Here is a 57671-nt window from a genome sequence, read left to right on the forward strand (position 1 = left end):
GCGCAAAACAGAGAGTTGTTATATAATTTTACTTCAATCCCACAATCTTCACTAGTAAATCCGGGAGCTGATGTTTCGTATAAATATTATTTTGGATTTCCGGTTTTATCTGGAATTTCAGCAAATGTGGGTTCCAGCAGTTTTTCGGCTTATGATCTATTTTCAAAAGATGGAGTCGATTTTAATCAGAAAGTGAGAGATGTTGTCAATAAATCTTCTAGTAATGATAAAGTAGTTACAAATCAGCAATTAGAATTGTTTTCTGGCGGATTCAGAATAGGAGGCAGAGAAAGCCGTTCCTATATTACGTTTGGTTTGTATCAGGAATTCGATTTTTTTATGTTTGTTCCAAAAGATTTGGCTTTGTTAGCTTTAAACGGAAACAGAGATTATATTGGTAAATCATTCAATCTAGGCGATTTGAATATGAAAGCCGAAGTGCTTTCTGTTTTTCATGTCGGATTTCATAAAAAAGTCAATGATAAATTTGTTTACGGAGGACGTGCCAAAATTTACTCAAGCGGTGCAAATGCTACTTCGACAAAAAATTCTGGTTACATATACACAGGCCAACAGGCAGGAACTCCAAACCTTTACAATCAGGTTATTTCTTCTAATTTAGAATTAAAAACCTCTGGAATTGCGAGTTTTACGAAGGATGAATATGACGGAAATATAGCTCGTGATCTTACCAATAATACTTTTTTTAACGGAAGTCTTGGTTTAGGAGTAGATGCAGGAATTACCTATTATATAAAAGACAATTTGCAGTTTACAGCAAGTATTGTAGATTTAGGTTTTGTAAGGCAATCTAAAGATATTGAAACCCTAACATATAAAGGAACCTATCGTTACAATGGCGCTAATCCTGATTTTTTAGGTTCTGATGATCCAGAAAATGTCTTCGACGAATTTGATAAAGCAATACCAAGAGATACCTTATATCATAAGTATACAACTTGGCGCCCAACAAAGATTTATTCTTCTATTCAATATTCATTTGGAGAAGCGCGTCCTGATGACGAATGTAATTGTCACGGAAAAGTCGATAAATATTATAAAAATGCAGTAGGAGCGCAGGTCTTTGCAATGTCTGCACCTCGAGTGCCTTTATTTGCTATAACAGCTTTTTACAGAAGAAATATTTTTAAAAAACTAGATCTTAAAGCAACTTATACTCTAGATACTTTTTCCAATAAAAACATTGGCTTAGGACTTGCAGGAACAATTGGTCCTGTAAATATTTATGCTTTAGTCAATAATGTTTTAGAATATAAAGATATTTCCAAAGCTAGTAGTGCAGCTTTTCAACTCGGAATCAACTTTGTTTTTCAAGACAAGGGCGATTAGTCTTTTAGGTAATAATTAGAAGCTTTTTCCAGCTATCCATTTCAAGCACTCGAGCCAAAATACTTTTTTTCAAGGCATAAAAAGAGCTTCCTTTGGTCGCTTTTTTAAGCCAGAAAAAAATGCATTTTAGCTTTTCGTGGCTTTCCATTTCTATCTGGGCTAGGACATATTATTTTGTAAGACGATTCGTGTAAAGTCAAATTTATGAATAAGTTAGTATTCAAGTTACCAATTTATTCACTATATTTGCACGCAATTCAACTAGAAATTGCACCATGATAGCACACAACTCCAAGATTATCGGCGAAGGTTTAACTTACGACGATGTATTATTAGTACCTAACTACTCGAATGTGCTTCCTCGCGAAGTGAGCATTAAATCAAGATTCTCAAAAAACATTACATTAAACGTTCCAATTGTATCTGCTGCTATGGATACAGTTACAGAAAGTGCAATGGCAATCGCTATGGCACAAGAAGGCGGAATTGGTGTTTTACATAAAAATATGACTATCGAACAGCAAGCAGGAAAAGTTCGAAAAGTAAAACGTGCAGAAGCAGGTATGATTATCGATCCGGTAACTTTACCAATGAACTCTACAATTGCTGATGCTAAAAATGCTATGAAAGAATTCGGAATCGGCGGTATTCCAATCGTTGACGAAAACAGAATCCTTAAAGGAATTGTTACCAATCGTGACTTACGTTTCGAGAAAAACGGAGCAAGACCAATTGCTGAGGTTATGACAAGCCAAAACTTAGTAACGGTTTCTGAAGGAACTTCATTAGAGCAAGCTGAAGTAGTTTTACAAGGTCATAAAATCGAAAAATTACCAGTTGTAAACGATAAAAACGAATTAGTTGGTCTAATTACGTTTAGAGATATTACAAAACTGACTCAAAAGCCAATCGCTAATAAAGATTCTTTTGGTCGTTTAAGAGTTGCTGCTGCAATTGGAGTTACTGGAGATGCAGTTCAAAGAGCTGAAGCTTTAGTTGCTGCTGGCGTAGATGCTATTATTATCGATACAGCTCACGGACATACAGAAGGTGTAGTGAATGTATTGAAAGAAGTAAAATCAAAATTCCCTCAAATAGATGTTGTGGTTGGAAACATTGCAACGCCAGAAGCTGCTAAATATTTAGTAGAAAATGGTGCTGATGGAGTAAAAGTTGGAATCGGACCAGGTTCTATCTGTACTACACGTATCGTTGCCGGTGTTGGTTTCCCTCAATTCTCAGCAGTTTTAGAAGTTGCTGCGGCTATTAAAGGAACTGGAGTTCCAGTTATTGCCGATGGTGGAATTCGTTATACAGGAGATATTCCTAAAGCAATCGCTGCAGGTGCTGACTGTGTGATGTTAGGTTCATTATTAGCAGGAACAAAAGAATCTCCTGGAGAAACTATCATTTTTGAAGGAAGAAAATTCAAATCTTACCGCGGAATGGGATCTGTTGAAGCAATGCAAACAGGATCTAAAGACCGTTATTTCCAAGATGTTGAAGATGACGTTAAGAAATTAGTTCCAGAAGGAATCGTTGGACGTGTTCCTTACAAAGGAGAATTAAACGAAAGTATGCTTCAATTTATTGGAGGTCTTCGTGCAGGTATGGGATACTGTGGTTCAAAAGATATCCCTACTTTACAAGAAACAGGACGTTTCGTGAGAATTACTTCAAGCGGAATCACTGAAAGCCACCCGCATAACGTAACGATTACAAAAGAAGCTCCAAATTATTCTAGATAATTTTTAGTTTTCATTATAAAATAAAAGGCGTAAGATTTAATTCTTACGCCTTTTTTATTTGTTCAGATTTTAAAAAAAACTTTGTCAAAGTTCTCCACAATTTTGTCATTTCGAGGAACGAGAAATCTTCGTAAGAAGCTCCGTAAAGCATATCATCAATCTTTGGCGAGCCACTTGTGAAGATTTCTCTCTTCGTTCGAAATGACAAGATTGTGTTATGTCTTTGTCGAATCCTGCGTGTGATTCTTCGTTCCTCAGAATGACAAACGTTATATAAAAGAACTTATAGACTTATATGGTGAAAAAAAATCACATGCCACGACTACTCAAAATATCCTCAGCAACAATATCAGAATGCAATAAATCTTCCATTTTTTTAGTCATTCTTTGCGCTTCTAATGCGTAACCAAACATTTTCTTTTCGTAATCAGCAATTGCTTCGTCGATGGTTTCAAATTTTCCGTTGGTTAAATTTTCGGTTAAATGGAAAGCATCAAATAGTCCCATATTTACACCTTCGCCAGCAAATGGTGGCATTAAGTGAGCTGCGTCGCCAACAAGCGTAATATTTGAATGTTCTTTCCATGGTTCTTCTAAGGAGAATAATCTCAAAGGCAAACCAGAAAATTCAGTAGAAACAGCAAAGAATTTTTTGTAATCATCTCCCCAGTTCTCGAAAGTTTCGTTTAAAAAAGAAATTACAGATTGATCGTCTTCAAAATTAATTCCGTGATTCGAAATCCAATCTTCATCTGCTTTAAAAGAAACTCCAAAATGAACAGAACCATCGCGCATAGTGTGTGTGTAAAACATTTTATGTTCGCCCATTGCCATAACATTTCCGTTTCCGTATTTCGGTTTAAATTCAGGGTAATCTTGATCTGGATTTGCAATTTCGCCTTGAATAATATATGTTCCCGAAAGTTGTGGTTCCTGATCGCTTACAAATTTTCTGGCGTTTGATCTTCCTCCATTTGCCACAATAACAAAATCGGCAGTTGTTTTTGTACCGTTTTTGAACTCCAAAACATATTGGTTTTCATGTTTTTCGAGATTAATCAATTGACTATCCCAAACAACGGTATTTTCTTTAAGATTGTCCAGCATAATTTTTCTAAGATCATTACGGTCAATTTCTGGGCGTGAGAAAGCATTGGTTTCGTCAGGCATTTCGTCAGAAGTGATGTTTCCTTCTATATCGGCCATTTTCTCACCTGTTGGTCTGGCATATTTTTTAAATTCCTCCATCAAACCCGCTTTCTGAATCGCGTATTGCCCAGAATCGGAGTGAATATCTAGAGTTCCGCCCGATGTTCTGGCTTGAGCATTACTATCTCTTTCGTAAACCGTAACATCAGCACCATTAATTTGTAAAATTCTAGCTGTAGTCAGTCCAACTGGACCACTGCCAATAATGGCAATTTTTTTATTTTCTATAATTGAAGTTTTCATTTTTATTGAAATTTATATTGTATTATAATTGAGTTTGGGATTTAAAGCAAAATCAAGGAGTTAGAGCTTTTAGGACTAAATTGAAAGCTTTATTTTTAATCTCGTCATTCAGAACAAAAGATTTTCCAGACATGGATTTTCCGTCTCGATGAAATTCTAAAAGAGAATAAAGTGATCCGTAAGCAATACTCCAAAATACTTCATAAGGGACAGAAATGAGTTCTTTTCGCTCAATGGCCAAAAGCATAAATTCAGTCATCATTTGCTTATACTTTCCTGTTACTTCTTGTATGATCGCATCGCCGTGAGTAGAATGTCTTAAAAGTTCAAAACAGGTAGCTTGTTGGGTAAAATTTAGATTAAAATAAATACGATTTTCCCATTGATTTCGTAATCCATCTCTAAAAGACATATCTGTAGAGAAACCATCAAACATTTTTTCAAAGAAATTTTGACCGATTTCAATTCCAATTTTGCGAATTAAATCTTCTTTGTCTGAATAATAGATATAAAGTGTCGCAACAGAAATACCACATTCTTTAGCAAGACGATTCATTCCGAAACCTTCTACACCTTGCGTAACAATCATTTCTATTGCTTTTTGTTTTACAATTTCCTCTTTATTGGTATCTCTAGTTCTCATAATTCTAATTGATTATGGCACAAAGATACAAAAAATAATAAATGAACGATCGCTTAGTTATGTTTTTTTTGAAGGTTCTAAGATTCTAAGGTTCTGAGGCGCTGAGTTTTTTAGGTTCAAAAGGTGCAAAGAGACAAAAGTTTTAAGATTTGGAAATGAATTGCTTTCAGCTTTAGCTGAAGGATTAAAAAAGGACAAAGAGAAGGGCTTTAGAAATTGTATGTTTAAAAGCAAACAAAAAAAGCTGAAACGATATGCTATCATTTCAGCTGATTCTGTATTTAGAGTATATTTTATAAAGTTTTTGTTGGCTCGGCTTCTCTTAGGTTTTGATTCTCTAAGATTTCTTTTAAATAAGGATTTACGATGTTTTCAATATCGCCTTCAGAGATATTTAAAGCTTCTGGATCTGATGCTAATTGCAACCATGGTTTTGGGCTATCAAAATTATAAGTTCCAAAAACTACCACGGGAGTACCTTTTACTTTTACATTTTCTTTATCCTTCAGAATCCATTCGTCAGCAAATTTATAAAGGTATTTAGCGTCTTTTTCTAATAGTCGTAAGCAAGAATGTGACGCAGGATATCCCGGCAATGCATATTCGTGAAAACCAACTCCCAATTTATTTTCGATATTAAAATTCCATTTTAAATCCCATTCGTCATTAAATGTACTGGTGGTTTGTTCTGCTTTCCAATTGGTGAAAAACAATCCAGTAGGAGTAGGGTCTTTTTTTCTTCCCATATTAGTTGGACCTGTACGAACTAATTCACCATTTTCATAAGCGGCAAAAGCTTGAGTTGGATACGAAAAAAGGATAATTTTTGATACTTCTTCTAAAGCAGAAACATGTAATGGAAAGGGCAAGTAATAAACCAAATCACCGCTAAAATCTGCAGGAATTACAACTGAATCCAGTTTTTTAAAATTGGCTTTGTCGGTTCTATTCAAAGCGTAAACAATATCCATTTTAGAACTGTCGGCTTCATTTAACTTGAGCCAGTCTTTGGTTTTCTCGATTTGATACCCAATCGTTTCAGGCTTTTTGTGTTCAATTACCTTTTTTTTCTCTTTTTTATTTTCAGTCAGTGTGATGGTATCGGTTTTTTTACAAGAACCTAATAAAACCAACATCAAGATCAGTAGTATGTTTGCTGTGTAATATAACTTTTTCATAGGTCGAATTTTTATGAATATAAAGTTATAAATCTGATAGCTGAAAAGGGTTACATAATTTTTTGAATTGGTTTCGGGATTTACATTTTATCAAATAATACTCATTTGATGTAACTCATTTAAAATTATTTTAAAGAGTTCTAATATTTGATCTAGTTTTTGTAAATCTGCAGTTTTTCCATCAAAATAAAAAGATAGTTCAAATTGATTTTCAGGGAGTTTTTGTTCCCAAATTCCTTTGTGATCAGAAATTTGAATATTTACGTCTTTGATTTCTAAAAAAAGAGAACGGATTACTGTGTTTCGCAATAAGGACTTAATTTTTAATTCATTATTGCTTTTAATGATGAATGCCTTGTCAAAATCCTCAGATCCAATTTGAATATCTTGTGCTCCAAATAATTTCTCAATCTTACGAATAAGTCCTTCCTTATATATTTCAAATCTAAAATCATTATTTGAATTAATAGGAACAATAATTCTTGTCATTTCGGTACTGTATTTTCCAGACCAAAGCGTGTAATTATCAAATATAATTTTCCAGTTTTTATATATAATAACAACAGAATCTGACTGCCAAGAATAGCCGTCCTTAAAAATTCCGTTTGTTTTATTTGCAAATTCTTTCCAAATATTTATTTTGCTATCATTTTTTTGGTGCATATAAATTATTGTAATTAAATCAAGCCTTTTATTTTAGCATGCTGCAAAAGCATAATAGTTTTTGCATCAGTGATTTCTCCAGATTCAATCATGGCGTAAGCTTCATCAAAAGTATACTCCAGAACTTCTATGTTTTCCTGTTCAGCATCAAGTCCGCCACCAGAACTTACTTTCATATTTTCGTCATATTCTCCCACAAACAGATACAGAATCTCTGTTACAGACCCCGGAGACATATAGGTTTCGATTACTTTTTGAACTTTTGTTAAACGATATCCTGTTTCTTCTTCTGTTTCACGAATAATAGCTTGTTCGGCATTGTCTTTGTCTAAAAGTCCTGCACAAACCTCAATCATCATTCCTGTTTTATTTCCGTTAAGATAAGTTGGTAAACGAAATTGTCTTGTTAGTACAACCGTTTTCTTAGCAGTATTATATAATAATATTCCAGCACCATTTCCGCGATCATAAACTTCGCGAATATGAGATTCTACTTTTTCGTTTTCTTTTTTGTAGTTAAAAGTAACTTTGTTCAATATATACCAATTATCTGATAATAATTTGGTGTCTGTTATTTCGATTTCTGGATTCTTTCTCATCTGAAAAATTATTTCATAAAAAAAACGCCCTGATTATCAGAGCGTTTAAATGTATTATTTTGTTATTGTTTGTTTTCTATCTGGTCCAACCGATACAATTTTGATTGGCACTTCGATTTCTTTTTCAATAAACTCAATATATTCTTTTAGCTCAATTGGCAATTGATCGTAAGATGTTAATCCAGTTAAATCCTGTTTCCATCCTTTAAACTCTTTGTAAACCGGAGTAACGTTTTCTGGCTCAATGTTGTAAGGGAAGTGAGAAATGTTTTGTCCTTTGTAGTTGTACTCCGTACAAACTTTTAAAGTTTCGAAACCAGAAAGTACATCACCTTTCATCATCATTAACTGAGTAACACCATTTACCTGAACAGCATATTTTAAAGCAACAAGGTCTAACCATCCGCAACGTCTTTGTCTTCCTGTTACAGAACCAAACTCGTTACCCACTTTTGCCATTGTAGCACCAACTTCGTCAAAAAGTTCAGTAGGGAAAGGTCCGCTACCTACACGTGTAACGTAAGCTTTGAAGATTCCGTACACTTCTTTGATTTTGTTAGGAGCAATTCCTAAACCTGTACAAGCTCCAGCAGCAGTAGTATTTGATGAAGTTACGAAAGGATAAGTTCCGAAATCAACATCTAATAAAGATCCTTGAGCTCCTTCGCAAAGAATAGATTTTCCAGCTTTTTGAGCTTGGTGCATGTATTCTTCACTGTCAATGAAATCTAATTTTTTAAGATCTTCAATAGCTTCAAAGAATTCTTTTTCTAGTTCAGCTAAGTTGTATTGAATGTTAACATCGTAGAAAGCAATCATAGCTTCGTGTTTGTCAGCCAAAGCTCTGTAACGATCTTTGAAATCTTCTAATTCGATATCTCCCACACGTAAACCATTTCTACCCGTTTTATCCATGTAAGTTGGTCCAATTCCTTTAAGAGTAGAACCAATTTTTGCTTTTCCTTTTGAAGCTTCAGAAGCTGCATCAAGCAAACGGTGAGTTGGTAAGATTAAGTGCGCTTTTCTTGAAATGATCAATTTCTTTTTGATGTCAAGGTTAAATTTCTCTAACCCTTCAATTTCTTTTTGAAAAACTACAGGATCAATTACAACACCATTTCCGATGATGTTTACTGAGTTTTTATGAAAAATTCCAGAAGGAATTGTTCTAAGTACGTGTTTAATTCCGTCAAATTCTAATGTATGTCCTGCATTTGGTCCTCCTTGAAAACGTGCAATAATATCATAATTTGAGGTAAGTACGTCAACAATTTTTCCTTTACCTTCATCTCCCCATTGTAATCCTAGTAATAAATCTACGGTCATTCTGTTTTAATTTGCGTTGGGACAATCTAAGTCGTCCTACTGATTATGTAGTTAATTTTCTTTTTTAATTTTTTGAAAAAGTCTGTTTAAAGACTATGAATTTGAGTTTTGCTTTTTGTTTCCGTAGAAATAAAGCGAATGATTTGTGATTTCAATATCAAAAATTTCTTCGATTGTTTTTTTGATGGTTTGAATTCTTGGGTCACAAAATTCAATTACCTCACCAGAATCTGTCATAATGATGTGATCATGCTGTTTATCAAAATATGATTTTTCGTAGTAAGCCTGATTTTGCCCAAATTGATGTTTTCTAACCAAAGCGCAGTCCAACAATAACTCAATCGTGTTGTATAAAGTAGCTCTACTCACACGATAGTTTTTGTTTTTCATTTTGATGTATAGATTTTCTATATCAAAATGCTCCTCGCTATCGTAAATTTCCTGAAGTATAGCATAACGCTCAGGAGTTTTGCGATGCCCTTTTTGTTCAAGATATAGTGTAAAAACATTTTTTACAATTTCTTGATTCTTAGTGTTGTCAGTTGAAATAAGTGTCATATCCGGCAAAGATAATTTTTTATTTTTAATGAATAAAAGTTTCGGGTTTAAAGTTTCGTTACAAAATTCTTATAGTTTCCCTAAAAAGTTAGGTTCTATACTCTCTAGTAACCTTATCGACCCCGTCAATTTTCTTGATAGCGCTAATCATTTTTTTCAAAATCGTATTGTTTTTAACAATTACGGCAACCTGTCCGTGGAAAATTCCAGCATCGGTACTTAACGAAATACTCTGAATATTTACGCTCATATTGTTGGAAATTACCTTTGTTAATTGGTTGGTAAGTCCTAAAACGTCCATTCCTGTAATGTTGATAATGGCTTTAAATTCTTCTTGAGAAGAGTCAATCCATTTGGCGCTCATGATTCTGTAAGCATAATTAGACTGCATTCCAATTGCATTCGGACAATCTTTTTTATGCACTTTTATTCCTTCATTAATGGTAACAAAACCAAAAACATCATCACCAGGAATCGGGTTACAGCATTGCGAAAGTTTATAATCTAACTTGTCATGTTCGGTTCCGAAAACCAACATGTCATAATTGCTGCTGATGACTGGTTTGTGAATGTCCTCGTCTGCAGTGTCTTTTGTTCGCTTAATTTTATTTTTGAAGAAATTGATAAACGAATTGCTTTTTTGCGCAGCATAATCTTTTAACTGCTGATTTTCAATCGCACCAATTCCAACTCTATAAAATAAATCTAAGCTTGTTTTTAATTTAAAGAAGTTAACTAACTCGTTTGTAACTTGTTCGTTGAATGTTACTTTTAAGTGTTTTAATTTTCTAACAAGTAATTCTTTTCCTTCTTCCGCAATTTTTTTAGTGTTCTCGTTAAGAACGTTTTTAATTTTATTTTTAGCTCTTGAAGTCGTTACATATTCTAACCAGTTTACAGTTGGCTTCTGGTTTGGAGAAGTAATTACTTCAACTTGATCACCACTTTTTAATTCGTAATTCAACGGCACTAGACGCCCGTTTACACGAGTTCCTCGAGTTTTAATTCCGATTTCAGAGTGAATGCTGAAAGCAAAATCAAGAGAAGTAGCGCCTTTTGGCAACGATTTGATTTCTCCTTTTGGCGTAAAGACGAAGATTTCTTTAGAATATAAATTCATTTTAAAATCTTCTACAAAATCAACCGCATTGGTTTCTGGATTTTCTAAAGCTTCGCGAAGAAGATTCAGCCAGGTATCCAGACCGCTTTCTTCTGTTGCGCCGTTTTTATATTTGTAATGCGCTGCATATCCTTTTTCGGCTATTTCGTCCATACGTTCGCTTCGAACCTGAACTTCGACCCAGCGTCCTTTTGGCCCCATTACGGTAATATGGAGCGCTTCATAACCAGTCGATTTTGGAGATGAAATCCAATCACGTAAACGGCTCGGGCTTGGTCTATAATGATCTGTTACGATAGAATATATTTTCCAGGCAATAAATTTTTCTTCGTGCGGGTCGGCTTTATAGACAATTCTAAGAGCGAATTTATCATAAACTTCATCGAAAGTTACGTTTTGAGCACGCATTTTTCGACGAATAGAATAAATCGATTTTGGACGTCCTTTGATGATGTAATCTACACCTTCATTGTCTAAAGATTTTTTCAAGACATCCGAAATATCTTTTATGTAAGCGTCCTGTTCTTCCTTAGTTTCACGAATTTTACTTACGATATCGTCATAAACTGCAGGTTCAGTATATTTTAATCCTAAATCTTCTAATTTGGTTTTGATATTATACAATCCCAAACGGTGGGCAAGGGGAGCATAAATGTATAAAGTTTCAGATGCGATTTTGGTCTGTTTGTATTCCGCCATCGAATCCATTGTTTGCATATTATGAAGACGATCGGCAAGCTTAATTAAAATCACTCGAACATCATCATTCAGCGTCAGAATCATTTTTCTGAAATTCTCAGCCTGCATTGAGGCATTCAAATCTTTTTGGACTAAAGATATTTTCGTAAGTCCTTCAACAAGCTGTGCCACTTTTGGGTTAAACAAACGCTCAATGTCTTCAACGGTCATTGGTGTATCTTCTACAACATCATGAAGTAAGGCCGCGGCGATAGAGGTCGCGCCCAGACCAATTTCTGAGGCAACAATTTTTGCAACTGCAATAGGATGAAAGATATAGGCTTCGCCCGATTTACGTCTCTGCTCTTTGTGAGCATCAACGGCAACATCAAAAGCTTTTCTAATTAATTTCTTGTCAGTAGGGCTTAAAGTTTGGTAACTTATTCGAAGTAATTCCTTGTATTCCTGCGCAATAGCTTTGTTTTCTTTTTCTATATCTATTTCTGTCATAACGGCATAGTTCAAGTACTAAAAATAAGAATTAGTTTGAACATACGCAAGGCCATATGATTGCAGATTTTAGAGTGTAGGTTTTAGATTTTTGAAGGTGTAATTTTGAGAGTTTTGTTTGTAAAAAGAGCTTCGACTTCGCTCAGCTAGACTGTAAGGAAAATATATTTTAGATATAAATTCCAAAAAAGAGCAAAGCGATTTTTAGAAAATCAAAAATCAAAAATCAAAAATCAAAAATCAAAAATCAAAAATCAAAAATCAAAAATCAAAAATCAAAAATCAAAAATCAAAAATCAAAAATCAAAAATCAAAACCCTCTTTGTTTTTTTGCTTCAAAAATTAAAATAGCGGCAGCAACAGAAACGTTCATGCTGTCAATTTCGCCTTGCATTGGGATAATGATATTTTGAGTTGCTTCGTCACGCCATTGTTGAGTTAGGCCAGTTGCTTCTGTGCCTACGACTAAAGCGGTTGGAGTAGTAAAGTTTTGTGTATGATATGAAGTTGAATTTTGTAAAGTTGCGCTATAGAAATTGATTTTTTTCTCTTTTAAAAATGCAATAATTTCTTCAGATGTTCCAGTTGCGATTTGATTGGTAAAAAGGCATCCTACGCTAGAACGAACAATATTCGGATTGTATAGATCACTTTTTGGATTGGCAATTAAAACAGCATCTAAATTGGCTGCATCGGCTGTACGTAAAACAGCACCGATATTACCTGGTTTTTCTAAAGATTCGACAACCAAAATTAATGGATTATCAGATAATTTTAAATCGGATAATTTTAAAGATTTGGTTTTTGCTACAGCTAAAATTCCTTCTGTGGTATCGCGATAAGCTAGTTTTTGGTAAACTTCTTTATTGATTTCGATAATTTGAAACGGATTCTGAATCAGTTTGTTGATTTCTGATTCTGAAACTAATTCTGGTAAAAATAGAACAGTTTCGATTTCGTAACCGCCTTTGATAGCTAATGAAATTTCGCGTTGTCCTTCAATCAAAAATGTGCCGGTTTGTTTTCTGGCTTTGGATTTTTCTTGAAGTAAAACCAAAGATTTGATAAACGGATTTTGAATTGAAGTGATTTGTTTCATTTTTTTAAGCGACTAAGATTCTAAGGCGCTAAGGTACTGAGTTTTTTTCTTCCTGCAAGGTTTTTAAAACCTTGTAGGTTTGTTTCAAAAGTTTTATAGCCACTAATTCACGAATTTTATTTTTAATAATTCGTGAATTAGTGGCTATAAAAAAAACTACTTCTCAAAAATTTCTTTAATCTCAGTTTCTACAGGATGATCGGTTTTGAAATCATATCTCATCAATTTTGCTAACGTTTGAGCAAACTGTTTTTGGTAAAGTTGAGAATTTGTCTTGATTTCACCTTTTGCTGCAATTTCTGGCCCCATTGCGGCGAACCAAATTTCTGAAGCGCCGGGAACATCAGAACCGTGATCGGTCCATTGTGCTTTTACTTTGTCACCACGTCCGTGATCGACTGTTATGAAAAGAGTTGTTTTGTTTTTGTATTGTGGATCATTTTGAACAAAATTCCATATTTCCTGAATCCATTTGTCGACTTGGTTTGCAGCATCCAAATACGAACGATATTGTGCATGATGCGCCCATTCGTCGGTTTCGCCATAAGCGATATAAAGCACTTTGGGTTTTTTATTTTTTAATTCATCCATTGCCTGATAATGCGTAAAGACATCTAGGCATTCATCCATGTGAAATGGTTTGTAAGAGTTGTCACGCATCTCATTTAATAAGAGTTGCGCTGCTGTTGGCTTATTTCCGCCTACTTTATCAAATGCTGAAATTACAGGAAATCCGCTTCTTTCTTCATTTAAAATTCGGTCAAAAGCATCCCAAGCACCAAAAGCGGCAACTTTTCCTTTTAGTTTAGTCTGCTTATTTAAAAATTCCAAAACATTTACATTTGGATTGGCCTTATATCCATTTGAGTTCACTTTTAAATCTACATTTCCAGTCATGATTTCGCTATAGCCAGGATAGCTAAACCAATACGGATTAGCGACATCGACTTTGTTTTCTAAATCACGATTTCCATAAATCTGACCTTTACTAGCAATTTCAGACCAGAAAAAAGGCATTAGTTTTTTACGCGCTTCTTTTATATCGGCATCGCCATATTTTTTATAAATATAAGTGCTGTCTCCCTGATTGAATTTTTTATCGTTGGCAATTGCAGGATCAATTCCTTTAAAAACTTCTTGCCATCTAAAACCGTCTGTAGTGATGATAATGATGTTTTCTGTTTTTTGAGCGGTGGTTAAAAAGCTTATTAAAACAATCGGAATTAAAAATATTTTTCTCATTAGATTTTTATTTAATCATTTTACATTTCACAAAAAAAAACATTTCACAACTTCTATAAAATCCCTCTAGATTTAATCTCCAGATATTTATTGATGGCATCTAAAGTCAAATTTTCGGGTTGTGTTAAAACAGAATGGATTCCGTATTTTTTGAGTTCGTTTACGATCAGACGTTTTTCGAACATGAATTTTTCGGCAATTACTTTATCGTAAACTTCTTGAATCGTTGCTGTTTTTTTATTGATGATGGAATTCAATTCTGTATTTTGAAAGAAAACCACAACCAATAAATGGCTTTTGGCAATTCCTTTTAAATAGGGCAACTGGCGATTTAAACCATCCATTGTTTCAAAATTGGTATACAGAATAATTAAACTTCTCTGATTGATGTTTTTCTTAATATCAACATACAATCTGCTATAATCACTTTCGAAGAAATCCGTTTTTATGTTGTATAAAGTTTCAAGGATTTTCTGCATCTGTGAACCTCTTCTTTCTGCAAAAACTCTATTTTCTACTTTTTTAGAAAAAGAAAAAAGTCCCGCTTTGTCCTGTTTTTTCAAAATCACATTAGATAAAACCAAAGAAGAATTAATGGCATAATCCAATAAACTTAATCCGTCAAAAGGCATTTGCATCACGCGACCTTTGTCGATTGCCATGTAAACCGATTGTGACTTTTCGTCCTGAAACTGATTAACCATCAAGGAATTTCTTTTGGCTGTAGCTTTCCAGTTTAAAGTCCTTAAATCGTCGCCCTGAACATATTCCTTAATTTGCTCAAATTCCATGGTATGGCCAATGCGACGTATTTTTTTAATTCCGTATTGAAACAGATTATTCGAAAAAGCAATTAAATCGTATTTTCTTAGCTGAATATAAGATGGATATGTTGGAACCATTTGACCATTGTCGAAAATAAATCTTCTGGAAATCAATCTTAATGGAGATGAAACATAAATATTCAAAGAGCCAAAATGGTATTCTCCACGTTCTGTTGGACGAAGATCATAACCAATTTCTTTTTGTGTTGCTGCTTTTATTGTTTTTACAATTTTAAAATCGCGAACCTGAAATTGAAACGGAATCTCGTCAATAATTTTAGCCGAAACAGGAAAAGTGTAATGGTTTTTTAAATTAATTTTTATCGGATTTAAATCTCCATTTGATAATTTTTCAGGCGTAATTCTTTCAGCTTCAAGTCCTGTTTTTGCAAAATATAAAAGTAAGATATCAAGTCCCAAAAAAGTAATTAAACCTAGAACTAGCAGCCAAACTGCATGATACATATTCGGAAAAATAAAAGCGCAGACAAACAATCCTATAATACCAATCAGTATATAGAAAAAGAAATTGTTCAGATATAGACTTTTTATGAATTTCATTTTTTTAGTTTTCGGTCTCAGTTTTCGGTCTCAGAATTACGGTAAACTGAAACTGCAACTGAACACTTAAATTATCTTGGTATTTCCACCGTTTCAATAATCTGTTTAATAATTTCTGAACTCGTGATTCCTTCCATTTCGCGTTCTGGTGCTACAATAACACGGTGTTGTAAAACAGGAATCGCTGCTTCTTTAATATCTTCTGGAGTAACAAAATCGCGTCCTCGGATTGCAGCAAAACCTTTCGATGCATTTAAAATGGCGATTGAAGCACGAGGCGAAGCTCCTAAATATAAGAAGGCATTTTCGCGTGTGTTTACCACAATTCTGGCAATGTATTCTAATAGATTTTGCTCAACTCTAATTTGTTTGACCAAACCTTGATATTCTTTGATTTCTTCAGCAGAAAGAATTGTTTTTATCGCATCCAATTTTCCGTGATCTTGCAAAGTATGTTCTCTCTGAATGATTAAAATCTCTTCGTTTAATTTTGGATAATCAATGGTGATTTTAAAAAGAAAACGATCCAATTGCGCTTCTGGCAAACGATACGTTCCTTCTTGTTCAATTGGATTTTGAGTAGCAATAACCAAAAACGGTGCGTCTAACTGATAGGCAGAACCATCAATTGTAATTTGGCGCTCTTCCATAACTTCAAAAAGTGCAGCTTGTGTTTTTGCTGGAGCACGATTAATCTCGTCAATTAAAATCAAATTAGAGAAAATAGGTCCTTTTTTGAATTCGAATTCTGAGCTTTTTAGGTTAAAAATAGAAGTTCCTAAGATATCAGATGGCATTAGATCGGGTGTAAACTGAATTCTGCTGAAACCGATATTTAAGGTTTTAGCCAATAATTTTGCTGTTATTGTTTTGGCAACTCCAGGAACACCTTCTAAAAGTACGTGACCATTTGACAAAATCGCAACCAAAAGCTGATCAACCATTTTGTGCTGTCCTACAATTACTGTTTCAATCTCTTTTTTGATTGTGTTGACATGATCTAAAAGCGGTCCTAAATTAATTCTCGTTTCAAAATTCACATTTTCATTTGTGATTTCGCCTGATGTTGTATTGATATCGTCCATAATTTGGTCAGTTATTTTATGTTTTTTTTGCCACAGATTAAAATGATTAACGCAGATTATTTTTTATAAAATCATTTTAATTCTTTTAATCTTTGGTTAAATAAATTAATGTAAAATCTTCTCTATTGCTGTGTTTATTTTAATCAAATCTTCTTCAAGGCTTCCGTGATAACTATTTCTGTGATCGTTGATTAGCTGAATCACATCGCGTATATCTTTTTCGTCTTTTCCTGTTTTATAATGCAATTTGGTTATAAAATCGTCATCGAGTTTGGTGGTGTCAAGCAGATAATCGGTTCTAATTTTTTCTAAAAAGTAGATAATCTTTTTATCAATGATATTAGTATGATCTCCTTCTTGATAATATAAATTCCCAATAGTTTTGGTAAAATCAACCGTTAAATTCTGCAATGGTTTTATGATAGGCACGATACGCTGTTTACGTTTTGCATTGAAAATCATAAAAATTAGAATTCCGATTAAGCCTAAATACCAAGCCGATTTTAAAGCGGGCTGACTCCAAATATAACGCAACGGAGAACTTGAAATTCGCTTATCGTTAAAAGTTTTATTATACCAGAAAATATTTCCTTTTGGAATATAAGAAAGTACATTTTCTGCATATTGATAATGATCTTTTTTTAGCAGATTATAATTGGTAAATGCCACTGGCTGCGTATGCAGATAGAGATAACCATTTTTATAAGGAACTTCTATAAAATTGACCTGTTTTTCTTTTTTACGATTGATTTGATATCCTAAAACTTTTGTATTTAAAGTATCTATTTTAGAAAAATAATCGCTTAAACCAGTATTTAAAGTATATTTTTTTGAGCTAACTTTTTTGTTTGCCATCCAAGTCGAAATACTGTCATTGGGCATAAAATCGGTTTTTAGCTCAATTTTTAAAGAATCCAGCAGCGTTTTCGGAAATACTTTCATGCTTAAAAATGCGTTATTTCCGTGCGAAACAAAATATAGAATTTCTTTCATCGAACCTTCGTCAATATTATCGGCTTCAGAAATATTCATGAAAGTACCTTTAATTCTATACGATTCTACGTTTTCTCTATCATCATATTGAGAATCGAAATATTCGTAAGGAGTCTGTGTCGAAATTCTTTCCACTTTTTGTTTAAAAAGACCTTCGACTTCTTGATCGAAAACGTACAATCCGAATGGGATTTTGTCTTCAACAGAATACGTTGGAGTCCAGTCAATAGGTTTTGGCTGTCCTTTGTCTACGAGTAATGTTATTCCGAAAATTAAAACCAGAATAGCAATGTATATTTTAACTTTATTATCCATTGCCAAAGGTTTTTAGTGCTTTTTTAAATCTGTTTTCAGTCTTTCTAAATGTTGCATCATCAATTTCAAATTCTCCATACCAAATATAATTGTATAGATAAGAAAGATAAGTAAACTCTTCTTTATGAGCAGGATTGTAAAGTTCGTACAAATAATCAGAATTAGTTTTTTCGATATCCCATTCAATATAATGGTGCTGTGCCATTACTTTTAAAAGCCATAAATAGTAATAACGTACAGCGATTCTTTTTTCGCCAGCTTCTATACTTTCTTTAATGAGTTTTTCAAAATCTAAAAGATGGATATTTTTTTCAGCATCAGAATAAAACAATGTTCTTTTATTGGCATTTTTCCCAAAAATCCATCTTCCTTCTTGCTTGGTTAAAGCTCTAACGATAAAATAAATTAGAACAATAACCACCAAAATGGCAATTATTCTAAATAGAATAGAAACAAAATTGAGAGACGTTTTTACACTGCTGAAATTAAAGAAATTAAAAATTTGTCTTGCTAACCAATGTTTGAAATGATCCCACCAGTTTTTTTCGGGAGCTTTGTATTCGTAGACAAAATCTTTATCAGTATATTTTTTTTTGAAATCCTTTTCAAAATGTCTAATCTGTATATTGCTAGAATCTACCTTAATATCTTTTTCTGTATACTTAATTCCGCTAATTTTTGGAGAATCTTGAGGCATGATAATAGTATCCTGAGCCTGAGAAATACTGCAGCAAAAAAGAAAAGATAAAATAAAAAATAATCTTGTCATTACTTGGTCTTAAAGTTTTTCGGCGGTTAAAGAGTGAACTTTTTTGTGTACAATAAAAGGATATATCAAGTAATAGAACGAAATTATTGCAAGCGTCACTAAGATAATAAAACTGCTTAGCCAATTGGGCATATCGATAGAATATCGTGTAATAAAACCTTCTAAAAATCCGGCACTTATCGTGAAAGGAAATGTGCTTAAGAATATTTTAAAGCTGTTCTTGAAACCAATTTTAAAAGAATTCATTCTCGAAAAAGTTTTAGGAAATAGGATAGAAGCGCCTAAAATAAATCCAGCAGTTGTTTCGATTACAATGGCAAAAATTTCCATAGAACCATGAATCCATATTCCTCTAACGCTTTTCCAAAAAACGCCCTGTTCGTAGAAAAAATATTGAAAAGAACCCAGCATAATGCAGTTTTGAAGGAAAACATTAAAAGTTCCGATTCCTGCAAAAATACCATAGAAATAACATCTGGCACCTACAAAAAGATTATTTACCGTAATACCAATAAAGCTTCCCCAATTACTTCCCGAACCATATACGGCCATCGGATTGCCTTTTTTTATATTTTCTAAAGTCATATTTACGTATTCGTCGCCCAAAATTAAGCGGACAAAATCACGATCATAACGAGCAGAAAGAACACCAATTGAAACCGTAACAAAAAATAAAACAAAAGCATAAACCAAATATCTTCTGTATTCGTAAACCAATAACGGAACTTCGATTTTAAAGAAATCTATTAAGCGATTTTGGTCAGTACGTTTGGTTTTGTAAATCTTCTGATAAATCTGAGAGGCAAGATGATTGAGGTACACAACCGTTTTACTTTTAGGGTAATACGTTTGAGCATACGACAAATCATTCATCATTTGAATGTACAAATTAGCTAATTCATCAGGATTTTTTTTAGCTTTACCAAAAATTGCCAGCTCAAACTCGAGCCACTTTTCTCTGTTTTGTTTTATAAAGGCGATTTCTCTCATTGTAGGCTAAAATATGAAATATGTCAGAATTATCTATTAATACGACACAAAATGTCAAAATAAATTTTATAGCGGCTTCCGTAGGCGAAAGGCTAGGAGCTTTTTCTATTGATTTGTTTATCATAATCTGTTATATAACAGCACTTTCTATTGTTCTTTTTGACTGGTTACAGTTAGATAGATTGATGGTTAATTTGGATGGATGGTCACGAGGCGCGATTTTTTTATTGCTCTATTCACCAGTTATAGTTTACTCTTTGGTTTTAGAAAGTGTTTTTGAAGGCCAGTCACTTGGCAAAAAATTAGTAAAAATTAAAGTCGTAAAAATTGATGGTTATCAGGCTGGTTTTGGAGACTATTTAATCCGCTGGTTTTTTAGAGTGATAGATTTTCTTACCTTTTTTGGACTTCCTGGACTTATCTCAGTTATTACAAGTCAGAAATCGCAAAGATTGGGCGATATGGCGGCGGGAACAGCGGTTATAACGTTGAAAAATAGAATTAATATCAGCCATACTATTTTAGAAGAAATCGGAGAAGCTTATGTTCCAACTTATCCTTTGGTAATTAAGCTTTCAGACAATGATATGCGTATTATAAAAGAAACTTTTCAAAAAGCAACCGCTAAAAACGATCATGAAATTATTTACAAACTCGTTGCTAAGATCGAAAGTGTCGCGGGGATTAAAAATCAATCAGGAAACAATAGCGATTTTATTAGGGTAATTTTAAAAGACTATAATTTTTACACACAAAACATGTGATTTTTTTTCTTTGAATAATTAATGATTTTTTCTGGTTTTTACTGATAATTGTTTAAGATTTATTCGTAAATTTATATATATACATAATTAATTCATAAAATTTCCAATCCAATGAAAATTACAAAGCCATTTTTATTCTTATTAGTATTACTGTCTGCTTTTGTGAGTTTTGCTCAAAGCGGAAAAAAATTAGATAAAATTATAAAAAGAGATTATCAGATTATTGAATGTACCGTTTTAAAAATGTCTGATAAAACAGTAGAGTATTCGCTTCCTGGCGAGACGGTTCAAATCTCGTTAGATGTTTCCCAAATTGCCAAAATAGATTTTGCGAGTGGAAGGTCTCAAACCTTTGATGTTTCTGCAGATACAAGCACCGGTTCTCAGAGTTCCTCTCAAAGTATTGCCAGTGCAGATATGAAACACAATACAATTGCAGTATTGCCAGTTCCTTATGTAAATGCAGATAATCAGCAAGGTTCTGAGGATATGGCAAAATTTGCTCAAAACGATTTGTACAATAAATTGTTAGACAAATCTTCTAACATTTTTCCGTTGACAGTTCAGGATTTGAGAACAACAAATAGCTTATTGCACAAAGCAGGAATAGACCACAATAATATTGACGAAACGCCAATAGAAGATCTTGAAAAAATATTAGGAGTTGATAATATTGTGGCCGCAAAAGTTTCATATACAATTGGAACAGGTACTACAGCTACTACTTATAATAGCGGAAATGCGAAAGTGAGCAATAACAACAAAAAAGTAACTACAAACGACATTTCTACAACAACAGCAAACAATCAGACGTATTACTACTATACGGTTTATTTTGATATGTATAGAAATACTGATAAAATCTACTCGCAAACCCGCAAGCCTTTCTTGGCAGTAAAAGACGGTTGGATGGATTCGATTACGTATTTGCTAAAAAGAAGTCCGATTTACGTAAAAAAATAAGGAATGTTTTATGAGTGAGAGTTGTTAAGATTATTCGTTGCAACTTTGTAACTTTGACCCTTTGCATCTTTGTAACTCAAAAAAAATGTTTCACTTACTTGATATTATTGGGACAATGGCATTTGCAATGTCAGGCGCCTTGACCGCAATGCACAAAAAACTCGATCCGTTTGGGGTTTTTATCATTGCATTTGTTACTGCCGTTGGAGGCGGAACACTTCGCGATGTCTTAATCGGAAGAACTCCTGTTGGCTGGATGCGCGACATGCAATATGTGTATGTGATCATTTTAGGATTTTTTTTAGCAATTCTTTTTAGAAAAAGTTTCGATAAACTTCGAACCTCATTGTTTCTTTTTGATACAATTGGGCTCGGAGTTTTTACTTTGATAGGTCTTGAAAGAGGAATTGTAACAGGTCTTCATCCTGCCATTTGTATTGCATTAGGAACCATGACTGCTTGTTTTGGCGGTGTAATTCGAGATATTTTATGTAACGAAATTCCAAACGTTTTTAGAGAAGAAATTTACGCAACGATCTGTATTTTTGGCGGAATTGTATTTTTTGGACTGAGAAAACTAAACTTAAACGATGATATATTGTATTTGGTTACTTCGCTAGTTATTATCATTATCAGGTTAATGGCGGTTAAATACAAATGGCATTTAAAAGCATTTGATCATAAGTAAATATGAAATATACCATAAAGAAGTATTCTCAAGATGATTATTCAATTTGGAACAATTTTGTTGCTCAAGCGAAAAATGCTACATTTTTATTTCATCGCGATTTTATGGAATATCACAAAGATCGCTTTGAAGATTTCTCGCTTTTAATTTTTGAAGAAGAAAAACTGCGAGCTGTCTTACCAGCCAATAAAAAAGAACATGCGGTTTATTCGCATCAAGGGCTTACTTATGGAGGTTTGGTTTATTTACCAAAATTGAAAGCAGTAAAAGTTGAAGCGATTTTGGACGAAATTTTGCTTTTTTTGAAAGAGAACAAAATCGATACTTTTTATTATAAACCTATTCCAGATTTTTATTTTTCTGAAGGAAACAAAGAAGCGGACTTTTTCTTAATGAAAAGAGGAGCAATTTTAGAAAGAAAAGAAATGAATCTGGCAATTAATCTTACAGCTTCTTTAAAGATTTCTAAAAGCAAAATGAAGCATTTTAGAAGAATTGAAAATTTAGATTTAGATATTTTTGAAGAAGAAAATTTTGATCCATTTTGGGAAAAAATTTTGGAGCCGAGATTAGCAGAAAAATTTAACACAAAACCAGTGCATTCAAAAGAAGAAATCTCACTTTTAAGATCTAAATTTCCTAAAAATATCAGACAATATTCTGCTTACAGGAATGATGAAATTATTGCCGGAATAACAATTTTTGAGACTAAAAATGTTGTAAAATCGCAATATGGTGCCACTTCAAAAATTGGAGAGGAATTTAGAGCATTAGATTTTTTATTCATTAATCTGATTCATAAATATAAGCGAAAAGGAAAGCATTTCTTTGACATGGGAATTGTGGACGATGAGAATGAATCAGGCTATAATTTGGGACTTTTGGCACAGAAAGAAGAATTAGGCTGTACGGTCTACAATCAGGATTTTTATAAAATAACAATAAAGTGATTCCATTTTTAGACCTAAAAAAAATAAACGAACCGTATGAAACTGCATTTCAGGAAAAACTGAAATCGGTTTTAGAAAACGGCTGGTATATTTTAGGAAAAGAAGTGGAAACATTTGAAAAAGCTTTTGCCGATTACTGCCATTCAAAATATTGCATCGGAGTAGGAAATGGTTTTGATGCTTTAGTTCTTATTTTTAAAGGTTATATCGAACTCGGAAAACTCAAAAAAGGCGATGAGGTTATCGTTCCTGCAAATACATATATTGCAAGTATTCTTGCTATTTTACAAGCCGATTTGGTTCCTGTTTTGGTCGAGCCAAGATTAGAAACCTACAACATAAATCCAGATTTAATTCTGGAAAAAATCACACCAAAAACAAAAGCGATTTTAGTTGTTCATTTGTACGGACAATTAGCGGAAATGGATAAAATAAGTGAAATTGCGAATAATAACAATCTTTTAATAATTGAAGATGCTGCGCAATCTCATGGCATAGAAAAGAATCTAAAACCTAAAAGCTACAATCTAAAATCGGCATCAGCGTACAGCTTTTACCCAGGAAAGAATTTGGGTTGTTTAGGCGACGGCGGAGCAGTTACAACAAATGACGAGGCATTAGCAAAAGTGCTTTTTTCGCTTCGTAATTACGGCTCAGAAAAAAAATATCACAACGAATACATTGGCGTAAATTCTAGACTCGACGAATTGCAGGCTGGATTTTTGAATCTGAAATTGCCAAACTTAGACTCAGATAATGAAAAACGAAGAACAATTGCAAAACGTTATTTGTCTGAAATTAAAAACAGTAAAATTGTATTGCCGTTTTGGGATTTTTCCAATAATCATGTTTTTCATTTGTTTGTTGTTCGAACAGAAAATAGAGAAAAGTTGCAAGAATATTTAGCTCAAAACAATATTCAAACCGTAATTCATTATCCAATTCCACCGCATCAGCAGAAAGCTTTTTCGGAGTGGAAAAGCTTGTCATTTCCCATAACGGAGAAAATTCATAAAGAAGTTTTAAGCTTGCCGATAAGTCCGGTTTTAACGGATTCTGAAGCTGATTATGTTATTGAAATTTTAAATCAATACTAATTTGAATTTTTATAGAAAAATAATTCAAACGAGTTTGTTTAAGATTGCTTCTTTAAACAGCTTTAGCGTTGTTTTAAAAATCGGAATTGGTTTGATTACTTCGAAAATATTAGCGATTTTTGTTGGACCAAGTGGAATGGCTTTGATCGGAAATCTGCGTAATTTTTTGACTTCATTAGAAAGTATTTCAACTTTAGGTTTTCAGAACGGAATTGTAAAATACACCGCTGAAAATGAAAAAAATAAAATTGAACTTCAAAAAATAGTTTCTACGGTTTTTATTACTTTGATAGGAATTGGACTTTTTTTAAGTTGCATTTTGTTTTTTACAGCTTCGTATTGGAACGAAAAAATATTTGGGAATAATTCGGAATATTTAATTGTTTTTAAAATTTTAGCATTTGTATTACCAACTTATGGACTTTCTATTTTTTTTATTTCTGTAATTAATGGTTTGGGCAGATTTAAAAAAGTAATTACAATCAATATTATTGGAAACATTGTTGGTCTGTTGACTTCTGTTTTTCTGATACTTCAATTTAAAACTACCGGCGCTTTAATGGCAATTGTAATTGCGCCTACGCTACTTTTTTTTGTAACACTCTATTTAGTTCAAAAAGAGATTCAGTTTTTTCAATTTATTAAATCAGATACTTTTGATTTTAAAATTTTGAAGAACCTTTCGTCTTATTCTTTAATGACGTTAGTTTCATCTGTTTTTGGCCCTCTTGTATTTCTTGCCATTCGAAATCATATTATTCAGGATTTAGGAATTGAGCAGGCTGGGTATTGGGAAACCATAACGCGTATTTCAACTTATTATTTAATGTTTGTTAGTACAATTTTGAGTGTTTATTTTCTTCCAAAATTATCCAAAGCTCAAAATAATCAGGAAACTAAAAGTGTTTTTTTGCAATATTATAAATATGTTTTGCCAGTCTTTGTATTTGCGTTGTCATTACTTTATTTTATACGTTTTTTTGTTGTTCAATTGCTTTTTACAAAGGAGTTTTTGCCTGTAACCGATTTGTTTTTTTGGCAGCTTTTGGGTGATATTTTAAAAGTTTGCGCGCTAATTTTGGGATATCAGTTTTTTGCTCAAAAAAATACTTCAGCCTTTATCATTACAGAATTATTTTCATTTTCGGTCTTCTATGCTGGTAGTTTGTATTTTATAAAATTATTTCAGATTGAAGGTGTTGTAATCGCTTATGCTTTTCAGAATGCATGTTATTTGATTGTTCTCGGAATTTATTTTAGAAAAAGCCTGTTTTAGTTTTCATTCCATTTATGGATATACTTTTCTGCAATTTTTAAAAAGTGATGTTCTCTCTCAATAAAAGCTCTCGCACGTTTTCCGATAGCTATAATTTCATCTGGATTTTCAATTAAAAAAGACAATTCTTTGACTAGATAATCGACGTCTGGAATGGCATTTATGCAAACTTTTTCAGAAAGATTATATCTCGCTATAAATTCTTTTTCGGCGCCTGTAAAAACTACTTTCCCTTTTGCCATTGCTTCCAGTGCATTGTAGCCTTGATCGTACGCATAAGCCTGATCCAGTAAAATATGACAACTATTGTACAGATTGACATATTCAGCATAAGGAATGCTTCGAACGGTTATAATTTTCACTTTTGAATTATATTCTTGCTCGATTATTTCTAGAGCTTTTTCAAAATAATCATTCCCTTTTTTTAGATAATTTTCAGTATTGATTCCGTGAAAAATGACAATTTTATCAGTGATGTCTATTGGCTGAAATAAAAGTTTTTCAATATTAATTGGATTCGGAATCATTCCTAAATATTTTTCATTTCCTTGTAGCGGAAGATGATAATCTAAATCTGTAGCGATAATTCCGTTTATATTTTTGTAAATAAACTGATGCAATTTTAAAAATGCTTTTTCGCGAAATTTTAAAATATTTCCAAAAGATTTTTCATCAATTTTGTGATTAAGATATAACGGAATTACAGATTTAAAATCGGGATTTTCGAAGCAATATTTCACATTAAGATAATCGTAGCCACAGCTCAATAAATATAGCTTTTGATTGCTTTTTATAAGATGAGAAATAATTTTTTTTTCAAAGTAAGGCTGACATTCAAAACTATTTTCATTTATTAACTGCACAACATGAAAACCAGAGCATTGTTTTTCGAATTTTAAAAATTGCCTAAAAGTCAGATAAGAACTAATATCGAATCCAGAGATTTTATAAACCGCAATTTTTGCTTTTTTCAGAAAGCCAGAATCCCATTTTTTTTGAATAGGAAAATCAACAGGAAAATTTTTAAAACCGTCATTGTGACCGATTATAAAAACTTCATGTCCTAAAGCCTGCAAACCATCTTTTAAAGAATTGTGCAAATGGCTGTATTCGCCTACCAGTAAAACTTTCATTTATATGTATATTTGACAAATATATTTACTTTTTCGGTTAAAACATGAATAAAAAGAAAGTTGCTATTGTTTCGATTTCCTTAGGAAAAGGAGGTGCAGAACGTTTTGCAGCTTTGCTTACTTTTATGTTAGAAAGTTCTGGTTTTGAAGTCCATTCCATAATTGTAAACGATGATGTCGATTATGAATATACGGGAACTTTATTCAATTTAGAAAAAGAAAGCGCTGGCTCGGTTTCTATTTTTAGAAAATTAAAAAAAGGGAAATTATTGAGAAACTATTTACTTCAAAATAGAATCGATATTGTCATAGACAGCCGGCCAAAAAACGTCTTATTGCGCGAATTAATTACCAAATTCATTTGCCGAAATTCAACAGTTTATTACATCGTTCATAGCTTTAATTTTAAAGATTACTTTCCTTCTTCAAAATTCTGGTCGAGAATACTTTACAAAAACGTAAAAGATGTGATTTGCGTTTCAAAAGCGATTGAAGAAAAAGTAAAGAATTGGTATGAATTTGAAAATACCATTACCATTTACAATCCTTTTTTTATTGCTGAAGAAGAATTGAAAAAAGCAGTTTTAGAACCGCAAAAAATAATCTTATATTTTGGACGATTTGAAGAAAAAGTGAAAAATTTCACATTGATGTTAGACGCTTTTTTGCAATCAAAAATATATGAGAAAGGATACCGTTTGCATTTAATGGGATCTGGAGATGATGAAGATTTTATCCAACAGAAAATTAAAACTTTGAATTTAAATGATTACATAAAAATTCTTCCCTTTAAACCAAAACCTTTCGATGAGGTTCGTGAAGCAAAATTTACGATTTTGACCAGTAAATATGAAGGTTTTCCTTTGTCAATAGTAGAATCTTTGGCATTAGGAACACCTGTCGTTGCTGTTGATTGTAATTCTGGACCGCGAGAAATTATTCAGAATGCACTTAATGGTTTATTGGTCGAAAATCATAATTCTGAAGCTCTTGCTCAAGCAATGAATCGATTTGCAGATGACGCTGAATTGTATCATTTTTGCAGACAAAATGCTGCTGAAAGCGTAAAACAGTTGTCTTTAAAACACATTTCTGATCAGTGGAAAAACCTTCTAAACAATCAATAATGACGAATATTTCAGATGTTCAATTGATCGAAATTCCTAAAATTCAAGATCGAAGAGGAAATCTTTCGGTTGTTGAAGGCAATACGATTCCGTTTGTTTCCAAAAGAGTATATTATTTGTACGATGTGCCAAGCGGAAGCAAAAGGGGAGGGCATGCGCATATAGAACAGCAAGAACTTTTAATCGCTTTAAGCGGCAGTTTTGACGTGGTTTTGAAAGACGGAAAAGACATTAGAACAATTACACTAAATAAACCAAATGTAGGTCTGCTTATTGTTTCGGGAATTTGGCGTGAGCTTAAAAATTTTTCTTCAGGAAGTGTTTGCCTCGTTTTGTCTTCTGGTGAATTTAGCGAAGAAGATTATATTCGAGAATACAAAAAGTTTCGATTATTTAAAGACAGATGAACCAATTCCAAAATTTGCTAAAAAGGTTTTAAAAGAAATTAAAAAACGTAAAGCAAATGCAGGTAAAAGCAACAAAGTTCTTTTCTTCCAGCCAATTTTTTTTAAATCAATTGGATTGTAATAGTTGTAAAAAAGAGCTTTTTCTCCAACCAATTTACTTTTAATGGCAAGTGAAAACCGATTTAAATCTAAAAAGTATTTTAGGTCTGAATTTGTTTTTTCGGCCTCTTCAAATTTTGAAAGATCTAAATTCTCTATAATTATTTTGCTGTTTTTTGATAGACTTTTTGGGTCGTAAACATAACGTGCCAAGATTTTCCATGAAAATACAATAGGGTAAACAAGTCCGATTCGAATCCATAAATCGGTGTCTTCGCCACTTTTAATTTTGGTTTCAAAGTTTCCAATTTCTTCGAAAACAGATTTATGAAAAACAGAACTTGAAGCACAGAGAACAGATTCTTTTATGCTGGCTTTAAAGTAATTTACTATTTCTAATTCTTCATTTGTTTTAGAAATCGAGTATTTCGCTGGAATCGTTTTTTTAGAAGTATCAAATTCAATAGCAGCAGAAAATACTTTTTGATCGGCTAGGTTTGAAATGTTGTTGAATATGGTTTCTAAAAAACTCGGATACCAATAATCGTCTGCGTCAAGAAATGCTATAAAATCAGCGTTTGCTTTCTCGATTCCGTAATTTCTGGCCGATGAAACACCCTCATTTTTTTTGCTGAAATACTGAATTCTAGAATCGTTAAACTGCAGTAATTTCTCTTCGCTTTTATCTGTAGATCCATCATTTACTACAATAATTTCAAAATCCTGAAAAGTTTGATCTAAAACACCTTGAATTGTATTTTTGATAAAATTTTCTTTGTTGTAAAGCGGAATTATAATAGAAAAAAAAGCCATTTATTTTGTTTTTAGAGAACAGTAATATCCTAATCGATAAATGTCAAAAAGGATAAGCGACGGTTTTTGACTAAGAAATTGTTTTGTCATTGCGGGTTTTAAAATCTTAAATCCGAATACAATAATTCCTTCTAAGTGATACTTTTTTATATTTTCAAAGTAACGCGATAACTTCGTATATTCTGATGGAATTAAATTGGAATCGACTAAGTTTTTTAAGCCTAGAACAGCTTCTTCAGATTTTCTTAAAAATGTTTTGCTGTCTTCTAATCCTAAATGAAAAACGGGATTCTCCATGTGAATCACCTCAATTTGATTTTGCTTTAAATCAAACGAAAACAAGGTGTCTTCATGTCTCAGATTTGGAATTTCTTCGTTGAATCTAACTTTTGCAAATACACTTTTTTTAATTAAGAAGTTTAAGGTCAGAAAAGAGACATGCGGTTTTTTTATACGTTCAGAAACTGCGAGGGCTTCTCTTTTTCTGCCATAAATCCATCTTAAAGTCTTATTTTTTGAAGGCTTGGTGCTTTCATATAGAATTCCACCATAAATTACTTTTCTATTATCGGTAATCTGCTCAATATATTTTGAAATAAAATTATTATATACCGGAAATGTATCGGCATCCAAAAAAAGCAGATTTTCATAAACTGCTTTTTGAGCCAATAGATTTCGGATTGCACTTCGTCCGATGTTTTTTTCTAAAATAGAATAATAGGTGTTTTCGAATTGATTAATTCTTTGGTTTTCTATGGTAAACTCCTGTGAAGCATCATCCAGACAAATAATTTCAAAAGGAATATGGCATTCTAAAGCTTGCTTATATAACGTTTCTACAAGAGCAAAAACATCATAATTGTAAACCGGAATTAAAATAGAAAGCATTACACGCTTCTTTGCACCACTTCGAAGATTCTTTCATCTTCACATTTTAATGTTTTCGATGGGAATTTCATTAATAAAGCATAATCGTGAGTAGCCATAATAACAGTTTTACCTGCGGCATTAATCGCTTTTAATACTTCTAATACTTCAGAACTTGTTTGAGGATCAAGATTTCCTGTTGGTTCGTCGGCTAAAATAAACTCTGGATCGTTAAGCAATGCTCTTGCAATCGCAACACGCTGCTGCTCTCCGCCAGAAAGCTGATGGGGCATTTTGTTCATGAAGTCTTTCATGCCTACTTTATCCAAAACTTCATCAATTTTGTGCTGCATGGCTTCTTTTTCGACCCATCCTGTAGCTCTTAAAACAAAAAGCATGTTATCTTTGATTGAACGGTCTGGAAGCAATTTAAAGTCTTGAAATACGATTCCAATTTTACGTCTTAAATATGGAATGTCGTTTTCTTTTAAAGTAGCCAAATCAAATTCAACAATATGTCCTTCACCTTCAATTAACGGTAAATCAGCATATAAAGTTTTTAGAAAACTACTTTTTCCAGAACCGGTTTTTCCGATAATGTAGATAAACTCACCATGGTTAACATCTAGGTTAATGTGAGATATAATTTTTCTTCCTTCTTGATATATAGTGACTTCTTTAAGAGATAGTACGGTTTGTGACATAATAAAATTGGTTTGAATGGTAAAAGTAATAAGATAACGGTTGTATTCAAAATAAATTTCAATCATTTCTTAAGAAAAGTTCTAGAAAAAGGACGAAAATTTAAATCATATAATCAGCCTTAGTTCATTTTAATTAATATGTCAAAAGCTCCTAACTTAGAATAACTTATATTGCCTTTAATGTTTCAGATTCGTTTTTTGTAGAGCTTCTAAATGCATATTATCGAATATTTGTTCATAATAAAACCTCAAAACGTTTCGTTATAAACCGTATAAAATGATACATTTGAATACTAAATATTATTACAATGCGTAAACTTTCCAGGTTCTTTTTATTCCAAATTATCCTTACCTCGACTATAGCTTCGGCACAAAAATCGGCTATTTATACTTATGAATTAAAGGATTTTGACAAAGCACTGGCTTTATATAATGACAAACAATATGCTTCGGCTCAATTGATTTTTGAAAAAGTAAAATACAATGCAGCAAACGAAGAGGTTCAATCTGATTGTGCTTTCTACATTGCCAATTGTGCCATAAGAACCAATAAAGCAAATGCTGATGCTTTGGTAGAGCAATTTGTAAATGATTATCCGACGAGCACTAAACAGAATCAGGCTTATATTGAGGCTGCTCAATTTTTCTTTGAGCAGGGAAATTACCCAAAAGCATTGCAATGGTTTGATAAAGTAGACGAAAGCTACATGAGTAAAACTGAATCGGATAAGTTCAACTTCATGAAAGGCTACAGCTATTTTAATGCTAAAAAGAAGAAAGAAGCCACCAATTATTTTAATAAAGTTGTCAATTCGAAAGAATATGGTTCTCAAGCCAAATATTACTTAGGATTTATGGCTTATGAAGGCGACGATTATAAAGAAGCAACCAAATATTTTGATGAGGTTTCGGGTGAAGAAAAATACAAAGAAAAACTGTCGTACTATCAGGCCGATATGAATTTCAAATTAGGAAATTTCCAAAAAGCGATTGATTTAGGATTGGTAGCCATGAATAAATCGAACGATATTGAAAAATCGGAACTGAATAAAATTATAGGAGAAAGTTATTTCAACTTAAAACAATACGGAAAAGCAATTCCGTATTTAGAGCAATATGCAGGCAAAAAAGGAAAATGGAATAACACCGATTTCTATCAATTAGGTTATGCGTATTATGAGCAGAAAGAGTACGAAAAAGCAATTTCTCAATTCAATAAAATTATTGAAGGAAAAGATTTTGTTGCTCAAAATGCTTACTACCATTTAGGATTAAGTTATTTGAATACAGGAAAAAAACAGGAAGCTTTAAATGCTTTTAAAAACGCTTCCGAAATGGATTTTAATGCACAGATTCAAGAAGACGCTGCTTTAAATTACGCTAAATTGAGTTATGATATCGGAAATGCGTACCAAGCAGTTCCAGGTATTTTATTGGACTTCCTTAAAAAATATCCAAATAATTCAAGCCGTGCTGAGGTAGAAAAACTTTTGGTAGATTCTTATATTTCTTCTAAAAACTATAAAGAAGCTTTGGCTTTGTTAGAAAAAAATAGAACTGCTGAAAATAAAGCAGCATACCAGAAAGTTCTTTTTTATCGCGGATTAGAATTGTACAACGAAAATAACTACCAAGAAGCGGGTAAAATGTTCAAAAGTGCGATCAGCGAACAAAAAACGCCTGAGTTTACAGCGCGTGCCACTTTTTGGAAAGCAGAAACGGAATATCTGAATGATGATATGCAAAACGCTCTGCTTACTTACAAGCAATTTGCTGGAATGGCCGCTGCAAAATCTACAGATGAATATAAAAACATCAATTATAATATTGGCTATACCTATTTTAAACTGAAAGATTACGATCAGGCAGCAAATTCTTTTCAAGCTCAGATTGATAATTCGCCTTCAGATAAAAACCGTTTAAACGATTCTTATTTACGTTTAGGTGATTGCCGTTTTGTGACTTCAAAATATAGTGCAGCAAACGAGGCATATTCAAAAGCAATTGCAGCAAAAGGCGTAGATGCTGATTATGCACAGTTTCAAAAAGCACTTTCTTACGGGTTTATGTCGAAACACGATAAAAAAGTGGAGGAATTGAATAATTTTCTTCAGATGTACAAAAAATCATCTTATCGAGATGACGCTTTGTTTGAATTAGGAAACACTTATGTTACTGAAAAGAAAAACGATCAGGCAATTAAAACTTATGATCAATTGATTTCGGAGTTTAAAAACGGATCTTTTACTTCAAAAGCAATCTTAAAACAAGGTCTGATTTATTATAATTCGGATCGTGACGAACAGGCTTTAACAAAATTCAAAAAAGTTGCTGCTGAATTTCCAAAAACGCCAGAAGCTCTAGAAGCAGTTGCCACAGCAAGATTAATCTATGTAGACTCTGGAAAAGTAGACGAATATGCAACTTGGGTTCGTACATTAGATTTTGTTGCCGTTACAGATGCAGAATTGGATAATGATACTTATGATGCGGCTTTCAAGCAATACAGCCAAAATAATTCGAAACAAGCAATTACTGGTTTTGCGGGTTATGTGTCTAAATTCCCGAACGGAATGCACGCGCTGGAAGCTAATTTCTATTTGGCTCAGCTGACTTATGCAGAAGGTTCTGAAACAAAATCAATCGCTAATTACCAATTTGTAATTGATCAGCCAAGAAATGAATTTACAGAGCAGGCGTTAAACAGATTGGCTCAAATTTATCTGAAAGCTAAAGATTGTGATAAAGCAATTCCAGTTTTAAAACGTTTAGAAAACGAAGCGGATTATCCGCAGAATAAAACTTTTGCGCAAGCAAACTTGATGAAATGTTATTATGATCAAAAGGATTATGATAATTCTGTTATTGCTGCTGATAAAGTTTTGGAAAATGCAAAATCTGATGCAGGAGTAAAAGCCGATGCGCAAATTATTGTAGCGAGAGCAGCAATTCAAACCGGAAATGAAGATAAAGCGAAAACAGCCTACGCTAAATTACTGACCACTTCTAAAGGAGAATTAGCTGCCGAAGCGTTGTATTACGATGCGTACTTTAAAACAAAAGAAGGAAAATATGATGCTTCGAATACTGCAGTTCAGAAATTAGCAAAAAGTTATTCGGCTTACAAATATTATGGAGCAAAAGGTTTGGTGTTAATGGCGAAAAACTTCTACGGATTAAAAGACAGTTATCAGGCGACTTATATTTTGGATAACGTAATCAACAACTTTACTGATTATCCAGATGTTGTTGAAGAAGCGAAAAAAGAATTAGCAGCAATTAAATCGGAAGAATCAAAAACAAATTCGTCGATTAATAGATAGTGAGAATAATAGAAGAAAGAGACAAGAAGCAAGATTTTTAGATAAAGTCTTTTCTCTTGCTTCTTGCTTCTAAAAGAAAAGAAGAAAAAAATGAGTTTACCTTTTTATATAGTTGATGTTTTCGCCGATAAAAAATATGCTGGAAATCAGCTGGCGGTTTTTATGGACGCGGAAAATTTAAGTACAGCACAAATGCAGCAGATGGCTCGTGAAATTAATTTTGCAGAAAGCACATTTGTAACCAAACTGGATAAAGCCAATAATAAAGCAGAAATTAGAATTTTTACCCCAGCTCACGAAATGCAGTTTGCGGGACATCCAATAATTGGAACTTCTTGGGTTTTGATGAATAAGATCTTTGAAAATGCTTCTAATGAAATAAAATTAGAGGTGCCAATTGGACCAATTTCAATCAATAAATCAGATGATTTGATTTGGTTGAAAGCGGCTCAGCCAAAGTTTTGGGATACTTTTTCTAAAATAGATTTTACTTTTTTTAGCAACTTGAAAGTAAGTGATTTCGAAAATCAGTTTCCAATTCAGGAAGTCACAACTGGAAGTGCCTTTGTAATGGTTGGATTAAGCAGTAAAAGAGCCTTGGAGAATTTGGTTTTGGATAAAGATAAAGCTGATGAATGGATGAAACAGCACTGCAAAACAGACCACAGAGGTTTATACTTTTATTATTTGGAAGGAGAAAAATTGTTCAGCAGAATGTTGTGTATTGAACATAATCAACTGGTGGAAGATGCTGCAACGGGAAGCGCCAGTACTTGTTTACAGGCTTTTTTATTAAAATATCATAAACCTGAATTTGAATTGACAAATCATCAAGGAGATTACATCGGCCGTCCATCTGAGATTTATTTTAATGGAAAACTAAACGGAGAACAATTCGATATTAAAATAGGAGGAAAAGCTCAGTTTGTGGCTAAAGGAGAGTGGGAAGCTTAGGAATTAGAAAATAGAAGAAGGAGTCAAGAAGCAAGAAAAAAAGAGTAAGATATTAGAAATACAATAAAAAATATAGAGAAAAATTAAAGATAAAAGAGAAATCTTTCTTTTTGGTTCTTTTTTCTATTCTCTTAAAAAAAAGAAATATGAAATTAAACTGCCGACATAAAATAATCATTTTGTTAGTGTTATTTGCTGCTCAGTTTTCGATTGCGCAAAAGAAAAATGAAACCATTGGAACCGAAACTGTAAACGTAGTAAAACCTTATTCGCCGACTATTTCAGATGCTTTTAAAGTGAAAGAAACGCCTTCGCTTGACGATAGCGGAAATCAGCCGAAGGAAGTTATTAAGTACAGTATTTTATCTGTTCCTGTGGCTTCTACTTTTACGCCTTCAAAAGGAAAAGCAGAAGGTGTTGAGAAAGCTAAAAAAGAAAAATTGTTTAATAATTATGCGACTTTAGGAGTTGGAAATTATGGCACTTTAAATGGAGAATTATTCGTAAATCAGGATTTAGGGTATAATGATTATGTGGCGGGAATGTTTCGTCATCATTCTTCTCAAGGCGGGATTAAAGATGTAGAATTGAATGATGAATTTTACGATACCGCAATAAATGTTGGTTACGGTCAAAATAACAGAGATAATAACTGGAACGTTGATTTAGGATATCAAAATCAGATTTATAATTGGTATGGACTTCCATCAGATTTTGGCTCTACAATTCCAGATCAACGTTATGATTTGGTAAACAGCATTAATCCAGATCATTCATATAACACAATTTGGCTTGGCGGAAATGCTGAATTTACAGAAAGTATTTTTAGTAAGCTTTCTGCGAAATTCACTCATTTTTCAGATAGTTATTCTTCTTCTGAAAACAGATTTTATGTAAAGCCGACTTTTACTGTTGATGTAATGGATCAGGCAATTAAAACCAATGTAATTGTAGATCACGTAAGCGGTTCTTTCAAAAATAATTACTTCCAAGACAATACAGAAGCTTTAAAATACAGTTTTACCAATGTTGGAATTGAACCAAGTTTTGTAATTAATGAAAATGAGTGGACATTAGAATTAGGAGCTGGAATCTATTATAGTGCAGATTCTGAAAATAGCGGCAATAAATTTTATTTCTATCCAAAAGTAAACGCTTCTTATAAATTGGTTGGCGATTTGATGATTTTCTATACAGGGGTAAACGGTGGTTTAAATCAGAATTCTTATGCCGATTTTGTGACCGAAAATCCGTTTTTGTCTCCAACATTAAACATGCGTCCATCGAGCACACAATACAATGTTTTTGCTGGATTAAAAGGGAAACTGGCGAACAATGTCAATTATAACGTGACTGCTTCTTATTTAAATGAAAAAGACAAAGCGCTGTTTAAAGCAAATGATTATACAGAAGTAGTTACAAATGAAGATTATGCTTTCGGAAACTCATTTGGAGTAGTTTATGAAGATATTAGAACGTTCCGTTTCTATGGAGAATTAAAAGCTGATTTCTCTCAAAATGTAACTTTTGGAATCAACGGAACTTTTAATAGTTACAACACAGACAATGTGGTTGAAGCTTGGAATTTGCCAACCATGAAATTAAGTTCGACTTTAGACGTTAATATTACAAAGCAGTGGTACGCTGGATTGAATGTATTTTATGTTGGAGAAAGAAAAGATATGCAGATAAATACTTCTTTAGGAATCGATACTGCACCAATTACTTTAAAAAGCTATTTTGATGCGAATGCGCATGTAGGTTACAAATTCAACGAAAGATTAACGTTTTTCTTGAAATTGAATAATATTGGAAATCAAGCTTACGAAAAATGGTTGAATTATCCTGTACAAGGATTCCAAGTTTTAGGAGGCGCAAATTATAAATTTGATTTTTAAGAGATCTTTGCCATAAAGATACTTAGGCACAAAAACATTTTAAATGAAAGTGCCTTTTTTTTTCAGCCATGAACTCATGAATTTTTTGGAGTAGATTCGTGAATTCGTGGCTGTTTTTTTTAATTTTATAAAATGGAAATTAAACTACGTCAAGAAAATAAAAACGATTTTGAAAGTGTTTTTCATTTGATTGAAAAAGCTTTTGAAAAAGAAGAACACAGTGATCACAAAGAGCAGTTTTTAGTAGAAAGACTAAGAAAATCGGATGCTTTTATTCCAGAACTGTCTATTGTTGCTGAAATTGATAATCATATTATAGGTCATATTTTATTTACCAAACTGCAGATAAAAAATGAATCGCAAACCTTTCCTTCACTAGCACTTGCTCCAGTTTCGGTTTTGCCTGAATTTCAAGGGAAGGGAATTGGTTCTAAACTTATTCTCCACGGACATGAAATTGCAAAAAGTTTAGGTTACAAATCGGTCATTTTATTAGGTCATCAAGATTATTACCCGAGGTTTGGATATGAACTTTGCGAAAAATACAATATCAAAATGCCATTTGATGTTCCCGCTGAAAACTGTATGGTTATCGCGTTAACAGAAGACGGTTTAAAAGATGTAAGCGGAGAAGTAGTATACCCAAAAGCTTTTTTCGAATAAAAATTTAAATAAAGAAAAAACCTTAGCATCTTTGCATCTCAGAACCTTAGTACCTTTAAAAAAAAATGACTTTCAAAGAAAAAATATATTCTCACTACACTCAAATGGTTCAAGATCGAATAGATGTTTTTAAAGACATGATTTCGGGTTTGACAGAAGATTCAAAAAATGATGCCAAAGGTTCAGCTGGTGACAAACATGAAACGGCTTTATCAATGATGCATATCGAGCAAGAAAAATTGACAAATAAATTAAAAGAAGCTTTAGAGCAAAAAGCAATTTTAGATAAGATAGATCCACTAAAAACGACAGAAAATATTGTTTTGGGAAGTTTAGTGAAAGCAAACGGAATCTATCTATATGTTAGTGTTGCACTTCCTAAAATTACAATTGATGGAATCAATGTCATTGCACTTTCTCCACAATCTCCTTTGGGTAATCATTTAATGGGTAATAAAACTGGATTTCAGTTTGAGATTAATAAGACGCATTATACTATTGAAGAAATTAGCTAGTATATGAATTTTATGCACTTAATATGTAGTTTTTCATTCTTTGGTGCTTCTTATGCCTTTTATAAGATTCATAAATTATGGAAAAAAGATGTTACGGAAAATAATAAGCTTTATAAGTTTCAAATAAAAGGAGAAACTTTTGAGCATTGGTTGCTAATTGGAATGTTGGTAATTATAGGAATAGTTTATTTTTTTAAAGCAATGCCTTAACCACGCAGTTTGTCATCCTGACGAAGGAAGGATCACACTAGAAACTCGATAAAGATTGGTGAACTAGCATGCGGAATTACTTGTGTGATCTTTCCTTTATCAAGATGACATGTAAGACTCAAAATCTAGGCAACACTACATAAACAATAATTTCAGAACAAATTTCTATCTCTTCTTTATGAATCTTTCATTTGTAATGGAATAACTCAAAAATTAATTCAAAAAACTGGTTTAAAGTTTCAATTTTCAACCAGTTTTATAGTCAAAATTGAAATTTTCAAGTTTTGAGCTTATTTTTACTTCTAAATTTTACATTTTATATGTAAATATTAATTTATGATTTAAAATTGTAATTGAAATTGATGTTTGTGTTTTTCAATTGTAACTAATATTACATCTTTGCCCTATCAAAATAAAATTTAAAGAATTAAAATATAAAATTATGTGTGGAATTGTATGTGCCTTTGATCTTAAACAAAAAGCCGAAGCGTTAAGACCTCAAGTATTAGAAATGTCAAAAATCATTCGTCACCGCGGACCAGATTGGAGCGGAATTTACAGTAATGATAAAGCAATTCTTTCTCATGAGCGTTTGGCAATTGTAGATCCAGCTTCAGGAAAACAGCCTTTGTTTACAGAAGACAAAAAATTAGTTTTGGCTGCAAATGGTGAGATTTACAACCACAGAGATTTGCGTAAACAATTTGAAGGAAAATATAACTTTCAAACAGAAAGTGACTGTGAAGTTATTTTAGCACTTTACAGAGAAAAAGGAGTAAGCTTTGTTGATGAATTAAACGGAATCTTCGGATTTGCAATTTACGATGTTGATAAAGATGAGTATTTCGTAGCTCGTGACCACATGGGAATTATTCCATTATATATTGGATGGGATCAACACGGCACTTTCTACGTAGCTTCTGAGTTAAAAGCTTTGGAAGGATATTGTACAAAAATCGAATTATTCCCTCCAGGACATTATTTATCAAGCAAAGACGGTGAATTTGTACAATGGTACAAAAGAGACTGGACAGAATATGATGCAGTAAAAGACAACGAAACTAGCATTCCAGAAATCAGAAAAGCATTAGAAGCAGCAGTTCACAGACAATTAATGAGTGACGTTCCTTACGGAGTTTTACTTTCGGGAGGTTTAGATTCTTCTATTACTTCAGCTGTAGCTAAGAAATTTGCTCAAAAAAGAATCGAGTCAGATGATACTACAGATGCTTGGTATCCGCAATTGCACTCTTTCTCTGTTGGATTGGAAGGTTCTCCAGATTTAGCTGCAGCAAGAAAAGTAGCAGATCATATCGGAACTATTCACCACGAAATTAAGTTTACAATCCAAGAAGGTTTAGATGCAGTTCGTGATGTAATTTACAACTTAGAAACGTATGATGTAACTACAGTTAGAGCTTCAACTCCAATGTGGTTAATGGCGAGAGTGATCAAATCTATGGGAATCAAAATGGTTCTTTCAGGAGAAGGAGCAGATGAGTTGTTTGGAGGATATTTATATTTCCACAAAGCGCCAAATGCTAAAGAATTCCACGAAGAAAACGTTCGTAAATTAGGAAAACTTCACATGTATGATTGTTTACGTGCAAACAAAAGTTTAGCAGCTTGGGGAATTGAAGGTCGTGTGCCATTCTTAGATAAAGAATTTATGGATGTTGCAATGCGTATTAACCCGCAAGATAAAATGATCAACAAAGAGCATCCGATGGAAAAATGGGTTGTTCGTAAAGCTTTTGAAGATATGCTTCCAGAAAGTGTTGCTTGGAGACAAAAAGAGCAATTTTCTGATGGAGTAGGATACAGCTGGATTGATACTTTGAAAGAAGTGGTAGCTAGAGAGGTTTCAGATGAGCAATTGGCAAATGCTAGGTTCAAATTTCCATTGCAGACTCCAACTTCAAAAGAAGAGTATTACTATCGTTCAATTTTTACAGAACATTTCCCAAGTGATGCTGCAGCATTATGCGTTCCTCAGGAAGCAAGTGTAGCTTGTAGTACAAAAATTGCTTTGGAGTGGGATGAAGCTTTCAAAAACTTAAACGATCCATCTGGAAGAGCAGTAGCAAATGTTCACGATGATGCTTATGTTAAATAATTAAGAGTTTAATTTTTAGAATTAGTATATATATTGCCGAAAGACGTTCTTTTATTAGAGCGTCTTTCTTGTCTAAAAAAGTTTCTGTTTTTCAATAGATTAAAATTAAAAGTTTTGGTAATCGATTAAAATTTATTTCCAATTTGACTTTCGTCGAAATAAAAGTTAAACCATGAAATTTTAGGATGCAAAATGTAGGAAAGCAGAAAATAATATTTAGTTTTGCTTTTAAGCGGAAATTTTAATGATTTTTTAATGTACGGCTTGTTTGAAGCTGGTATATCAGAATAAAAATAAAAAATAAAATAGTATGTCTGGATTGTTAGCCGTTATTGGCAAAGGAAAAGACCCCAAGCTTGTAAAAGAACTTTCTGAGAGAATGTCTCATCGTGGACCTGATGAGAGCGATATTCATATTATGGAAAATGGCAGTATACTTTGTCATGAAAGTCTGTCTATAATTGATCTTAATTCAGGAAAACAACCTATTCAAGGAACCAATAAAGCTTGGATGGTTCACGATGGAGAAATTTATAATTATCAGGAACTTAAAGAAACCATTTTAAAAGATCATACTTTTAGAACCGAATCAGATTCAGAAGTAATTGTACACTTGTATGAAGAATTTGGATATGATTTCTGTAACAAATTGGATGGCGATTTTGCCTTTGTTGTAATTGATGGCGATAAATATATTGCGGGTCGTGATCCGATCGGAGTAAAACCGTTGTATTATGGTTTGGATGAAAGAGGACGAATTTATTTTTCGTCAGAAATGAAATCTATTGCAGATCAGTGTAAATCATTTTCTACTTTTCCTCCGGGACATTATTATACGGCAAAAACAGGTTTTGTAAAATACTATCGTCCAGAATACGAAGATCATAAAAACGCGACTCATGCATTAGATTTAGAGTTGATTCGTGAAAGTTTGATTCAAGCTACAAATAAGCGATTATTAGGCAATGTGCCTTTGGGGACTGTTTTGTCAGGAGGTTTAGATACTTCGTTGATTTCTTCTATTGCTTCTCGATTGCTGAAAGAAAAAGGGCGAAAATTGCATTCGTTTTCTATCGGATTAGATGCTGAAGCGCCTGATAATATCGCAGCAAGAAAAGCGGCAGAATTTTTAGGAACAGAGCATCACGAAATCCATTTTTCTGTTGAAGAGGGAGTTAAAGCATTAGAAAAAGTAATTTATCATTTGGAGACATACGATATTATTTCTGTAAGATCTGGTGTTCCTATGTATTTGCTTTCAAAAGCTATTGCAGATCAAGGTATAAAAGTTATCTTGTCAGGCGAGGGTGCTGATGAGGTTTTTGGAGGGCATTTGTATTTTAGAAATGCACCATCAGAAGAAGAATTTCAAGATGAAACGATAGAAAGAGTTCAAAAGTTATTTACAGCTGATTTGCTTCGTGCAGATAAAACGACAATGGCACATGGATTAGAAGTTCGTATTCCATTTTTGGATACAGAATTTTTAGATGTTGCCATTCGAATAAAAACAGAAGAAAAACAGCCAAAAACTTATGATGGCGTTGAGAAATACATTCTAAGAAAAGCTTTTGACACTGAAGATGCTTATTTGCCATCGGAAGTTTTATGGAGACAAAAAGAGCAATTTTCTGATGGAGTAGGATATAAATGGGTAGATGAATTAATTGAATATTGTGCTTCGCAAGTTACAGATGAGCAATTAGCTGGTGCAAGTGCCGAATTTCCGTATAATTCGCCAACGACGAAAGAAGCGTACTTATATCGATCAATTTTTCATAAATACTATCCACAGGTCAGCGCGGCGCAAACGGTTCGTAAATGGATTCCGAAATGGCAAGAAAACCTCGATCCGAGCGGAAGAGCAAATGCAGCCCATTTAAATGGAAATTTTGAACCTGTAAAAACTACTGTTATTGCTTAAAAAATGAAATTCCAAATTCGAAGTTGGAATAGATATAGAAAAACCGAAATGCGTTAAAAATGCATTTCGGTTTTTTGATTTTAAAATTTCAAAGCTAGAATTTGGAATTTTAGAAAGAGTTGGTTTTTTGCGTTATTTCCATTTTTAGAATTTGGAATTTCAGAAAATTGGAATTTAAATTCATTTTTAAGTCTATTTTTAGGTTTTTCAGACAATTGTGTTGATAACTTAAGTGCTTTAAGTCGTATTTTACTGGGTATATAGCTCGCGTTTTTATATATTTGCGTGTTAGACATTAATTACATTTTTAGAATAAATTATATGAGCGAAGAAATCAAGAAGAACAATTATTCAGCAGATAGTATTCAGGCATTAGAAGGGATGGAGCACGTAAGAATGCGTCCGTCGATGTATATTGGTGATGTAGGGGTTCGAGGACTACACCATTTGGTTTACGAGGTTGTTGATAACTCTATTGATGAGGCCATGGGAGGACATTGTGATACAATTAGTGTCGCAATAAACGAAGATGGTTCTGTTACAGTTGAAGATAATGGTCGTGGTATTCCAGTTGATTTGCATAAAAAAGAAGGTGTTTCTGCACTTGAGGTTGTAATGACAAAGATTGGTGCCGGAGGTAAATTCGACAAAGATTCATATAAAGTTTCAGGAGGTTTGCACGGGGTTGGGGTTTCTGTAGTAAATGCCCTTTCTGTTCACATGAAATCTACTGTATTTAGAGAAGGTAAAATTTATGAGCAGGAATACGAAAGAGGTAAATCTTTATATCCAGTAAAACAAATTGGAGAGACTGATAAACGAGGAACTCGTCAGACTTTCTATCCAGATGATACGATCTTTACTCAGACTACTGAGTTTTCATATGATACACTTTCAGCGCGTATGCGTGAGCTTTCTTTCTTGAATAAAGGAATTACGATTACCTTTACAGATAAGAGGGAAGTGGATGAAAAAGGCGAATTCAGAAGTGAAGTATTTCATTCTGATGAAGGTCTTAAAGAATACATTCGTTACTTAGATGGTAACCGTGAGCCAATTGTTTCTCATGTTATCAGTATGGATAATGATAAAGGGGAAATTCCAGTTGAGGTTGCCTTGATTTACAATACAAGTTATACAGAGAACATTTTCTCTTACGTAAATAATATCAATACTCACGAAGGAGGAACGCACTTACAAGGTTTTAGAAGTGGTTTGACAAGAACGCTTAAAAAATATGCTGATGCTTCTGGTCTATTAGATAAATTAAAATTCGAAATTTCTGGAGATGACTTCCGTGAAGGATTAACAGCAATTATTTCGGTAAAAGTATCTGAGCCTCAATTCGAAGGTCAAACGAAAACTAAGCTTGGAAATAGAGAGGTTGTTTCTCCAGTTTCTCAAGCGGTTGGAGAAATGCTAGAGAATTATTTGGAAGAAAATCCAAATGATGCGAAATTAATTATCCAAAAAGTAATCTTAGCGGCGCAAGCACGTCACGCAGCGAAAAAAGCGCGTGAAATGGTACAGCGTAAAACCGTTATGGGCGGTGGAGGATTGCCAGGTAAATTATCTGACTGTTCTGAGCAAGATCCAGCAAGATGTGAGGTTTACCTTGTCGAGGGAGATTCGGCTGGTGGAACAGCAAAACAAGGGCGTGATCGTAACTTTCAAGCGATTCTGCCATTACGTGGTAAAATCTTGAACGTTGAAAAAGCGATGCACCATAAAGTATTCGAAAACGAAGAGATTAGAAATATCTTTACTGCTCTAGGTGTAACTGTTGGAACTGCAGAAGATAGTAAAGCGTTAAATTTAGAAAAACTTAGATATCATAAGGTAATCATCATGTGTGATGCCGATGTCGATGGTAGCCACATTTCTACCTTAATATTAACGTTCTTCTTCCGTTTTATGAAAGAACTTATTGAAGAAGGTCACGTGTATATTGCGGCACCGCCTTTATACTTAGTTAAAAAAGGAAACAAGAAAGAATATGCTTGGAATGATGTTCAGCGTGATCAAGCTAACGAAAGAATGGGAGGAAGTGCCAATATTCAGCGTTATAAAGGTCTTGGAGAGATGAACGCGGAGCAATTATGGGAAACTACAATGGATCCGAATTTCAGAACTTTACGCCAAGTAAATATCGATAGTCTTGCAGAAGCTGATCAAGTTTTCTCTATGTTAATGGGTGATGAAGTGCCGCCTCGTAGAGAATTTATCGAGAAAAATGCAGTTTATGCAAATATTGATGCATAAAATAAAAATTTAATAATTCCAATTCGTTTAATTGTTTAAATTTACTAGACAATTAAACGAATTGTCTTTTTAAAGAATAGACAAAATTAATAACCGATAAAGTATAAAATATGAAAGTTACCATTGTAGGAGCAGGAAATGTTGGAGCTACATGTGCAGATGTTATTTCTTATAGAGGAATTGCTAGCGAAGTAGTATTGTTGGATATTAAAGAAGGTTTTGCCGAAGGTAAAGCATTGGATATTACACAATGTGCGACAAATACTGGTTTTAATACTAAAGTATCTGGCGTTACCAACGATTATTCTAAAACTGCAGGAAGCGATGTAGTAGTAATTACATCAGGAATTCCGAGAAAACCAGGAATGACGAGAGAAGAATTAATTGGTATCAATGCGGGAATTGTTAAAACAGTTGCTGAGAATGTGCTAAAGTATTCTCCTAATACAATTATTGTTGTAGTTTCCAATCCGATGGATACCATGACGTATTTGGCTTTAAAAGCTACAGGTCTTCCAAAAAATAGAATTATAGGTATGGGTGGAGCTTTAGATAGTTCTCGTTTTAGAACGTACCTTTCATTAGCTTTAGACAAACCAGCAAATGATATTTCGGCAATGGTAATTGGAGGGCATGGAGATACTACTATGATTCCGTTAACGCGTTTAGCTTCTTATAACGGTATTCCGGTATCGCAATTTCTTTCAGAAGAAGTATTGCAAAAGGTTGCTGCAGATACAATGGTAGGAGGAGCAACTCTTACAGGTCTTCTAGGGACTTCTGCTTGGTATGCGCCAGGAGCTTCTGTTGCATATTTAGTAGATAGTATTTTGAACGATCAGAAAAAAATGATTGCATGTTCTGTTTTAGTAGAAGGAGAATATGGTCAAAATGATATCTGTATAGGAGTGCCTTGTATAATTGGTAAAAACGGTGTGGAAGAAATTCTAGATATAAACTTAAACGATCAGGAAAAGGCTTTATTTGCGAAAAGTGCAGATGCAGTTCGTAGTATGAATGATGCCTTAAAAACGATTTTAGTATAATAAAAACGGCAAAAAAGAAAAGAAGCTGCACTTTTGCAGCTTTTTTTTTGAGATTAATTAATAAATAAATTGGTTAATATTTTCGTTAATTATATATTTGCTCGGTTTAAAAAAAAATTGGTAATTCGTGATCTCGTTTTTTTGTTTTAAAAAATCATGTCAGGGCTTATTTTATGGGACTTTAAAACAAAAACAAAAATAAAACATAATTAATTTTTAGTAATAATGCAGAATAAAGGACTTATTAAATTTTTCGCAATTCTATTTGCATTGGTAAGTATTTACCAACTATCATTCACTTTTGTGGCAAATGGTGTCAAAAGTGAAGCTAAAGCTTTTGCAGGAGATAATCCTGATAAAGAGCTGAAATATTTAGATTCTATTGGTAAAGAAAAAGTATTAAACCTTGGTTTTACTGATTTCACTTATAATGAAGTGAAAAACAAACAACTTAATAAAGGTCTTGACTTAGAAGGAGGAATCAACGTAATTCTTCAAATTTCTATTAAAGATGTATTAAAAGGTTTGGCTAATAATTCTAAAAATCCAGTTTTTAATAAATCATTAGCTGATGCATCTGCAAATTTAGAAGGAAACAAAACGTATTTAAATAAGTTTTTTGAAGCTTTTGAAGCAAATTCAAAAGGAACTGTAAAACTTGCATCTCCAGATATTTTCGCTAACAGAAGTCTTCAAGGAGAAGGTGGAGTAGACTTTCAAATGTCTGATGCGCAAGTTCAAAAAGTTATCAAAAGAAAAGTTGATGAGTCTGTAGAAAGTGCTTTTAAAGTATTAAGAGAGCGTATCGACAAATTTGGTGTTACACAGCCAAACATCCAGAAATTAGGAGAAACAGGAAGAATCTTAGTAGAGCTTCCAGGTGCTAAGGATGTTGATAGAATTAAAAAATTATTGGGTGGAAAAGCTCAATTAGAGTTCTGGGAAACTTATAAAATTGAAGAAATTGGTAACTTCTTAGTTTCTGCTAACGAGGCTTTGAAGAAAACTGAAGTTAAGAAAACTGAAACTAAAACTGTTGCTAAAGATTCATTAAATGCATTATTAACTGATGCTAAAGATTCTTCAGAAGTTAAAAAAGGAAACAATCCTTTATTTGATAAAATAATTGGTAACGGTGGTGGACCAGTTTTAGGTTACTTTGCTCCTAAAGATACTGCAACTATCAATGATTATTTTAAAAGACCAGAAATTAGAGTTTTATTGGCAGCTGACCAACACTATGCAAAATTTGTATGGAGTAAGCCAACAACTATAAAAGATCCAAAAGCTAAAGATGCAAAAAGTGCAGCTGATATCGAAGTTGTAGAATTATACGCTTTAAAAGGAAACAGAGACAATACTCCAGCAATGAGCGGTGGTGTCGTAACTGATGCAAAAGATACTTTTGACCAAATGGGTAAACCTGCAGTTTCTATGCAGATGAACAGCCAAGGTGCTAAAGTTTGGGAAGAACTTACAGGAAGAGCATTCGCTCAAAAAAGCTACATTGCTATTGTATTAGATGATATCGTATATTCTGCTCCAGGTGTAACAAGCGGTCCTATTGCTGGAGGAAGATCTGAGATTACGGGTTCATTTGATGTAGCTGAAACTAAAGATTTAGCTAACGTATTAAATGCAGGTAAATTACCAGCTTCTGCAGATATTATTCAATCAACTGTTGTAGGTCCATCTTTAGGACAAGCTGCTATTGATGCAGGTACAATTTCTTCTGTATTAGGTTTCTTATTAGTTTGTGTTTGGATGGTATTCTATTATGGTAAAGCTGGTTGGTATGCAAACCTTGCGTTATTATTAAACTTACTATTCTTATTCGGAATTATGGCAAGTTTTGGTTTTGTATTGACATTACCAGGTATTGCAGGTATCGTATTAACATTAGGTACTGCGGTAGATGCGAACATTATTATCTACGAAAGAGCGAAAGAGGAATTACGTGAAGGAAAATCTCTTTCTGAAGCAGTTCAAGCTTCTTACGGATGGCATGGTGCAATGCGTTCTATTATTGATGCTAACGTTACTCACGTTTTAACTGGAGCTATCTTATTCATTTTCGGAACAGGTCCTATTAAAGGTTTCGCATTAACATTATTAATTGGTATCGTAACTTCATTGTTTACTTCTATCTTTATTGCTAGAATTTTCATTGACAGAAATATTGCTGGAAAAGGAGATTTAACTTTCTCTACAAACATTACTAAAAACTGGTTTACAAACTTCCACTTTGACTTTATCAAGATTAAAAAATTCACTTACATCTTCTCTTCAATTGTAGTTGTAGTAAGTTTAGTTTCTATCTTCTTTGTTAACGGATTAGATGAAGGTGTTGATTTTGTTGGAGGAAGAACTTTCCAAGTTAAATTCGAAAAACCAGTTGATGCTACTGCAGTTTCAGATGAATTATCTGCTGCTTTTGGTACGCCAGTTGAAGCTAAAATTTTAGGTGATGATGATCAATTGAAAATCACAACTAAATATAAAATTAAAGAAGACGGTGTAGCAATTGACGAAGAAGTAAACCAAAAATTATACGCTGCTTTACAGAAATATTTCCCAAATACAACTTACGATAAATTCATCAACTCATTTGATGGTAAAAAAGTAGGTGTTTTGCAAGCTTCTAAAGTTGGAGCTTCTATCTCTGAGGATATTAAAACTAACTCTTACTGGGCAGTTCTTGGAGCAATGGCAGTTATTTTCTTATACTTAATGGTTTCTTTCCGTAAATGGCAATATTCATTAGGTGCGATTGCAGCTGTTGCACACGACGTAATCTTCGTATTAGGAGTTTACTCATTATGCTACAAATTCATGCCATTCCACATGGAAATGGATCAGCACTTTATCGCTGCGATCTTAACAGTAATTGGTTACTCTATGAACGATACTGTAATTGTATTTGACAGGGTGAGAGAGTTTATCATCGGAAACCGTAAAGGAAGTTTCGAAGATATCGTAAACGCTTCTATTAATACTACATTATCTAGAACATTGAATACATCATTAATGATGATCATCGTGTTATTAACGATGTTTATCTTCGGTGGAGAATCTATCAGAGGATTTATCTTCGCGATGTTAATTGGTATTATCGTTGGTACTTACTCTTCATTGTTTATCGCTACGCCAGTATTGGTTGACACGATTTCAAGTGATGAGAAACATACAATTGAAGACAAACACAATAAGGCATAATTAAAAACCTTATTCTAAATAAAAAAAAGATCCAGTGAAAGCTGGATCTTTTTTTTATGTTTGTATCTGCCAACCCAAAACAAATTATGATTCTAAGACAAATATTCTTTGTACTTTTTTTATTCGCGGTATTCCAGCTTAAAGCGCAAGAGAAAAGCAGTAATTTCAGAGTAGGTTTGAGTTATGGTTTTGGAAGTGAATTTAGTAACACGGATTATACTTTTGAAAATCATTTTTATAAAGCACAACTCTATTACAAAATAAAAGAGACTACGAATTTTGTTTATGAAGTTTTAATTCAACCCGAAATCAATTTTGGAAAGCACCAATTGCTGAATTATTATTTTGTAAAGCCAGAGACACCCAATTTCGAGCAGAAAAGAATAGAATATATGAGACTAAAAGAGGTGAGGGAATATGTTCTTAATGTTGGTTTTATGGTTAGAAAACCCATTGGTAAGATCTTTTCGGTTTATGCATTAGGAAGTGTTGGTCCACTTATTACAGATACGGAAACAGAAAGAATGTCTAAAGGTTTTGCTTTTGCCGATGTTTTTGCGCTTGGTTTTACTGTTGATTACAATAAATTCCGGTTTGATGTGCGTCCTAGTGTGAGGCATGTTTCGAATGCTGGTTTAGGAAGCAGTAATGCGGGTTATAACACCAAGAATATCGAATTTGGTATTTCGTGTCAGTTATAAAAAGAAAAAGCCCAATATTTTAATATTGGGCTTTTTTTATAATTGTAATTTTTTTTTATGATTCTGCTAAAGGATTTCTCTGTGCTCTAATGACAAAGAAAAGCCCGATAATGATAAATGGTATGCTTAACCATTGTCCTGTTGAAAATAAGCCTAATTCGCTCTCAAAACCGCCTTGACTTTCTTTTACAAACTCCACGATGAAACGTACAACGAATAAAAGCACTAAAAACAATCCGAATAATAGACCAGATTTAAGTCTTGCATTTGTTTTCCAGTATAAAAAGTATAGAATAGCAAAAACAAAAACATAACAGATTGCTTCGTAAAGCTGAGTAGGATGTCTTGAAGGTACTTCGGCTAATAAATTAGCAAATCTTGGGTCTGAAACAATCGCATTATAAGCTTCTTTTGGATCTGCTATTCCTGTTTTTTGAACTGCTTCAGCCTTACTGAATTTATCATGAAGGAAACGGATTCCAAAAGCAGAGTCAGTTTCGTTTCCGATAATTTCTGAGTTAAAGAAATTCCCTAAACGAACAAAGATAGCGCCGCTCGCAACTGGAATTACAACACGGTCTAAAATCCATAATAACGGACGCTTTAATATTTTTTTACTGTAATAATACATGGCAACAATAATCGCAATTGCTGCTCCGTGACTTGCTAATCCTTGGAAACCAGTAAATTGAAATTCTGGTTCGAATCTAATTGGAAGGAAAATTTCTAGTAAATGATTTCTGAAATATTCCCAATCGTAAAATAAAACATGACCTAAACGAGCTCCAATTAAAGTGGCTAATACTGTCCAAACAAATAAAGAATCTAGTTTTTCTATTGATTCGTTTTCTCTTTCGAACATCTTTTTCATTAGGAACCATCCTAAACCAAAAGCAATTACAAACATTAAGCTGTAATAGCGAATCATAAAAAATCCTAAGTTGATTCCCTCAGAAGGATTCCAAACTAAATTTAAGGCGTGTGTCATGTATTGATTTTTTTTATATAGCTGTAAAAATAAATATTTAATGTAAAGTACCGCTTTCTAAAAAGTTAATGTTTGTGGTTGCATTTCTTTTCTGGTACAGGATCATATCCGCTTCTTCCCCAAGGGTGGCAGCTTAAGATGCGTTTAATACCTAAAAAACCACCATAGAACAATCCGTGAATTTGCAGTGCTTGAATCATATAAGTTGAACAAGTTGGTTCAAATCTGCAGGCGGCAGGTGTAAAAGGCGAAATAGCAGTCTGATAAAAACGGACTAACAATACAAAGGGATATATTAGAATTTTTGAAAACATATTTTTTGTATCAGTTAGTTTATAGTGGTCAGTGTTCAGTTTTTTAATGTTTGGATTCAAACTTTGAATCGAGTGAGGACTTAAAAAAAACTGAACACTGATCACTTTTTTTATTGAATGCTAAACGTAGTTCCTTCTTTTCCGTCTTTAAGCTGAATTCCTAAAGCTATTAATTGATCGCGAATCTGGTCAGAAAGCGCAAAGTTTTTATCTGCTCTCGCTTGATTTCTCATTTCGATAAGCATGTTTACCACGCCATCCAATTTGTCGCTATCGCCATCGGCAGCTTTGTCATCGCTAAGTCCTAAAACGTCAAAAACAAAAGCGTTTACTGCTGTTTTGAAATCGTTTAAATCATCAGCAGAGATCGTTTCTTTGCCATCTTTTAATAGATTGATATAACGAACGGCTTCAAACAATTGCGCAATTAAAATTGGCGTATTGAAATCGTCATTCATAGCGTCGTAGCAAAGCTGTTTCCATGCTGCAAAATCTATAGAGCTAGAAGCACTTGCATTGATATTTGGTAAAGCATCTAGTGCTTCCATTAATCTTTTGTATCCTTTCTCAGCTGCAACAATGGCATCATCAGAAAAGTCTAAAATACTTCTGTAATGCGCTTGAAGCATGAAAAAGCGAGTTACAGAAGCAGAAAAAGGTTTACTTAAAATATTATTATCTCCGCTTAAAATCTCACCTGGAAGAATGTTGTTTCCAGTTGATTTTGCCATTTTCTTTCCGTTTAAGGTAAGCATATTGGCATGCATCCAGTAATTTACTGGTGCTTGACCAGTGCAAGCTTCGTTTTGAGCAATTTCACATTCGTGGTGAGGGAATTTTAAATCCATTCCGCCTCCGTGAATGTCAAAATGATTTCCAAGATATTTGGTGCTCATTGCCGTACATTCTAGATGCCATCCTGGGAAACCATCGCTCCAAGGAGAAGGCCATCTCATAATATGTTCTGGCTCTGCTTTTTTCCACAACGCAAAATCCTGTGGATTTCTCTTGTCCGACTGTCCGTCAAGATCACGCGTGTTAACTAACATATCATCGATATTTCTACCGCTTAAAATACCGTAATTATTAGTCTCGTTATATTTTACAACATCAAAATATACCGATCCATTAGCTACATAAGCGATGCCTTTATCGATAATTTTTTTAATAATTTCAATCTGTTCAATAATATGTCCAGTTGCTGTAGGCTCGATACTTGGCGGTAAAAAGTTGAACGCTTTTAGAATGTTATGAAAATCAACAGTATAACGCTGTACTACTTCCATTGGTTCCAATTGTTCTAAACGTGCTTTTTTAGCAATTTTATCTTCACCTTCATCCACATCATCTACAATATGTCCAACATCGGTGATATTTCGAACATAACGAACTTTATAATCCAAATGAAGAAAATATCTAAAAATTACATCAAAAGACATAAAAGTTCTCACGTTTCCTAAATGGACATTACTATATACGGTAGGTCCACAAACATACATTCCAACATTTCCATCATGGATGGGTTTGAAATCTTCTTTTTCGCCAGAAAGCGAATTGTATATTTTGAGCGGTTGACTGCTATATAGTGGCATATTTTTTAGTTGATTTTTTTTAGAAGCTATTCCTACTGTACGCTGTATCTTTTATCTCGTTTCAAAACGAAACCATAAAAGGATGTTGCATCCATTAGGGCTAGATTATAAATATAATAGAAATATTGTATAATTAGAACTGAGTGTCTAGTTTAATATAGTCAAGAAATTCTCTCTTCGTTTGAGGATCTTTGAATTTTCCGCCGAACTCAGAAGTTACTGTACTGCTTTCGATATCTTTAATTCCGCGAGAATTTACGCAAAGGTGTTTTGCGTCGATCACACAGGCAACATCTTCTGTTCCTAGCGCTTTTTGAAGTTCCTGAACAATCTGCATTGTAAGACGCTCCTGTACTTGAGGTCTTTTAGCATAATACTCAACGATACGATTCATTTTTGATAAACCAATCACACGTCCGCTTGAGATATAAGCCACGTGAGCACGTCCAATAATTGGCAGTAGATGGTGTTCGCAAGTAGAATAAACTGTAATGTTTTTTTCTACAAGCATTTCGCCATATTTGTAATTATTGTCAAAAGTGGAAGCTTTTGGCTGTTTTGCAGGATTAAGACCTCCAAAAATTTCTTTTACAAACATTTTTGCAACTCGGTTTGGAGTTCCTTTAATGCTGTCATCTGTCAAATCCATTCCTAATGTTTGCAGAATGCTTTCGACATCTTTTTTAATTTTTTCTATTTTTTCTTCATCAGTGATGTCAAAAGCATCCTCTCTTAAAGGGTTTTTTGCATTACTGCTGAAGTGACTGTCACCTATTTCGTCTAAAAAATCTTCGTTATTTATCATTAAGAACTACTATTATAATGTGGTATATCTTTTTAAGGCGGTAAAGATAATTAATAAATAGGAAACCTATTCTATGGTTTTTAGGATTTAATTGCTGCTTTTTGGATATAATTTAAAATTTGAAGATAAATACTATTATAAAAAATAAAAAAAGACAACAACGAAAAACGTTATTGTCTTTTTAAAGTGTATTATAATGAATTGATTATCTGTTGTTGTAAACTAATAAAGCTTCCTTTAAAATGTTTACGGCTGTAATCAAATCTTTTTTGTTTAAAACATAGGCAATACGAACTTGATTTAGTCCCATTCCAGGTGTCGAATAAAAACCTTTAGCAGGAGCAATCATTACCGTTTCGCCATTTAAATCATAGCTTTCAAGAAGCCATTGTGCAAAATCATCTGAATCCTCTATCGGAAGTTCGGCAATACAATAAAAAGCACCTTTTGGTTTTGTAACCACAACGCCATCAATTTTGTTTAATTCGGCGATTAAAGTATTTCGGCGCTCTTTGTATTCGCCAATTACTTCGTCAAAATAACTTTGCGGTGTGTCTATTGCAGCTTCACAAGCAATCTGTTCAATAGTTGGCGGACTTAGACGTGCTTGAGCAAATTTCATTACAGTTGCCAGAACATCTTTGTTTTTTGTCACCAAACAGCCAATTCTTGCTCCGCACATACTGTAACGTTTAGAAACAGAATCGACCATGATTACATTTTGCTGTACATCTTCTAAATTCATTACCGAAAAATGTACATCATCGCCATCGTATAAAAATTCACGATAAACTTCATCGGCGATTAAGTATAAATCGTGTTTTTTAATTAAATGAGCTAACTGTTTAATTTCGGCTTCAGAATATAAATATCCAGTCGGATTTCCAGGGTTGCAAATCAGAATGGCTTTTGTTTTTGGTGTTATTAGTTTTTCAACTTCATCAATACTTGGCAAAGCAAATCCAGTTTCTATAGTAGAGACAAGAGGCACTACCGTTGCACTTGTAGAAGAAGCAAACGCATGATAATTAGCATAAAAAGGTTCTGGGATGATAATTTCATCTCCAGGATCTGTAATTGTGGCCAGTGCAAAAAGTAAGGCTTCAGAACCACCAGTTGTAACAATGATGTCTTCTGTGTTAACGTTTACGTTTTGGCGCTGGTAAAATTGTGCTAATTTTTTTTTATAGCTTTCATATCCGGCAGACGGACTGTATTCTATAAGAGTCAAATCAATATTTTTTACCGCCTCGATGGCCACTTCCGGTGTCTTGATATCCGGTTGACCAATGTTTAAGTGATACACCTTGTGTCCTTTTTTCTTTGCTAAATCAGCAAAAGGAGCCAGCTTGCGTATCGGAGATTCGGGCATGTTTTTTCCCTTGAGTGAAATTGTCGGCATGAGTATAAATTATTGAAGTGCAAATTTGCATTTTTTTTTCCAATTTAACGTAAACAATACAAGGACTTGCGAAAATGTAACAATAATAAATATATTTACTAATTTTATAATAAAATATTGTCAATGAAAAAATATATAGTATTGTTTTTTGGGTTATTCTTACCTTTTTTGCTTTTCGGGCAAGGCGATTTTTTATTAGAAAACAATGCAACAAAGGCTACGATTCCTTTTAAACTGATTAATAATCTTGTTTTTATTCCTATAAAAGTAAACGGAGTTGAGTTAAATTTCCTTTTAGATTCAGGAGTTGAAGAAACAATTCTCTTTAGTATGGAAGAAAAGCAGGAAGTCAGTTTTAACAATGTGGAGAAAATCAAGCTACGTGGTTTAGGAAGCGAAGAAGAAATAGAAGGCCTAAAATCAACCAAAAATATTCTCGAAACGCATGGTCTCAAATCAAACGACCATATGGTTTTTATTATATTAGATCAAAGTTTTAATCTATCTTCTCATATCGGAATTCCTGTTAACGGAATTATAGGTCATAGATTCTTTAGAAATAACTATGTTGAAGTCAATTATCAGAAGAAGAAAATAATAGTTCATGCCAAAAGTGATAAATATGAGGAAAAACTAAACAAACAGTTTAGATTGATTCCGATAACGGTAGAAAAAGCAAAACCATATATCATGACAACCGCAACTGTGAACAATCAAGAAATTCCGGCAAAGCTTTTAATTGATATTGGAAATAGCGATGCTTTCTGGATTTTTGAGAATGATAAAATTAAACTTCCAAACAAAAACTTTCCAGACTTTTTAGGAAAAGGATTTAGCGGAGACATTGAAGGGCATCGTGCTAAAATTGATAAATTCTCGATTGACGAATTTGATTTCAAAAAACCGATTGTGTCTTTTCCTGATTCTGCCTCAATTCGTAACGTTAAGATGGTTCCAGGACGTATTGGATCTGTAGGGGGCGAGGTCTTAAAACGTTTTACTCTGGTTTTGGATTATAAAGGGAAAAAGTTGTATCTTAAAAAAAACAGCAAATATGGAGAGCCCTTTACGTACAATAAGAGCGGAATCACGATTCAACACAATGGGCTTCAATGGGTACAGGAAACAGTGCATTTAGAAACAGTGCGAGTAGCTTCTACAATGGATGAATTGCAGGACAAAGATAAAAACGATAATAATTTTAAGTATAAATTTGCTCTTAAACCTGTCTATGAGATAGTAAATGTGCGTAAGAATTCTGCGGCCGAAAAATGCGGTTTACGCAAAGGAGATATTGTTGTCAGTATTAATAATGCACAGCCATATAAATATAATCTTGAGCAGATCAATAACCTTTTGAAATCGGAAGATGATATTTGGATTAATATGGAAGTAGAACGAAATAGTGTTGTGCTTAAATTTAGATTTAAATTAGAAGACGAACTGTAAAAACAATTGAATTGTAGTTTGTTTAATTTATTGCAAAACCATGTTTTATGATGCTGTATTACAGAAATCTCTTTTTTTTGTGAAAATAAGTTTGCTGAAAATTAGTTTTTTTGTTAAATATTTTCTTATGTTTAGCAAAAATTTAATCTATGGCAAAAAACTACATAAGCTATTTATATTTTGTATTGTTTTTTATTTTTTTCAATCCCTTTTCTTCAAAATTAGCAGCCCAATGTGCTGGCAATGATAACACAAACGAATTGATTTGTGATGTTACGAATCCTATTTATCAATCTGTAAATTTATTTTCTTTATTAGGTGGTTCTCCTATTCCTGGAGGAACTTGGACAGACAATAATAACCTAAGAGGGCTAAATACTTCTACTGGTGTTTTGAATGCTCAGCTTATTCGTGCAGGAGGAACTTACAAGTATACTTATACAGCTCCTGCAACTTCGGGATGTACAGATAATAAAGCTGTCATTACCATTACCATAGGAGCATACGTTGGGGTTGGATCGGAAGTGACAGTTTGTAATGAAGATGACTCTTTTAATCTTTTTACGGCTTTTGACAGTAAAGTGATGGGGCCACATACAAACGGCAGATTTACTTACATTACAGGAGAGCCTGCCGAAAATCCGATAAAGATTGGGGGTATAAAAACCAAAACTACGCTTCGTTTTGTCTATACCGTACCCGCTGTGCTTGCCTGTTCTCCAGACGAAAAATCGACTAATCTTGAAGTTACAGTTTTGATAGCTCCAAAAGAAGGAAAACCGGAAAATCTAGTTTTATGTGGAACTACTGATTTGGCTGCATACACTGATTTAAATTTAAATGATCAGCTTACTGATGAAGACCCCGGTGGTACGTGGACAGGAATAGGAATAACTTCTCCTACAGATCATAATATTAATCTACAAGAATTGTTTGATGCGAACGGGCCTGGAGAATATGCTTACACTTATAAAGTTTTAGCAATTCCTGACAATAATATATGTCCTGATAAAGAAGCTACAGTAAAAATAACTCTTGAAAAAAGACTTGATTTTACAGGGGCTAAAATCGTAGTTAATAAAGATATCTGCGAATCGGAAATTGCGACAGCAACTTACTCGGCAAAAATTACACAGGGACCAGATGCTATTCCGAATGGCGAATATAAAGTTTCTTATACCGTTGTTGGGCCAGGAATATCTGTTTCAAATGCAAAGACGGCAAATTTTGTAAATGGAGAACTTAATTTTCCAATAGAAACAGCTTATTTTAATCGGGTTGGTAAATACAATATTACGGTCACCAATATAGTATCAACATCAAGTAAAGGAAAATGCGTTAACATTTTTAGTCCATTTGCAACTATTTTAACGATTTATCCGTTACCGCGATTGACGAATGCTTCATTAACAGCAATCCCAGTTTGTCAAAATGATGATGCAGTAATTCAAGTTACTGCACCCAATTTACTAGATGGAAATTATCGTATTTCTTATAATGTGAATGGAGATAATCTTGCTCTTGGTGAAACGGCAGGAATGCTTGCCGCTGGTGGAAAAGCCTCATTTATAGTTCCAGGAAACCTGAATACCAGAAGCGGATTATCAGTAATTACCATTTATAGTATTACCAATATCACAAATCCTGCACCTCAATGCAGTAATACAGCAAATGTAGCTGGAAATCTAAATATAAATCCATT

Annotated in this window: 47 protein-coding genes (2 of these 47 only partly in view); 23 read left to right on the plus strand and 24 right to left on the minus strand. The window is 33.3% G+C overall.

Translation table 11 applies throughout. The features are described 5' to 3' along the window. A protein-coding gene (locus OZP10_RS15960; protein WP_281631770.1) for a DUF5723 family protein crosses the window boundary here: on the plus strand, positions 1 to 1350 show its 3' portion. It extends 48 nt beyond the left edge of the window; 1350 of the gene's 1398 nt are visible here — the last part of the coding sequence; its start codon lies beyond the left edge, outside the window; the stop codon is at positions 1348 to 1350. Positions 1351 to 1625: 275 nt separating this feature from the next. Next, on the plus strand, positions 1626 to 3098 hold the full coding sequence (guaB, locus tag OZP10_RS15965; RefSeq protein WP_177210436.1) for an IMP dehydrogenase: 1473 nt from the start codon (positions 1626 to 1628) through the stop codon (positions 3096 to 3098). Positions 3099 to 3407: 309 nt separating this feature from the next. Here guaB and OZP10_RS15970 read toward each other — a convergent pair whose 3' ends face one another. From OZP10_RS15970 to OZP10_RS16040, 15 genes are all read right to left on the minus strand, one after another. Next, positions 3408 to 4550 carry an FAD-dependent oxidoreductase gene (locus OZP10_RS15970; RefSeq protein WP_281631771.1) on the minus strand — a complete coding sequence of 381 codons (1143 nt, stop codon included), beginning with the start codon at positions 4548 to 4550 and terminating at the stop codon, positions 3408 to 3410. Positions 4551 to 4602: 52 nt separating this feature from the next. Further along, positions 4603 to 5193, minus strand: coding sequence for a TetR/AcrR family transcriptional regulator (locus OZP10_RS15975; protein WP_281631772.1), 591 nt, complete (start codon positions 5191 to 5193; stop codon positions 4603 to 4605). A 293-nt stretch (positions 5194 to 5486) separates the two neighbouring features. After that, positions 5487 to 6371 carry a L,D-transpeptidase gene (locus tag OZP10_RS15980; RefSeq protein ID WP_281631773.1) on the minus strand — a complete coding sequence of 295 codons (885 nt, stop codon included), beginning with the start codon at positions 6369 to 6371 and terminating at the stop codon, positions 5487 to 5489. Between the two features lie 90 nt (positions 6372 to 6461). After that, positions 6462 to 7034: a hypothetical protein gene (locus tag OZP10_RS15985; protein ID WP_281631774.1), complete on the minus strand. Its 573-nt coding sequence runs from the start codon at positions 7032 to 7034 to the stop codon at positions 6462 to 6464. Positions 7035 to 7048: 14 nt separating this feature from the next. After that, positions 7049 to 7633, minus strand: a complete 585-nt coding sequence (locus OZP10_RS15990) for an NUDIX domain-containing protein (RefSeq protein ID WP_281631775.1) — start codon at positions 7631 to 7633, stop codon at positions 7049 to 7051. A gap of 54 nt (positions 7634 to 7687) precedes the next feature. Then, on the minus strand, positions 7688 to 8959 hold the full coding sequence (locus tag OZP10_RS15995) for an adenylosuccinate synthase (RefSeq protein WP_281631776.1): 1272 nt from the start codon (positions 8957 to 8959) through the stop codon (positions 7688 to 7690). Between the two features lie 93 nt (positions 8960 to 9052). After that, positions 9053 to 9517: a Fur family transcriptional regulator gene (locus tag OZP10_RS16000; RefSeq protein WP_008462215.1), complete on the minus strand. Its 465-nt coding sequence runs from the start codon at positions 9515 to 9517 to the stop codon at positions 9053 to 9055. Between the two features lie 88 nt (positions 9518 to 9605). Then, positions 9606 to 11825 (minus strand): RelA/SpoT family protein, encoded by a 2220-nt coding sequence (locus OZP10_RS16005; RefSeq protein ID WP_177210429.1) that lies wholly within the window; start codon positions 11823 to 11825, stop codon positions 9606 to 9608. 310 nt (positions 11826 to 12135) lie between these two features. Beyond that, complete coding sequence (locus tag OZP10_RS16010) at positions 12136 to 12924, minus strand: TrmH family RNA methyltransferase (protein WP_281631777.1); 789 nt, start codon at positions 12922 to 12924, stop codon at positions 12136 to 12138. A 156-nt stretch (positions 12925 to 13080) separates the two neighbouring features. Further along, a complete protein-coding gene (locus tag OZP10_RS16015) occupies positions 13081 to 14166 on the minus strand; it encodes an alkaline phosphatase family protein (protein WP_281631778.1) in 1086 nt (361 codons plus the stop codon). A 53-nt stretch (positions 14167 to 14219) separates the two neighbouring features. Then, on the minus strand, positions 14220 to 15551 hold the full coding sequence (locus OZP10_RS16020) for a DUF58 domain-containing protein (protein WP_281631779.1): 1332 nt from the start codon (positions 15549 to 15551) through the stop codon (positions 14220 to 14222). 71 nt (positions 15552 to 15622) lie between these two features. Next, entirely contained in the window at positions 15623 to 16636 is a 1014-nt protein-coding gene (locus OZP10_RS16025) for an AAA family ATPase (protein ID WP_177210425.1), read from the minus strand. A gap of 105 nt (positions 16637 to 16741) precedes the next feature. Then, positions 16742 to 17944, minus strand: coding sequence for a DUF4350 family protein (locus tag OZP10_RS16030; protein ID WP_281631780.1), 1203 nt, complete (start codon positions 17942 to 17944; stop codon positions 16742 to 16744). Beyond that, the gene (locus OZP10_RS16035) at positions 17937 to 18713 is read right to left on the minus strand and encodes a DUF4129 domain-containing protein (protein WP_281631781.1); all 777 of its coding nucleotides are present in this window, start codon (positions 18711 to 18713) and stop codon (positions 17937 to 17939) included. The genes OZP10_RS16030 and OZP10_RS16035 overlap by 8 nt, the downstream gene beginning before the upstream one ends. A 9-nt stretch (positions 18714 to 18722) precedes the next feature. Next, a complete protein-coding gene (locus OZP10_RS16040; RefSeq protein ID WP_281631782.1) occupies positions 18723 to 19703 on the minus strand; it encodes a stage II sporulation protein M in 981 nt (326 codons plus the stop codon). Positions 19704 to 19723: 20 nt separating this feature from the next. Between OZP10_RS16040 and OZP10_RS16045 the strand changes: the two genes are divergently transcribed. From OZP10_RS16045 to OZP10_RS16070, 6 genes are all read left to right on the plus strand, one after another. Next, positions 19724 to 20467 (plus strand): RDD family protein, encoded by a 744-nt coding sequence (locus tag OZP10_RS16045; RefSeq protein WP_281631783.1) that lies wholly within the window; start codon positions 19724 to 19726, stop codon positions 20465 to 20467. A 111-nt stretch (positions 20468 to 20578) separates the two neighbouring features. Further along, positions 20579 to 21430: a hypothetical protein gene (locus OZP10_RS16050; protein WP_281631784.1), complete on the plus strand. Its 852-nt coding sequence runs from the start codon at positions 20579 to 20581 to the stop codon at positions 21428 to 21430. Between the two features lie 85 nt (positions 21431 to 21515). Next, on the plus strand, positions 21516 to 22118 hold the full coding sequence (locus OZP10_RS16055; RefSeq protein ID WP_281631785.1) for a trimeric intracellular cation channel family protein: 603 nt from the start codon (positions 21516 to 21518) through the stop codon (positions 22116 to 22118). A 2-nt stretch (positions 22119 to 22120) separates the two neighbouring features. Beyond that, positions 22121 to 23068 (plus strand): FemAB family protein, encoded by a 948-nt coding sequence (locus OZP10_RS16060; RefSeq protein ID WP_281631786.1) that lies wholly within the window; start codon positions 22121 to 22123, stop codon positions 23066 to 23068. After that, the gene (locus tag OZP10_RS16065) at positions 23065 to 24165 is read left to right on the plus strand and encodes a DegT/DnrJ/EryC1/StrS family aminotransferase (protein ID WP_281631787.1); all 1101 of its coding nucleotides are present in this window, start codon (positions 23065 to 23067) and stop codon (positions 24163 to 24165) included. The genes OZP10_RS16060 and OZP10_RS16065 overlap by 4 nt, the downstream gene beginning before the upstream one ends. A gap of 1 nt (position 24166) precedes the next feature. Beyond that, positions 24167 to 25441, plus strand: a complete 1275-nt coding sequence (locus tag OZP10_RS16070) for an O-antigen translocase (RefSeq protein WP_281631788.1) — start codon at positions 24167 to 24169, stop codon at positions 25439 to 25441. Here the strand turns inward: OZP10_RS16070 and OZP10_RS16075 are convergent. Then, entirely contained in the window at positions 25438 to 26574 is a 1137-nt protein-coding gene (locus OZP10_RS16075) for a glycosyltransferase family protein (RefSeq protein ID WP_281631789.1), read from the minus strand. The genes OZP10_RS16070 and OZP10_RS16075 overlap by 4 nt on opposite strands. A gap of 44 nt (positions 26575 to 26618) precedes the next feature. Here OZP10_RS16075 and OZP10_RS16080 point away from each other — a divergent pair, with 44 nt between their 5' ends. Continuing rightward, positions 26619 to 27701, plus strand: coding sequence for a glycosyltransferase (locus OZP10_RS16080; protein ID WP_281631790.1), 1083 nt, complete (start codon positions 26619 to 26621; stop codon positions 27699 to 27701). After that, a complete protein-coding gene (locus tag OZP10_RS16085) occupies positions 27701 to 28108 on the plus strand; it encodes a sugar 3,4-ketoisomerase (protein ID WP_281631791.1) in 408 nt (135 codons plus the stop codon). The genes OZP10_RS16080 and OZP10_RS16085 overlap by 1 nt, the downstream gene beginning before the upstream one ends. Here OZP10_RS16085 and OZP10_RS16090 read toward each other — a convergent pair. From OZP10_RS16090 to OZP10_RS16100, 3 genes are read right to left on the minus strand one after another with little or no spacing between them, the layout of a single operon-like run. After that, positions 28091 to 29020, minus strand: a complete 930-nt coding sequence (locus OZP10_RS16090; protein WP_281631792.1) for a glycosyltransferase family 2 protein — start codon at positions 29018 to 29020, stop codon at positions 28091 to 28093. The genes OZP10_RS16085 and OZP10_RS16090 overlap by 18 nt on opposite strands. Next, positions 29021 to 29908 carry a glycosyltransferase family 2 protein gene (locus OZP10_RS16095; RefSeq protein ID WP_281631793.1) on the minus strand — a complete coding sequence of 296 codons (888 nt, stop codon included), beginning with the start codon at positions 29906 to 29908 and terminating at the stop codon, positions 29021 to 29023. Beyond that, on the minus strand, positions 29908 to 30591 hold the full coding sequence (locus tag OZP10_RS16100) for a cell division ATP-binding protein FtsE (RefSeq protein ID WP_177212503.1): 684 nt from the start codon (positions 30589 to 30591) through the stop codon (positions 29908 to 29910). The genes OZP10_RS16095 and OZP10_RS16100 overlap by 1 nt, the downstream gene beginning before the upstream one ends. 308 nt (positions 30592 to 30899) lie before the next feature. Here OZP10_RS16100 and OZP10_RS16105 point away from each other — a divergent pair, with 308 nt between their 5' ends. From OZP10_RS16105 to OZP10_RS16155, 11 genes are all read left to right on the plus strand, one after another. Further along, positions 30900 to 33914 carry a tetratricopeptide repeat protein gene (locus OZP10_RS16105; RefSeq protein ID WP_281631794.1) on the plus strand — a complete coding sequence of 1005 codons (3015 nt, stop codon included), beginning with the start codon at positions 30900 to 30902 and terminating at the stop codon, positions 33912 to 33914. A gap of 90 nt (positions 33915 to 34004) precedes the next feature. Then, on the plus strand, positions 34005 to 34868 hold the full coding sequence (locus OZP10_RS16110; protein WP_281631795.1) for a PhzF family phenazine biosynthesis protein: 864 nt from the start codon (positions 34005 to 34007) through the stop codon (positions 34866 to 34868). 146 nt (positions 34869 to 35014) lie between these two features. Continuing rightward, positions 35015 to 36766, plus strand: a complete 1752-nt coding sequence (locus tag OZP10_RS16115; RefSeq protein ID WP_281631796.1) for a TonB-dependent receptor — start codon at positions 35015 to 35017, stop codon at positions 36764 to 36766. 132 nt (positions 36767 to 36898) lie between these two features. Next, positions 36899 to 37429 carry a GNAT family N-acetyltransferase gene (locus OZP10_RS16120; RefSeq protein ID WP_281631797.1) on the plus strand — a complete coding sequence of 177 codons (531 nt, stop codon included), beginning with the start codon at positions 36899 to 36901 and terminating at the stop codon, positions 37427 to 37429. 65 nt (positions 37430 to 37494) lie between these two features. Further along, a complete protein-coding gene (locus OZP10_RS16125; RefSeq protein ID WP_281631798.1) occupies positions 37495 to 37944 on the plus strand; it encodes a hypothetical protein in 450 nt (149 codons plus the stop codon). 652 nt (positions 37945 to 38596) lie between these two features. Continuing rightward, the gene (gene asnB, locus OZP10_RS16130; RefSeq protein ID WP_177210404.1) at positions 38597 to 40270 is read left to right on the plus strand and encodes an asparagine synthase B; all 1674 of its coding nucleotides are present in this window, start codon (positions 38597 to 38599) and stop codon (positions 40268 to 40270) included. Between the two features lie 310 nt (positions 40271 to 40580). After that, entirely contained in the window at positions 40581 to 42194 is a 1614-nt protein-coding gene (gene asnB, locus OZP10_RS16135; protein ID WP_281631799.1) for an asparagine synthase B, read from the plus strand. 321 nt (positions 42195 to 42515) lie between these two features. Beyond that, positions 42516 to 44456 carry a DNA topoisomerase (ATP-hydrolyzing) subunit B gene (gene gyrB, locus OZP10_RS16140; protein ID WP_177210402.1) on the plus strand — a complete coding sequence of 647 codons (1941 nt, stop codon included), beginning with the start codon at positions 42516 to 42518 and terminating at the stop codon, positions 44454 to 44456. A 110-nt stretch (positions 44457 to 44566) separates the two neighbouring features. Beyond that, positions 44567 to 45502 (plus strand): malate dehydrogenase, encoded by a 936-nt coding sequence (mdh, locus tag OZP10_RS16145; RefSeq protein WP_281631800.1) that lies wholly within the window; start codon positions 44567 to 44569, stop codon positions 45500 to 45502. 225 nt (positions 45503 to 45727) lie between these two features. Beyond that, positions 45728 to 48718: a protein translocase subunit SecDF gene (gene secDF / locus OZP10_RS16150; RefSeq protein ID WP_281631801.1), complete on the plus strand. Its 2991-nt coding sequence runs from the start codon at positions 45728 to 45730 to the stop codon at positions 48716 to 48718. Positions 48719 to 48804: 86 nt separating this feature from the next. Continuing rightward, entirely contained in the window at positions 48805 to 49419 is a 615-nt protein-coding gene (locus OZP10_RS16155; RefSeq protein ID WP_281631802.1) for an acyloxyacyl hydrolase, read from the plus strand. Between the two features lie 55 nt (positions 49420 to 49474). Here OZP10_RS16155 and lgt read toward each other — a convergent pair whose 3' ends face one another. From lgt to OZP10_RS16180, 5 genes are all read right to left on the minus strand, one after another. Next, positions 49475 to 50407 carry a prolipoprotein diacylglyceryl transferase gene (gene lgt, locus OZP10_RS16160; RefSeq protein WP_281631803.1) on the minus strand — a complete coding sequence of 311 codons (933 nt, stop codon included), beginning with the start codon at positions 50405 to 50407 and terminating at the stop codon, positions 49475 to 49477. A 65-nt stretch (positions 50408 to 50472) separates the two neighbouring features. Beyond that, positions 50473 to 50721, minus strand: coding sequence for a membrane protein insertion efficiency factor YidD (gene yidD, locus OZP10_RS16165; protein WP_008462282.1), 249 nt, complete (start codon positions 50719 to 50721; stop codon positions 50473 to 50475). A 110-nt stretch (positions 50722 to 50831) separates the two neighbouring features. Then, the gene (gene cysS / locus OZP10_RS16170; RefSeq protein ID WP_281631804.1) at positions 50832 to 52313 is read right to left on the minus strand and encodes a cysteine--tRNA ligase; all 1482 of its coding nucleotides are present in this window, start codon (positions 52311 to 52313) and stop codon (positions 50832 to 50834) included. A 133-nt stretch (positions 52314 to 52446) separates the two neighbouring features. Next, positions 52447 to 53118, minus strand: a complete 672-nt coding sequence (gene folE, locus OZP10_RS16175) for a GTP cyclohydrolase I FolE (protein ID WP_281631805.1) — start codon at positions 53116 to 53118, stop codon at positions 52447 to 52449. A gap of 205 nt (positions 53119 to 53323) precedes the next feature. Further along, positions 53324 to 54520 carry a pyridoxal phosphate-dependent aminotransferase gene (locus OZP10_RS16180; protein ID WP_281631806.1) on the minus strand — a complete coding sequence of 399 codons (1197 nt, stop codon included), beginning with the start codon at positions 54518 to 54520 and terminating at the stop codon, positions 53324 to 53326. 123 nt (positions 54521 to 54643) lie between these two features. On the opposite strand from OZP10_RS16180, the gene OZP10_RS16185 reads away from it, so the two are divergent. Together OZP10_RS16185 and OZP10_RS16190 are read left to right on the plus strand one after the other, a co-directional pair. Continuing rightward, positions 54644 to 55969: a PDZ domain-containing protein gene (locus tag OZP10_RS16185; protein WP_281631807.1), complete on the plus strand. Its 1326-nt coding sequence runs from the start codon at positions 54644 to 54646 to the stop codon at positions 55967 to 55969. Between the two features lie 149 nt (positions 55970 to 56118). Then, positions 56119 to 57671: the 5' portion of a T9SS type B sorting domain-containing protein gene (locus OZP10_RS16190; protein WP_281631808.1), read on the plus strand. Its footprint extends 1084 nt past the window's final position; only the first 1553 of its 2637 coding nucleotides appear in the window; it begins with the start codon at positions 56119 to 56121; its stop codon lies off the right edge, out of view.

The organism is Flavobacterium luteolum, assembly GCF_027111275.1.
GTDB lineage: Bacteria > Bacteroidota > Bacteroidia > Flavobacteriales > Flavobacteriaceae > Flavobacterium > Flavobacterium luteolum.

Coding starts and splice junctions, on each gene's coding strand:
- OZP10_RS16155 (WP_281631802.1), top strand. CDS start 48,805: ATGATTCTAAGACAAATATTCTTTGTACTTTTTTTATTCGCGGTATTC.
- folE (WP_281631805.1), bottom strand. CDS start 53,118: ATGATAAATAACGAAGATTTTTTAGACGAAATAGGTGACAGTCACTTC.
- OZP10_RS15985 (WP_281631774.1), bottom strand. CDS start 7,034: ATGCACCAAAAAAATGATAGCAAAATAAATATTTGGAAAGAATTTGCA.
- OZP10_RS15980 (WP_281631773.1), bottom strand. CDS start 6,371: ATGAAAAAGTTATATTACACAGCAAACATACTACTGATCTTGATGTTG.
- OZP10_RS16040 (WP_281631782.1), bottom strand. CDS start 19,703: ATGAGAGAAATCGCCTTTATAAAACAAAACAGAGAAAAGTGGCTCGAG.
- gyrB (WP_177210402.1), top strand. CDS start 42,516: ATGAGCGAAGAAATCAAGAAGAACAATTATTCAGCAGATAGTATTCAG.
- OZP10_RS16085 (WP_281631791.1), top strand. CDS start 27,701: ATGACGAATATTTCAGATGTTCAATTGATCGAAATTCCTAAAATTCAA.
- OZP10_RS16180 (WP_281631806.1), bottom strand. CDS start 54,520: ATGCCGACAATTTCACTCAAGGGAAAAAACATGCCCGAATCTCCGATA.
- OZP10_RS15970 (WP_281631771.1), bottom strand. CDS start 4,550: ATGAAAACTTCAATTATAGAAAATAAAAAAATTGCCATTATTGGCAGT.
- OZP10_RS16095 (WP_281631793.1), bottom strand. CDS start 29,908: ATGCTTTCTATTTTAATTCCGGTTTACAATTATGATGTTTTTGCTCTT.
- OZP10_RS16005 (WP_177210429.1), bottom strand. CDS start 11,825: ATGACAGAAATAGATATAGAAAAAGAAAACAAAGCTATTGCGCAGGAA.
- OZP10_RS16055 (WP_281631785.1), top strand. CDS start 21,516: ATGTTTCACTTACTTGATATTATTGGGACAATGGCATTTGCAATGTCA.
- yidD (WP_008462282.1), bottom strand. CDS start 50,721: ATGTTTTCAAAAATTCTAATATATCCCTTTGTATTGTTAGTCCGTTTT.
- guaB (WP_177210436.1), top strand. CDS start 1,626: ATGATAGCACACAACTCCAAGATTATCGGCGAAGGTTTAACTTACGAC.
- OZP10_RS15995 (WP_281631776.1), bottom strand. CDS start 8,959: ATGACCGTAGATTTATTACTAGGATTACAATGGGGAGATGAAGGTAAA.
- OZP10_RS16105 (WP_281631794.1), top strand. CDS start 30,900: ATGCGTAAACTTTCCAGGTTCTTTTTATTCCAAATTATCCTTACCTCG.
- OZP10_RS16000 (WP_008462215.1), bottom strand. CDS start 9,517: ATGACACTTATTTCAACTGACAACACTAAGAATCAAGAAATTGTAAAA.
- OZP10_RS16015 (WP_281631778.1), bottom strand. CDS start 14,166: ATGAGAAAAATATTTTTAATTCCGATTGTTTTAATAAGCTTTTTAACC.
- OZP10_RS16035 (WP_281631781.1), bottom strand. CDS start 18,713: ATGACAAGATTATTTTTTATTTTATCTTTTCTTTTTTGCTGCAGTATT.
- OZP10_RS16075 (WP_281631789.1), bottom strand. CDS start 26,574: ATGAAAGTTTTACTGGTAGGCGAATACAGCCATTTGCACAATTCTTTA.
- OZP10_RS15975 (WP_281631772.1), bottom strand. CDS start 5,193: ATGAGAACTAGAGATACCAATAAAGAGGAAATTGTAAAACAAAAAGCA.
- OZP10_RS16020 (WP_281631779.1), bottom strand. CDS start 15,551: ATGAAATTCATAAAAAGTCTATATCTGAACAATTTCTTTTTCTATATA.
- OZP10_RS16120 (WP_281631797.1), top strand. CDS start 36,899: ATGGAAATTAAACTACGTCAAGAAAATAAAAACGATTTTGAAAGTGTT.
- mdh (WP_281631800.1), top strand. CDS start 44,567: ATGAAAGTTACCATTGTAGGAGCAGGAAATGTTGGAGCTACATGTGCA.
- OZP10_RS16060 (WP_281631786.1), top strand. CDS start 22,121: ATGAAATATACCATAAAGAAGTATTCTCAAGATGATTATTCAATTTGG.
- lgt (WP_281631803.1), bottom strand. CDS start 50,407: ATGACACACGCCTTAAATTTAGTTTGGAATCCTTCTGAGGGAATCAAC.
- OZP10_RS16090 (WP_281631792.1), bottom strand. CDS start 29,020: ATGGCTTTTTTTTCTATTATAATTCCGCTTTACAACAAAGAAAATTTT.
- OZP10_RS16110 (WP_281631795.1), top strand. CDS start 34,005: ATGAGTTTACCTTTTTATATAGTTGATGTTTTCGCCGATAAAAAATAT.
- OZP10_RS15990 (WP_281631775.1), bottom strand. CDS start 7,633: ATGAGAAAGAATCCAGAAATCGAAATAACAGACACCAAATTATTATCA.
- secDF (WP_281631801.1), top strand. CDS start 45,728: ATGCAGAATAAAGGACTTATTAAATTTTTCGCAATTCTATTTGCATTG.
- OZP10_RS16185 (WP_281631807.1), top strand. CDS start 54,644: ATGAAAAAATATATAGTATTGTTTTTTGGGTTATTCTTACCTTTTTTG.
- OZP10_RS16025 (WP_177210425.1), bottom strand. CDS start 16,636: ATGGACGATATCAATACAACATCAGGCGAAATCACAAATGAAAATGTG.
- OZP10_RS16030 (WP_281631780.1), bottom strand. CDS start 17,944: ATGGATAATAAAGTTAAAATATACATTGCTATTCTGGTTTTAATTTTC.
- OZP10_RS16050 (WP_281631784.1), top strand. CDS start 20,579: ATGAAAATTACAAAGCCATTTTTATTCTTATTAGTATTACTGTCTGCT.
- cysS (WP_281631804.1), bottom strand. CDS start 52,313: ATGCCACTATATAGCAGTCAACCGCTCAAAATATACAATTCGCTTTCT.
- OZP10_RS16010 (WP_281631777.1), bottom strand. CDS start 12,924: ATGAAACAAATCACTTCAATTCAAAATCCGTTTATCAAATCTTTGGTT.
- asnB (WP_281631799.1), top strand. CDS start 40,581: ATGTCTGGATTGTTAGCCGTTATTGGCAAAGGAAAAGACCCCAAGCTT.
- OZP10_RS16115 (WP_281631796.1), top strand. CDS start 35,015: ATGAAATTAAACTGCCGACATAAAATAATCATTTTGTTAGTGTTATTT.
- asnB (WP_177210404.1), top strand. CDS start 38,597: ATGTGTGGAATTGTATGTGCCTTTGATCTTAAACAAAAAGCCGAAGCG.
- OZP10_RS16125 (WP_281631798.1), top strand. CDS start 37,495: ATGACTTTCAAAGAAAAAATATATTCTCACTACACTCAAATGGTTCAA.
- OZP10_RS16080 (WP_281631790.1), top strand. CDS start 26,619: ATGAATAAAAAGAAAGTTGCTATTGTTTCGATTTCCTTAGGAAAAGGA.
- OZP10_RS16100 (WP_177212503.1), bottom strand. CDS start 30,591: ATGTCACAAACCGTACTATCTCTTAAAGAAGTCACTATATATCAAGAA.
- OZP10_RS16045 (WP_281631783.1), top strand. CDS start 19,724: ATGTCAGAATTATCTATTAATACGACACAAAATGTCAAAATAAATTTT.